The 42,375-nt window shown below is 62.8% G+C and carries 42 protein-coding genes and 1 riboswitch; of the genes, 16 read left to right on the top strand and 26 right to left on the bottom strand.

The genetic code is table 11. The features are described 5' to 3' along the window. Positions 1–368 precede the first annotated feature (368 nt). The 6 genes from ASB58_RS11780 to ASB58_RS11805 all read right to left on the bottom strand — a co-directional run bounded on the left by ASB58_RS11780 (position 369) and on the right by ASB58_RS11805 (position 7,948). Entirely contained in the window at positions 369–1,574 is a 1,206-nt protein-coding gene (locus tag ASB58_RS11780) for a pyridoxal phosphate-dependent aminotransferase (RefSeq protein WP_096003082.1), read from the bottom strand. Positions 1,575–1,578: 4 nt separating this feature from the next. Continuing rightward, positions 1,579–2,997, bottom strand: coding sequence for an amidase (locus ASB58_RS11785; RefSeq protein ID WP_118130952.1), 1,419 nt, complete (start codon positions 2,995–2,997; stop codon positions 1,579–1,581). Positions 2,998–3,047: 50 nt separating this feature from the next. Beyond that, entirely contained in the window at positions 3,048–3,995 is a 948-nt protein-coding gene (locus tag ASB58_RS11790) for a D-2-hydroxyacid dehydrogenase (protein WP_096003084.1), read from the bottom strand. Continuing rightward, on the bottom strand, positions 3,992–5,245 hold the full coding sequence (locus ASB58_RS11795) for an aspartate aminotransferase family protein (protein ID WP_118130954.1): 1,254 nt from the start codon (positions 5,243–5,245) through the stop codon (positions 3,992–3,994). The genes ASB58_RS11790 and ASB58_RS11795 overlap by 4 nt, the downstream gene beginning before the upstream one ends. A gap of 88 nt (positions 5,246–5,333) precedes the next feature. Next, a complete protein-coding gene (locus tag ASB58_RS11800) occupies positions 5,334–6,464 on the bottom strand; it encodes an isocitrate/isopropylmalate dehydrogenase family protein (RefSeq protein ID WP_118130956.1) in 1,131 nt (376 codons plus the stop codon). Between the two features lie 20 nt (positions 6,465–6,484). After that, a complete protein-coding gene (locus ASB58_RS11805; protein WP_118130958.1) occupies positions 6,485–7,948 on the bottom strand; it encodes an NAD-dependent succinate-semialdehyde dehydrogenase in 1,464 nt (487 codons plus the stop codon). Between the two features lie 293 nt (positions 7,949–8,241). Here ASB58_RS11805 and ASB58_RS11810 point away from each other — a divergent pair, with 293 nt between their 5' ends. From ASB58_RS11810 to ASB58_RS11830, 5 genes are all read left to right on the top strand, one after another. Continuing rightward, positions 8,242–8,664, top strand: coding sequence for a DUF4399 domain-containing protein (locus tag ASB58_RS11810; protein ID WP_096003088.1), 423 nt, complete (start codon positions 8,242–8,244; stop codon positions 8,662–8,664). A gap of 340 nt (positions 8,665–9,004) precedes the next feature. Next, positions 9,005–10,546: an OpgD/OpgG family glucan biosynthesis protein gene (locus tag ASB58_RS11815; protein WP_118130960.1), complete on the top strand. Its 1,542-nt coding sequence runs from the start codon at positions 9,005–9,007 to the stop codon at positions 10,544–10,546. A gap of 3 nt (positions 10,547–10,549) precedes the next feature. Beyond that, positions 10,550–10,798 (top strand): hypothetical protein, encoded by a 249-nt coding sequence (locus tag ASB58_RS11820; protein WP_118130962.1) that lies wholly within the window; start codon positions 10,550–10,552, stop codon positions 10,796–10,798. Beyond that, on the top strand, positions 10,798–12,900 hold the full coding sequence (mdoH, locus tag ASB58_RS11825) for a glucans biosynthesis glucosyltransferase MdoH (RefSeq protein WP_118130964.1): 2,103 nt from the start codon (positions 10,798–10,800) through the stop codon (positions 12,898–12,900). Before ASB58_RS11820 ends, mdoH begins: the two co-directional genes overlap by 1 nt. A gap of 260 nt (positions 12,901–13,160) precedes the next feature. Beyond that, positions 13,161–13,493 carry a hypothetical protein gene (locus ASB58_RS11830; RefSeq protein ID WP_202974627.1) on the top strand — a complete coding sequence of 111 codons (333 nt, stop codon included), beginning with the start codon at positions 13,161–13,163 and terminating at the stop codon, positions 13,491–13,493. A gap of 53 nt (positions 13,494–13,546) precedes the next feature. Here the strand turns inward: ASB58_RS11830 and ASB58_RS11835 are convergent, their stop codons facing one another. After that, the gene (locus ASB58_RS11835) at positions 13,547–14,215 is read right to left on the bottom strand and encodes a YoaK family protein (RefSeq protein ID WP_118130966.1); all 669 of its coding nucleotides are present in this window, start codon (positions 14,213–14,215) and stop codon (positions 13,547–13,549) included. A gap of 158 nt (positions 14,216–14,373) precedes the next feature. Here ASB58_RS11835 and ASB58_RS11840 point away from each other — a divergent pair, with 158 nt between their 5' ends. Further along, positions 14,374–15,090, top strand: a complete 717-nt coding sequence (locus ASB58_RS11840; RefSeq protein WP_096003093.1) for a YebC/PmpR family DNA-binding transcriptional regulator — start codon at positions 14,374–14,376, stop codon at positions 15,088–15,090. A gap of 16 nt (positions 15,091–15,106) precedes the next feature. On the opposite strand, the gene ASB58_RS11845 is transcribed toward ASB58_RS11840, so the two are convergent. Further along, positions 15,107–16,183: a mechanosensitive ion channel domain-containing protein gene (locus tag ASB58_RS11845; RefSeq protein ID WP_118130968.1), complete on the bottom strand. Its 1,077-nt coding sequence runs from the start codon at positions 16,181–16,183 to the stop codon at positions 15,107–15,109. Then, entirely contained in the window at positions 16,180–16,959 is a 780-nt protein-coding gene (locus tag ASB58_RS11850; protein ID WP_096003095.1) for a helix-turn-helix domain-containing protein, read from the bottom strand. The genes ASB58_RS11845 and ASB58_RS11850 overlap by 4 nt, the downstream gene beginning before the upstream one ends. 194 nt (positions 16,960–17,153) lie before the next feature. On the opposite strand from ASB58_RS11850, the gene ASB58_RS11855 reads away from it, so the two are divergent. The 7 genes from ASB58_RS11855 to ASB58_RS11885 all read left to right on the top strand — a co-directional run bounded on the left by ASB58_RS11855 (position 17,154) and on the right by ASB58_RS11885 (position 22,712). After that, complete coding sequence (locus ASB58_RS11855; protein WP_096003096.1) at positions 17,154–17,423, top strand: YiaA/YiaB family inner membrane protein; 270 nt, start codon at positions 17,154–17,156, stop codon at positions 17,421–17,423. A gap of 5 nt (positions 17,424–17,428) precedes the next feature. Next, positions 17,429–18,127 carry a PspA/IM30 family protein gene (locus tag ASB58_RS11860; protein WP_096003097.1) on the top strand — a complete coding sequence of 233 codons (699 nt, stop codon included), beginning with the start codon at positions 17,429–17,431 and terminating at the stop codon, positions 18,125–18,127. Positions 18,128–18,256: 129 nt separating this feature from the next. Next, positions 18,257–19,153, top strand: a complete 897-nt coding sequence (locus tag ASB58_RS11865) for an MBL fold metallo-hydrolase (protein ID WP_118130970.1) — start codon at positions 18,257–18,259, stop codon at positions 19,151–19,153. 2 nt (positions 19,154–19,155) lie between these two features. After that, the gene (locus ASB58_RS11870; RefSeq protein ID WP_096003099.1) at positions 19,156–19,971 is read left to right on the top strand and encodes a LysR family transcriptional regulator; all 816 of its coding nucleotides are present in this window, start codon (positions 19,156–19,158) and stop codon (positions 19,969–19,971) included. A gap of 45 nt (positions 19,972–20,016) precedes the next feature. Beyond that, positions 20,017–20,820 carry a CHAD domain-containing protein gene (locus ASB58_RS11875; RefSeq protein WP_118130972.1) on the top strand — a complete coding sequence of 268 codons (804 nt, stop codon included), beginning with the start codon at positions 20,017–20,019 and terminating at the stop codon, positions 20,818–20,820. A gap of 20 nt (positions 20,821–20,840) precedes the next feature. Beyond that, positions 20,841–21,740, top strand: a complete 900-nt coding sequence (ypfJ, locus tag ASB58_RS11880; RefSeq protein ID WP_118130974.1) for a KPN_02809 family neutral zinc metallopeptidase — start codon at positions 20,841–20,843, stop codon at positions 21,738–21,740. Positions 21,741–21,974: 234 nt separating this feature from the next. Continuing rightward, positions 21,975–22,072: riboswitch (glycine riboswitch) on the top strand. 22 nt (positions 22,073–22,094) lie between these two features. Then, positions 22,095–22,712, top strand: a complete 618-nt coding sequence (locus ASB58_RS11885) for a trimeric intracellular cation channel family protein (protein ID WP_118130976.1) — start codon at positions 22,095–22,097, stop codon at positions 22,710–22,712. Positions 22,713–22,777: 65 nt separating this feature from the next. On the opposite strand, the gene ASB58_RS11890 is transcribed toward ASB58_RS11885, so the two are convergent. Genes ASB58_RS11890 through ASB58_RS11900 form a run of 3 tightly spaced genes read right to left on the bottom strand, consistent with a single transcriptional unit; the run spans position 22,778 to position 27,914 of the window. Beyond that, positions 22,778–23,656, bottom strand: coding sequence for a carboxylate/amino acid/amine transporter (locus ASB58_RS11890; protein ID WP_118130978.1), 879 nt, complete (start codon positions 23,654–23,656; stop codon positions 22,778–22,780). Positions 23,657–23,698: 42 nt separating this feature from the next. Then, positions 23,699–26,845: an efflux RND transporter permease subunit gene (locus ASB58_RS11895; RefSeq protein WP_118130980.1), complete on the bottom strand. Its 3,147-nt coding sequence runs from the start codon at positions 26,843–26,845 to the stop codon at positions 23,699–23,701. Position 26,846: 1 nt separating this feature from the next. Then, positions 26,847–27,914 carry an efflux RND transporter periplasmic adaptor subunit gene (locus ASB58_RS11900; protein ID WP_118130982.1) on the bottom strand — a complete coding sequence of 356 codons (1,068 nt, stop codon included), beginning with the start codon at positions 27,912–27,914 and terminating at the stop codon, positions 26,847–26,849. Positions 27,915–28,122: 208 nt separating this feature from the next. On the opposite strand from ASB58_RS11900, the gene ASB58_RS11905 reads away from it, so the two are divergent. Next, positions 28,123–28,551: an organic hydroperoxide resistance protein gene (locus ASB58_RS11905; RefSeq protein ID WP_118130984.1), complete on the top strand. Its 429-nt coding sequence runs from the start codon at positions 28,123–28,125 to the stop codon at positions 28,549–28,551. 58 nt (positions 28,552–28,609) lie between these two features. Here ASB58_RS11905 and thrC read toward each other — a convergent pair whose 3' ends face one another. The 9 genes from thrC to ffh form a co-directional block, all read right to left on the bottom strand. Beyond that, a complete protein-coding gene (gene thrC, locus ASB58_RS11910; RefSeq protein ID WP_118130986.1) occupies positions 28,610–30,019 on the bottom strand; it encodes a threonine synthase in 1,410 nt (469 codons plus the stop codon). Positions 30,020–30,116: 97 nt separating this feature from the next. Next, complete coding sequence (locus ASB58_RS11915; RefSeq protein ID WP_118130988.1) at positions 30,117–31,421, bottom strand: homoserine dehydrogenase; 1,305 nt, start codon at positions 31,419–31,421, stop codon at positions 30,117–30,119. 66 nt (positions 31,422–31,487) lie between these two features. Continuing rightward, positions 31,488–32,210: a bifunctional protein-disulfide isomerase/oxidoreductase DsbC gene (dsbC, locus tag ASB58_RS11920; protein WP_118130990.1), complete on the bottom strand. Its 723-nt coding sequence runs from the start codon at positions 32,208–32,210 to the stop codon at positions 31,488–31,490. A gap of 62 nt (positions 32,211–32,272) precedes the next feature. Beyond that, the gene (gene xerD, locus ASB58_RS11925) at positions 32,273–33,193 is read right to left on the bottom strand and encodes a site-specific tyrosine recombinase XerD (protein ID WP_118130992.1); all 921 of its coding nucleotides are present in this window, start codon (positions 33,191–33,193) and stop codon (positions 32,273–32,275) included. 96 nt (positions 33,194–33,289) lie between these two features. Next, entirely contained in the window at positions 33,290–33,637 is a 348-nt protein-coding gene (gene rplS, locus ASB58_RS11930; RefSeq protein WP_088273285.1) for a 50S ribosomal protein L19, read from the bottom strand. Positions 33,638–33,670: 33 nt separating this feature from the next. Beyond that, positions 33,671–34,420, bottom strand: coding sequence for a tRNA (guanosine(37)-N1)-methyltransferase TrmD (gene trmD / locus ASB58_RS11935; protein WP_096003111.1), 750 nt, complete (start codon positions 34,418–34,420; stop codon positions 33,671–33,673). A gap of 3 nt (positions 34,421–34,423) precedes the next feature. After that, the gene (rimM, locus tag ASB58_RS11940; RefSeq protein ID WP_096003112.1) at positions 34,424–34,966 is read right to left on the bottom strand and encodes a ribosome maturation factor RimM; all 543 of its coding nucleotides are present in this window, start codon (positions 34,964–34,966) and stop codon (positions 34,424–34,426) included. Position 34,967: 1 nt separating this feature from the next. Next, positions 34,968–35,219: a 30S ribosomal protein S16 gene (rpsP, locus tag ASB58_RS11945; RefSeq protein ID WP_083727971.1), complete on the bottom strand. Its 252-nt coding sequence runs from the start codon at positions 35,217–35,219 to the stop codon at positions 34,968–34,970. Between the two features lie 232 nt (positions 35,220–35,451). Beyond that, on the bottom strand, positions 35,452–36,855 hold the full coding sequence (gene ffh / locus ASB58_RS11950; RefSeq protein ID WP_118130994.1) for a signal recognition particle protein: 1,404 nt from the start codon (positions 36,853–36,855) through the stop codon (positions 35,452–35,454). Between the two features lie 167 nt (positions 36,856–37,022). Here ffh and ASB58_RS11955 point away from each other — a divergent pair, with 167 nt between their 5' ends. Both ASB58_RS11955 and ASB58_RS11960 read left to right on the top strand, forming a co-directional pair. Further along, the gene (locus ASB58_RS11955; RefSeq protein WP_118130996.1) at positions 37,023–37,823 is read left to right on the top strand and encodes a cytochrome C assembly family protein; all 801 of its coding nucleotides are present in this window, start codon (positions 37,023–37,025) and stop codon (positions 37,821–37,823) included. A gap of 28 nt (positions 37,824–37,851) precedes the next feature. Next, complete coding sequence (locus ASB58_RS11960; protein ID WP_096003115.1) at positions 37,852–39,153, top strand: HlyC/CorC family transporter; 1,302 nt, start codon at positions 37,852–37,854, stop codon at positions 39,151–39,153. On the opposite strand, the gene ASB58_RS11965 is transcribed toward ASB58_RS11960, so the two are convergent. The 5 genes from ASB58_RS11965 to ASB58_RS11985 form a co-directional block, all read right to left on the bottom strand. Beyond that, positions 39,111–39,818 (bottom strand): SGNH/GDSL hydrolase family protein, encoded by a 708-nt coding sequence (locus ASB58_RS11965; protein ID WP_235827287.1) that lies wholly within the window; start codon positions 39,816–39,818, stop codon positions 39,111–39,113. The genes ASB58_RS11960 and ASB58_RS11965 overlap by 43 nt on opposite strands. Before the next feature lie 29 nt (positions 39,819–39,847). Beyond that, the gene (gene purT, locus ASB58_RS11970) at positions 39,848–41,029 is read right to left on the bottom strand and encodes a formate-dependent phosphoribosylglycinamide formyltransferase (protein ID WP_096003117.1); all 1,182 of its coding nucleotides are present in this window, start codon (positions 41,027–41,029) and stop codon (positions 39,848–39,850) included. Continuing rightward, the gene (locus tag ASB58_RS11975) at positions 41,026–41,247 is read right to left on the bottom strand and encodes a DUF1289 domain-containing protein (RefSeq protein ID WP_118131000.1); all 222 of its coding nucleotides are present in this window, start codon (positions 41,245–41,247) and stop codon (positions 41,026–41,028) included. The genes purT and ASB58_RS11975 overlap by 4 nt, the downstream gene beginning before the upstream one ends. Next, positions 41,247–41,771, bottom strand: coding sequence for a gamma carbonic anhydrase family protein (locus ASB58_RS11980; protein WP_096003119.1), 525 nt, complete (start codon positions 41,769–41,771; stop codon positions 41,247–41,249). The genes ASB58_RS11975 and ASB58_RS11980 overlap by 1 nt, the downstream gene beginning before the upstream one ends. Before the next feature lie 9 nt (positions 41,772–41,780). Next, positions 41,781–42,375, bottom strand: a 595-nt coding sequence (locus ASB58_RS11985) for an NUDIX hydrolase (protein WP_147336833.1), incomplete at its 5' end; no start/stop codon positions are given.

Genomic DNA, 42,375 nt, shown 5'->3' on the forward strand with positions numbered 1-42,375 from the left:
TGCCCCGGGGGATTCAGGGAATCGCCAATCCATTTCACATACCCTCTGGCGATCAGGCCGGTCCGCAATCAAGGCGTGGTTTCGAAGGCATGTCGGGACCTGTCGAGAAATCACAACGCAGAGTTCGGACCGGCCTGATCGCCCCGCAGCGCAACGCAGCCAGATGCATGCTTGAGCACTCGCAGAGGGCGTGTGAAATGGATTAGCGCTTCCCTTTGGGGAGCCGGGCAACCGGCCCCCTTTGGCTCGCCGTGAAGGCGAAAGGCTGATTCAGTAACAGCGCAGTAAACAATCAACTGTTACTGGCCCACGCCAAAAGAGGTCAGCACCCATGCGTCAGGAAACTGCCAGTTTTAAAGGCTCCCTCCCTAATCAAAATCCTGCTTCTCCATCCACGGAATAATCCGCTCAAACGCCTGCTCAATCCGCTCCAGCGAGGTCGAATAACTCAACCGCAAGGCATTACTGCAGCTGTTGCCGAAGGTCTCGCCAGGGATGGTACAAACCCCGGTTTCCTTCAGCAGCCGCAGCGCCACATTGGTGCCATTCACCCCTTCCGGCAGCGACGGAAACAGATAGAACGCGCCCTCGGGTTTGTACCCGGTCAGGTGCGGCGTCTGCTCCACCAGCTCCACCAGCCGATCCCGCCGTCGGGTGTACTCGCTGAGCATTTGCTCGATAAAGGCACCGCCACTGCGCAGCGCAGCCACCCCGGCCCACTGAAACGGCGTATTGGCCACCGTGGTGGTAAACATGTGATAACGCCGCAGCTTTTTGATTGCCGCCTGGCTGCCGATCAACCAGCCAATGCGCATGCCCGCCATGCTGTAGGTCTTGGAGAAACTGCTGACCACCATGACGTGATCCAGATCGCTGCAACACGACAGCACCGAGGGATACTCTCGACCGTCGTAGATCAGGTGATCGTAGACCTCATCGCTGATCACATGAATGCCACGGTAGGCCGCCTCCTCCAGAATTGCCTCCAGCGTCTCGCGCGGATACAGCGTGCCGGTCGGGTTGCTGGGCGAGTTGAGCACAATCGCATGGGTGTGCGGCTCGATCGCGTCGATGACCTCCTGTGGATCAAGCTGGTGGTTGTTCTCTGCGCGGGTAGTGATCTCCGTGACTTCACCACCATTCATCCGGATCAGCGGCGCATAGAGCATGAACGCGGGGTCAGGCACGATAAAATGGCGGCCCGGCGCGGCCACGGCAGTCAGCGCCAGATAGAGCGCTTCGGTCGCCCCGGTGGTGATCATGATGTTGTCGGGGCTGAGCGGCCGCTGATAGCGCTCGCTGTAGTATTCGGCGAGCGATTCAAGCAGCTCGGGCAACCCGGCATCCATGGTGTAGCCAGTCTGCCCGGCACGCAGGGCCTCGACCGATGCCTCCACGACGGTATCCGGCGCAGGCAGGTCCGGCTGACCGATGGACAGGTGAATGACGTCGTCCATGGTGGACGCCAGATTGACCATCTTGCGGATACCCGGAATCGGAATAGTCAGCAGCGCCGGGTTCCAGATCGGATCTTCCGATTCGTACAGGTCGATGTCGGAGCTTCCCAGTGGCATGGCGTTACTCCTGTGCTGCGTTGAACAGGGCCGGACGGCGATCGGTCAGCGGCGCTGCCTGCTGGTAGGCATGGCCGGCGCGCATCACCACCGCATCGTTGTAGCGTGCGCCCACCAGCTGCAGGCCAATCGGCAAGCCCTTGCTGTCAAAGCCGCAGGGCACGGACAGCCCGGGTTGCCCGGTCATGTTGAAGGGGTAGGTAAAGGGCGTCCAGGTCGGCCAGCGGGTGCTGGGCCAGTCCTCCGGCACTTCACGCCCGGTCTTGAAGGCGGTCAGCGGCAGGGTTGGTGTCAGCAGCAGATCGTACTTCTGGTGGAACGCCGCCATGCGCTCGCGCAGCGCCATGGACTCATTCATCGCGCCCATGTAATCGAGCATGCTCAGGCGTGCGGCCTTCTCCGACACCTTGATCAGTTCCGGGTCCATCAGCGCGCGCTTCTTGGGCCCGAGGTCGCGAATGGCATTGGCGGCACCGCCGTAAAACAGATGGCCAAAGGCGGCCAGCGGATCACTGAAACCGGGGTCCACCCGCACCACCTCGGCACCCAAGTCGGCGAATACCTTGGCCGCCTCGGCTACCGCCGCTTCCACCCCGGGGTCTACATCCACGTAACCGAGATTCGGGCTGTAGGCGATCTTCAGCCCCTTCACTCCGCCCCGCAGTTCGGCCAGATAATCGATATTGCGCCGAGGTACCGCGTTGGTGTCGCGATGATCAGCCTCGGTCAGCACATTCATCATCAGCGCGCAGTCTTCCACGGTCCAGGTCATCGGGCCGGCATGGGCCAGCGTGCCGAACGGGCTGGAGGGCCAGTGCGGCACTTCACCAAAGGAGGGCTTGAGCCCAACGATGCCGCAGAAGGCAGCGGGAATGCGGATTGACCCACCGGCATCGGTGCCCAATGCCATGGGCGCCATGCCCAAAGCTACAGCCACACCGCTGCCGCCCGAGGAGCCGCCGGAGGTTTTATCCGGATTCCAGGGGTTGTTGGTTACGCCGTCGACCGGATTGTCGGTGACGCCCTTCCAGCCCAGCTCGGGCGTAGTGGTCTTGCCGATAGGCACGTAACCATGCCGCGCCAGCGCCGCGGTGCAGGCGCCGGTCTTGCCCAGGGTGCTCGACGGATCGACCGTATGCGAGCCTTTGAGGGTTGGCCACATGGGCGTGAGAAAGACATCCTTGACCGCCACGGGCACGCCATCAAGCAGCCCCTGCGGCGTGCCAGCGCTATAGCGCTGCTCCGACTCGCGCGCCAGCGCCAGACTGGTCTCGCGATCCACCAGACAGAAGCCATTGGTATGGCTGTCCACTCGTTCGATCTGGTCCAGCATGGCGCTGGCCACATCGACTGGCGAGAGCTGACGGTCGGAAAAATGTGCCCGCAACTGCATTGCCGTCATTGCCAGAATTTCGTCGGACATAATCGTCTCCTCAGTGCCAGAGTGCCCGGGCTATTTCTCGTTTCCGGGCGCTATTTCCCCCTGTTCACGCGGTTATGCAGGGGCTCATCGGCCAGCCAGCGGTGCAGATTGGCCATGAACTGCTCACCCAGCGCGCGGCGCCAGCCGATGAAATCACCGGCCATATGCGCAGACAGCATCACGTTGGGCAGATCCCAGAGCGCATGCCCGGCGGGCAATGGCTCGGGGTCAACAACATCCAGTACCGCAGCGCCCAGCTGACGCTGCTGCAAGGCGTCGACCAGATCGTCGGTCACCACAATCGCGCCACGGCCTACATTCACCAGCAGGGCCTCGCGGCGCATCAGCGCCAGGCGATCACGATTGATCAGCCCGCGTGTGTCCTCGGTCAGGGGCGCGGTGATGATCACCACATCCGCCTCTGGTAAGACCGCATCCAGCTGGTCGCTGGCCAGCACGCGGGTAAAGTGCGGCGCCTCGCGCGCCGTGCGGGCGATACCGGTCACCTCAATATCCAGCGCCGCCAGCAGTCTTGCCACTTCGCTGCCGATGGAACCGGCGCCAATGACCAGCGCATGCTGACGCGCGGCCAGCGCAGTTTCGCGGTGCTGCCACTGATGCTGACGCTGCAGCCGCAGGTTGCCGAGGCTGTCCTTGGCATGCATCAGCACCGCACCCAGCACATACTCGGCAATACCCAGATCAAATACCCCGCGCGCGTTGGTCAGCAGCACATCGCTGTCCCACAGCGCCGGGAACATCAAGGCATCGACCCCGGCACTGGTGGCGTGCACCCAGCGAATGCTGTGCTCGGCCGGCCAGCACCCTTCGAGCAGCCCGGTACGAAAGTCGGTGACCACCAGCACGTCGGTCTGCGGCAGGTGCTGGCGCAGATCCGCCTCATCGCTGACCGTGCGCAGCTCGACCGTGGTGGGCAGGTCCTCAAGCCCCGGCAAGGGTTCCTCGCCGGGGGCGACCAGTACCAAAATCCGTGTCACGCAGCCACCTGCTGAGCGGCACGGGCAAAGCGGGCAACCGCTTCGTCAATCTCGGCGCTACTGACCGTCAACGGCGGCAACCAGCGGACAATCTGGCCGTCGGTGCCGCAACGCAGCAGCAATAAGCCCTCGGCCTCGGCGGCGCTGGTCAGGCGCGCCGCCAGGTCGCCACGCGGCGAGCGATGATCGTCGGCAATTTCCATACCCTGCATCAGCCCCTTGCCGCGCAGCGTGTCGATCATGGGAAAACGCTGACGCAGGCCCTGCAAACGCTCGGTCAGTAGCTCGCCCTGTTCTGCTGCGTTGGCGACCAGCTGCTCCTTGTCGATCACCTCCAGGGTTGCCAGGGCCGCAGCGCAGGCCACGGCGTTGGCTCCATAGGTGCCGCCCTGGGAACCTGCCAGGCCCTTGCTCATCAATGCTTCGGAGGCGGCAATGGCCGACAGCGGAAAACCGCTGGCCAGCCCCTTGGCGGTAATCACGATGTCCGGGGTAACGTCAAAATGGTTGTGGCTCCAGAAGCGCCCGGTGCGGCCGTAACCGGCCTGAATCTCGTCGCAGATCAGCAAGATGCCATGCTGCCGACAGCGCTCGGCCAGGCCCTGCATAAAGGCTGTGTTGGCCGGGTAGTAGCCGAACTCGCCCTGCACCGGCTCGATCAGCATGGCGGCGGTGTCGCTGGGCGCAGTGCGGGTTTTCAGAATGTGGTCGAGCTCACGCAGGGCAAACTCGGTGGCCTGCTCCTCGCTCCAGCCGTAGCGGTAGGCATGCGGAAACGGAGAGACCTCCACCCCGGCCATCATCGGGTGAAAGCCCGTCCGCACCTTGGTGCCGGAGGTGGTGAGGGAGGCGGCCGCCATGGTGCGACCGTGAAAGCCACCATCAAAGACGATGATATTGGCGCGACCAGTGGCCTGTCGCGCCAGGCGCAGGGCCGCTTCGACCGACTCGGAGCCGGAATTGGCAAAGGCCACCGAATCAATGCCCTCAGGCATGCGTTCGGCCAACGCATCCGTCAGTTCCAGCATGGGCCGGTGAGCGACCGTGGTGTACTGAGCATGAATGACACGGCCAACCTGCGCCTGAGCGGCGGCGACCACAGTGGGGTGGCAATGGCCGGTGCTGGTCACACCGATGCCTGAGGTGAAGTCCAGATAGCGCCGACCGTCGGTATCGACCAGCCAGCTGCCTTCGCCGTAGTCCACGCAAACCTGACTGGCCTGCTTGAGCAGCGGTGACAAATGGTGCATAGCCATCTCTCCTGTCCTTTCGGCGGGCCGAAGCCCGTGTCTGATCGGCCAGCGACACGCAGAGCGTGTCCTGACACGCGAGCGGGATTTACTGCAGCGCGGCAATCACGCCGGCAGTCACATCCCGACAGGTCCGCCGTTGGCCAGCGGCAGTCGCCAGATCCTTGGCAACCGCTTGGCGCAGGCGTTCGGCAGCCTGTGCGCAACCCACCCAGTCCAGCATCAGGGCTGTGGTGAGCAGCATGGCAGCAGGGTTTGCGAGCCCCTGGCCGGCGATATCCGGCGCGCTGCCATGTGTGGGTTCGAACAGCGCGGGCATGGCACGACTGTCCGGATTGATATTGCACGACGGCGCCAGCCCCAGTCCGCCCGAGAGCACAGCGGCCAGATCCGTCAGAATGTCGCCATGCAAGTTGCTCGCCACCACCACATCGAAGGTCCAAGGGCACTGCACAAACTTCATGCAGGCCGCATCAACCAGCTCGTGGTGGACGCCTATCTCGGGGAATTCGGCGGCAATCTCGGCAAACACCTCGGTGTACATGTCACCCCAATAGGGCTGGGCGTTGCGCTTGGTAATCAGGCAGACCTGTGCACCAGCGCGGCCCTTGTCTGCGCAGTGAAAGTGCCGCGTCTCTGCCCCCCGCGCCTCCAGCCGCTCGCGGGCGCGAACAAAGGCATGGCGAATCAGCCGCTCGGTAGCGCGCCGGGTAAACACCTCCAGCTGGGTAGCCACTTCATCGGCCGAGCCCCGGTGCAGGCGTCCACCCTGATTGACATACTCGCCCTCGCTATTTTCGCGAATCACCAGCATATCGACCTCAGCGGCGCGCGCATCGGCCAAATACTGCGGTGCACCGGGCAGCAGCCGGGCTGGTCGCTCACAGGCCCACAAGCCCAGGCCCTTGCGAAACTGCAGCAGTGGTGACAGCGAAACACTGTCGGGCAGGCAGTAGCGGTTTGCATCACTGAGTGGCCCGGGGTCACCCAGCGCGCCCATCAGCAGCGCGTCGTAGGCCTGCACCTGAGCCATGGCATCGGCCGGCATCATCTCGCCATGCCGTCGGTGCCAGTCGGTCGACGGCCACTCCAGCCAATCCCAGCTCAGGCCCAGCGGCGCCAGCTTATCCAGCGCCTGCAACACCTCGGCGGCGGCGGCCATGACCTCCTGACCAATGCCGTCGCCGGGCATCAGCGCGATGCGCCGTGGCTCAGCCATCGCTGCCTTCGGCTCCACGGTTATGCCCCGCCCATGCACAGGTATTTGATTTCGGTGTACTCATCGAGCCCGTGACGCGAACCCTCGCGGCCCAGGCCGCTGGCCTTGACCCCGCCGAAGGGCGCTGCGGCATTGGACACCGCCCCCTCGTTGATACCGATGATGCCGGCTTCCAGCGCATCGGCAACACGCCAGACGCGGTGGATATTGGTGCTGTAGAAATAGGCCGCCAGCCCATAGGGCGTATCGTTGGCCAGCTCAACGGCCTGCTCCTCCGTATCGAAACGGATCACCGCCGCCAGCGGACCAAAGGTCTCATCAGCGCACACCTGCATGTCCGGCGTCACGCCGGTCACCAGTACGGGCTCAACGTAGTTGCCTTTGGCCTCACCGGGTGAGGCGCCGGCAACATGCTTGGCGCCCTTGGCCAGTGCATCGTCGAAGTGCTCCTGCACCTTCTGCACCGCTGCCCGGTTGATCAACGCGGACTGGGTAACGCCTTCTTCAAAGCCGTCACCCAGCTTGAGCTTGCCCATGGCCTCGGCCAGTTTCTCGACAAACTGGTCATGAACGCCGCTCTGCACCAGAAAACGGTTGGCGCAAACGCAGGTCTGCCCGGTGTTGCGGAACTTGCTGACCATGGCGCCTTCCACTGCGCGGTCCAGATCAGCATCGTCAAAGACGATAAAGGGCGCGTTGCCACCCAGTTCCAGCGACACTTTCTGCACATGCTCGGCGCACTGGGCCATCAGCTGGCTGCCGACGCTGGTCGAGCCGGTGAAGCTCAGCTTGCGCACCGTGTCGCTGCTGGTCAGCACATCACTGATCATCGACGCCTTGCCGGTGACCACATTGAACACGCCCGACGGAATACCCGCCTCTTCGGCCAGCACACCCAGTGCCAGCGCGGTAAAGGGGGTGGCGCTGGCGGGTTTGACAATCATCGAGCAGCCGGCCGCCAGCGCAGCGCCAGCCTTGCGGGTAATCATCGCTGCCGGGAAATTCCAGGGGGTGATGGCGGCCGTCACACCAATCGGCTGACGGGTCACCACGATATGCTGCCCGGGCTTGGCACCGGGAATGGTCTCGCCGTAAACACGGCGTGCTTCCTCGGCAAACCAGCGGATAAAGGACGCGGCATAATCGACCTCACCGCGGGATTCCACCAACGGCTTGCCCTGCTCCAGCGTCATCAGGCTGGCAATGTCTTCGCGGTGCTTGAGCATCAGGTCGTACCAGCGCATCAGCAGGTCAGCACGTTCCAGCGCCGTGGTCTTGCGCCAACTGGCAAAGGCCTTGTCGGCCTGGGCAATGCAATCGTTGAGCTGAGCTTCGCTCAGGCTGGGCACGCTACCGATAATCTCGCCGCTGGCCGGGTTATCCACCTCGATGGTGGCGCCATTGCTGGCGTCGATCCAGTTACCTGCGACCAGACATTGCTGGCGAAACAGGCGGGGTTCGGCAAGACGGGACGGTGCAGACATAGCGGCCTCCTGGGGCAAAACGATGTAGTAGCAGGGCAGCCCTGCTCAACTGAAAAACGACACGCAGTGCACTGCGTAAAAGACGCCACGCACGCAGCGCGGCGAAGACATAACCGGCAGGGCACTGCTTCAGTCGACCGCGCTGCGGTCGCTGTGTTCCCCCGGCCAGCACCCTCTTCCACAGGGTAGGCAGGATAGACAGCAGACGCAAACAAGGGCCGTGGTTGAACCAGCGCCGGTTTGGTGGGTCGACAGAGTTCAACCTTGCCAAACGCACAAACAAGGAGCATCTCATGCAACGGATCACCCACACGCTCGCCGGCCTGCTGCTGGCCAGCAGCGCCAGCCTGGCCTTCGCCCAGACCGCCGCCCCGGATAACGCCAAGGTGTTTTTCATCTCACCCAAAGACGGTGCTACCGTCAGCTCACCGGTCACCGTGCAGTTTGGCCTGGAAGGTATGGGCGTCGCACCGGCCGGCGTCGAACGGGAAGCCACCGGCCACCACCATCTGCTGATCGACACCGACACCCTGCCGCCGGCAGGTCAGCCGATCCCGGCGGACGACCATCACGTGCACTTTGGTGGCGGCCAGACCCAGACCAGCCTCGAGTTGACGCCGGGCGAACACACCCTGCAGCTGATTGTCGGCGACCACCACCACATGCCGCTGTCGCCCTCGGTTACCTCCGAGCAAATCACCATCACCGTCGAGTAACCGCAGCACACCGTCGCTGATCAGGGCTGTCCCTGGTCAGCGACGCTGCCCAGCAGCAGACCCAGCCCCGCTACGACCGACGTTGTGCCCGCCAGAGCAATGATCGCCATCTGGCCACACCGATACAGCCGTTGGTACTTGTCCGACTCCCAATCAAAGCGCTGAATATTGTCCTCCAGCTCGCCCAGTGGATGGGCCTAGTGTCTGCATGCCGCCTCCCCGGCCTGATCCGGCCTTGTCTCGAGCACAGACACCTCCGCGGTGGGCGCCGCTGCAACGGGAACTGCGACGCGACTTTGCGGCCTAACCGCTCAGATACCCATCGCAAGGAATTCGCACCATGCTACGAGGGACTGTTCTGACCAGTGCCGCTTTATGCTTCTGTCTACCACTGGGCCTGCAGGCCGCCGACTTCAGCTTTGAGCAGGTCATCACCAAAGCGCGCGAACGTGCTGAAAGCGCCTACCAACCGCCCAAGGAAGTCCCGCGCTTTTTGCAGGAACTGAGCTTTGACGACTATCAGGGCATCCGCTTCAAGCCGGAAAACAGCCTGTGGCACGAGAGCGATTCAGCCTTTCAGGTCATGCCCGTGCCAAGCGGTTTGTTCTACCGTAACCCGGTGCAGGTGCATGTCATTGATGAGCAGGGCGTCGAGCCGCTGACCTTTGCCAAGAACCAGTTCACCTACCCCAATACCGAGGTCGAACGGCTGGTGCCTGCGGATCTCGGCTACGCCGGTTTCAAGCTGACCTTTCCTCTCAAGGACGGGGAACAGAACCAGTTTCTGGTATTTGCCGGCGCCAGCTACTATCGCGCCGTGGGCAGCGACAACAACTTCGGCATTTCCGGCCGCGGCCTGGCAATCGATACCGGCATGCCCGGCGGCGAGGAGTTTCCCGATTTCGTCGAGTTCTGGCTGGAACGTCCGGCGCCCGACGCCACCAGCATGACCTTCTACGGCCTGCTCGACAGTCCGAGCATGAGCGGCGCCTACCGGTTTGTTGCCACCCCCGGTGATCAGACGGTACTGGCGGTAGAGTCCGTACTGTTTCCGCGCCAGGATGTCGACTTGCTGGGCGTAGCGCCGCTCACGAGCATGTTCTACTACGGCGAAAACAGCATCCGTCCGCGCGGTGAGTGGCGACCGGAAGTACACGACTCCGACGGCCTGCTGGTGCACGACGGCGGCACAGGCGAATGGCTCTGGCGGCCGCTGCAGAACCCCGGCACCCTGCGCATGGACTACTTCAGCGTGCAAAATCTGCGCGGCTTCGGCCTGCTGCAGCGTGACACCGACTTTCGCAGCTATCAGGACCCCGAAGCCATCTACGACGGCCGCCCGAGCAGCTGGGTAGAAACCGACGGCAGTTGGGGGCCGGGCAAGGTGGTACTGGTACAGATCCCCACCCCGAATGAAACCAACGACAACATCGTCGCCTTCTGGCAGCCCAACGACCCGGTGCAACGTGGCAAGCCGCTGAAACAGCGCTACCGCGTCCTGTTCGGTGACCCTGGTATCGCCGCCAGCCCGCTCGGCAGCGCACGGGAGACCTTCGTCGGTGACGGCATGCGCGTCGGCGGCGGCAGCGAGGAAGGGGCGCTGCGAATGATCGTCGACTTCGCGGGCGGCCCGCTGGATGCGTTGAGTGACGATGCGGCCGTGCTGGGCGAGGTCACCATGCAGAATGACGGCGAGCTGATCGAGCAGTTCGTTCAATACCTGCCCAGCCTGAAGCGCTGGCGCCTGTCGATGCTGGTGCGCCCGGCGGACGGCGAGTCACTGGCGCTGCGCGCGCACCTGCGTGACGCTGAGCACACCCTGAGCGAAACCTGGCAATACGACATTCCCGTCGGCAGCGACCTGCTGGCCACGCCGGAGTAAGGCATGAACCCGCCCGACAGTCATGTGATCCTGCAACGCATTCTTGCCTACTGGCAGTGGGCAGGGATGCCGCTAGACCGCGACACTGAGCTCAAGGCGCTGGCCATTACCCGCCAGGCCTTGCAGCAGCACCAACAGCCCGCACTAGAGGTCGCCCTGCAGGCCGCCCGCGCCGCGCTGCCGGCCAGCCCCGAGACGCCCCAGGCTGGTCCGCCGCTACGTCGGGGCAGTCTGCGTTATGGAGATTATTGATGACCAGCCTGCCACCGACCCTGCTACCCGAGAGCACCCACGCCCAGCACCACTGGCGTGGCAGTGCGCGCCGCCGCCGCATCCTGCTGCTGGCGCTGGTGCTGGGTCAGACCCTGGCGGCTACCTGGCTGCTGCTGGCGGTACTGCCCTACCATGGACGTACCGCCGTCGAGGTCGGCATTGCGGTGCTCTTCGGCCTGCTGTTTACCTGGCTATCACTGGGTTTCTGGATTGCCCTGATCGGTTTTGTCCTGCGCCGCCGTGGCGGTGATCCGCGCAGCCTGATGCGGCGTCAGGATGCGGCCACCCTGGCCGCGACTCCGCTCGCACGCACTGCCATCGTGATGCCGATCTACCACGAACCGGTCGCGCGCAGCCTGCTGGGCCTGAAGGCCATCTACCAAAGCCTGGAAGCCAGCGGCGAACTGCAGCACTTTGACTTCTACATCCTCTCCGATAGTCGCGATGCGGACGTCTGGCTACAGGAACAGGCAGCCTGGCAGGCCCTGCGCCAGGAGCTGGGAGCTCAGTCGCGTCTGTTCTATCGCCGCCGTCGACTCAACCTGAACCACAAGAGCGGCAACATCGCCGACTTTCTGCGCCGCTGGGGTCGCGACTACCAGTACATGGTGGTGCTGGACGCCGACAGTCTGATGGGCGGCGATACCATCGTGCAGATGGTGCAACTGATGCAGCGCCACCCGCAGGTGGGCATCCTGCAAACCAGTCCACGCCTGCTCAACGCGCACTCCTTGTTCGCCCGTATCCAGCAATTCGCCAATCAACTGTATGGCCCGCTGTTCACCACCGGGTTGGCGGCAGTACAGTTGGGCGAAGCTGCTTTCTGGGGGCACAACGCCATTCTGCGTATTCGCCCCTTCATGCAGCACTGCGGCCTGCGCCGGCTGCCCGGCTGGGGGTTGTTCAAGGGCTCGGTGCTCAGTCACGACTTCGTCGAAGCTGCCTATATGGGGCGTGCGGGGCAGGAAGTCTGGCTGGAACCGGAGCTGCAGGCCAGCTACGAAGAATCACCACCGACCCTGAGCGACGAGCTGACCCGCGACCGTCGCTGGGCCAAGGGTAACCTGCAGCATCTGTGGCTCATGCTGTTCAGCCGCCGCCTGCGTGTGGCGCACCGCCTGGCCTTTCTCAACGGCATCATGGGGTATCTTGCCTCACCGCTGTGGTTCGGCTTTCTGGTGCTGACCACCGTCGAAGTGGCGCGGCTGGTACTGTGGCCGATCAACTATTTCCCGCAGCCCAACCAGCTGTTCCCGCTCTGGCCCGAGTGGCACCCCACCCGGGCACTGGCACTGGTGGGCATCACTCTGACATTGCTGTTCGTCCCCAAACTGCTGGCGTTGGCCGATGTGCTGATCAGCGGGCAACGCCGGCGCTACGGCGGTGCCCGACGTCTTTGCCTGAGCGTGCTCATCGAGTCGCTGGCATCGGCCCTGCTGGCGCCGATTCGCATGCTCGCGCACAGCCGCTATGTGGTAGAGGCGCTATTCAACGTCAACCTGCGCTGGGCCGGGCAAAACCGCAGTGGCGAGACCAGTTGGCTGGCAGCCGTACTCGACCAGGGTGTCGGCAGCCTGCTGGCACTGAGCTGGTCGGCCTTTGCCTACTGGCTGCAACCCATGTTCTTCCTCTGGTCACTGCCAGTGGCGGTGCCTTTGGTACTGGCTGCACCGCTGTTTGTGCTATTCAGCCGCATTGGTATCGGCACCTGGCTGCGTGATCGCGGCCTGCTGTTGAGCCCGGACGAGCAGCGCGGCAATACGCTGCTGGACGCACTGGAACAACCATCCAGCCTGCCTGCTCTGTGCGAGCGCGATGCGTTTGTCGAGGCCGTCATCCATCCCGCCACCGCGCAGCTGCAGGCAGGCCTGGCCCGTGCACCGCGCGCCCGGCGTCAGCAGCAGGAGTTGCAACTGCTGCGACAGCGCTGTCTGGAGCAGGGACCGGAGCAGTTGGAACCGGCGCACAAGCAGCTGCTGGCGGCCGACGCGGAGTCGCTGCGCTGGCTGCACCAGCAGGTGTGGTTGAGCGCTCCGCACAGCCCCTGGGGCAAGCGCCTGGCCAACCGCATCGCAAACTGACGCAGGTGCGCTGGCCGCTCCCGCAGGCGGGTTCCCACCCCCGCCTGCGCAATACCCTGTTTTAGGTACTTGCCATCCTCGCATATGGCTATATGCTTCTAATCGGCCAGCCTCCAGCTGGCTGCCCATACGATCACCTTGCCCTGATCTGCCGCTTCTGCGGTGGAGCCAGCCGCGGCGTGGCCGTTAGCCATATGCGTTGTTCGGTCTGTCCGATCAGCTTTCGCGCCTACCAGACGGGCGCACCCAGGGAGAGAAAAATGATCAAGAAAGCCTTAGCGCTGTTTGCCGTCCTGTTTCTGTTCAGTGGCCCCGCCGCCGCCGGCTTCGACGGCTATGTCGAGGTGACCAACAACACCGGCTACGACATCTACTACCTGTACGTCAGCCACGCCAAGTCCAAGAGCTGGGAAGAAGACGTCCTGGATGACGATATTCTGCCCGACGGCCACACCGTGCGGGTCAACCTGAGTGGTGCCAAATCGTCTATCTTCGACATCCGCGCCAAGGATGAAGACGGCGACACCTATACCGTCTGGGAAATCGACGTCGCCCGTGACGACGTTGTTTTCACCCTGGATGACATGGACTGAGAGGCCACGAGGGGCGGCCAGCCGCCCCTCAGCTTTACCACTCCCGCATCCCATCAAGACGCAGCACCACGCCGCAGCACCCAAACCTGATAGATCCCCGCCAGCAGCACCGCCATTGAGGCAGGCGCCAGCAGCGAATAGAACTGCCAGCGAGCAAAGCCCAGCGCCCCCAGCGTGCCCCCCAGAATAAAGCCGCCAATCAGCAGCAGAAACAGCACCGCCTTGCGCCGGTCCAGCGGCACACCGCGCAGGCGCGCGCCCAGCATGACGCCCAGATCGGTGAAGATACCCGAGACGTGGGTGGTGCGAATAATCGCACCGCTGTAGGTGGTTACCATCGCGTTCTGCAGCCCGCAGGCGGCCGAGGCCAGATAGTGACCGCTCAGGCTGCTGGCCTGCAGCGCCAGCATGGCGAGCACCAGCAACGCCGCCTCAACCACTAGCGCTGCGCCATAACGCCGCCCCGGTTGCAGCGCACTACTGCCAATAAACAGTCCGCTGAAAGCCGCCCCCGCGACAAAGCTCAGCAACACCAGCAGCAGGTGCATCAACTCAGCCAGTGGCAGGCGGGTCAGCCCAGCCCCCAGCAACGTAGACGTGCCCGTCAGATGCGACACCGCCTGATGGCTGAACCCCAGCAATCCGACGGCATTGACCATGCCGGCCATCAGCGCGAGGGTAAAGGCGCCAACCTCAACCCATGGTGGCAGTCTGGAAATCACCTGCTCGCCCCCCGATAAAAGGCCCCATCATACGCCGCCGACATGCTCTCTGTCCGGCGGCCCCACGTTCGTCAGCCTTCCCGGCCTCAGGCGTGGATATCCGCCGCCAACTGCGAGTAGAATCGCTGTTTTTCGACATTTCGACAGGACACTCGCAGATGGGTCGCGCTTATCAGAACCGCAAGGAATCCATGGCCAAGACGGCCGACGCCAAAACCAAGCTTTACAGCAAGTACGCGCGGGAGATCTACGTCACCGCCAAGTCAGGCGGCGTGGACCCCGATGGTAACCTGGCCCTGCGCGGCCTGATTGACCGAGCCAAGAAAGATCAGGTCCCCGGCCACGTCATCGACAAGGCCATCGACAAGGCCAAGGGCGGCGGCGGTGAGGATTTTTCCAAAGCGCGTTATGAAGGCTTCGGCCCCGGCAACTGCATGGTCATCGTCGACTGCCTGACCGACAACCCGAACCGCACCTTTGCCGACGTACGCAACTGCTTCACCAAGACCAAGAGCAAGATCGGCACCGAGGGCAGCGTCAGCCACATGTTCGATCACTGCGCCATTCTGGCCTTCAAGGGTGAAGACGAGGAAGCCACGCTGGAAGCGCTGATGATGGCCGACGTCGACGTCACCGACATCGAGAACGAAGATGGCGTAATCACCGTATTCGCCCCGCACACTGAATACTTCAAGGCCAAGCAAGCGTTGATTGATACCTTTGGCGAGCTGGATTTTGAAGCCGACCTGATCCAGTTTGTGCCGCAAACCACCACCGAGATCAGCGGTGATGATGTGGTCATGTTCGAGAAGTTTACCGACATGCTGAACGATCTCGACGACGTGCAGAACATCTTCCACAACGCCGAGTTCTGATCTGCGCGGGCGCTCCTCAGGAGCGCCCTGCCTGCCCTGCTCCAGCCGCTTCGCCACCCGACCCCGTCATCGCATCAAGCTCCCGCCGCTGTTCACGCATGTGTTCCAGCTGCGCCTTGATCGCCGCCTTGCGTTCGCCATCAGCACCTTTGGCCTCTTCTTCCAGCGCACGCGCCTGCTCGGACAGCTGCGCCTTGCGCTCAGCCAGCTGCTGCGCCAGTTCGGCCTTGTCGAACAACACCGCTTCAGCTTCAGCGGCCTGCGCTCGGCGCTGGCGATGCCCGCCACCCGCCGGGACAAACACCTGTTCAGCAGCAACCGGGCGTTGATTCATGATGGTAGGCGACATGATCTCGATGCCTGCGCCGTGCAGGCCGTCGAGAATCGCCTTGTAGAGGGTAGAACGCGCCGTAATCAGGCCACGCGCCTCGGGCAGCACGCCGGATACCCGGTAGTTGATGGCAAAGTTGCCCAGCGCGAGCAACTGCACAAAGGCATCCTGCAGGCCGCTGGTCTGGGCGGCAGCCAGCAGCAGGGGCTCTACGTCGGCGTGATGGGTGTCATACCCAAGCGACAGCTCGGCCGAGACCAGCGCGCCGTCACTGCGCAACGTGGCAATCGGGTGGCTGGTCAGGTAGCTGTTGGGCAGCGCGATCAGCTCGCCACTTTCAGACTGGATCTCGGTATCAAACAGCCCCCGCTCCGCCACTCGCCCAAAGTGCTCGCCCACCGAAATGAAGTCGCCCAGCACAAAGGGCCGGGTCATACGCAACAGTACGCCCGCAGCCAGGTTGGCAAAGATATTGGAAGACGAGAAGGCAAAGACACCGGAGATCAACAACCCCAACAGCGCGATGATCTGATTGCGCGCGCCCTCGCTGACCGGCAAGGCCAGAATGACCGCAACCATGCCAATCAACGTCAGCGCCAACATGACCAGCTGGCGTGAAAACAGCCGCTCGTTGCCCAGGTCGCGGTTGCGCCGAATCAACAAAAAGTGCGCCAGCGCCAGCACCAGCGCTACCAGCCCAAGTGTCAGCAGCAGCGGTATGGACGCCAGGGCGACCGCCAGAATATCCGTCAGCAGGTTCATCCCGTCTCTCCCGTTCGTTTGTGTCCAGGGTAGTACTTGGCCGCTTCAGGCCGGCGCAACTGCTGAAACGCTGCCACCTCCCAGGGCCGAATGGCCAGAATCATGCTGACGCCAAAGCGCTGCTCCAGGGGCAGTACCAGGTCCTCCTGATGACTGTGGCGAAACGCCTGGGCCAGGCGCTGCAGCTTCTGATGCATCTGCTCCGTCGACTGCGGCGAGAGCATGCCACTAAGGAACATCCGCAGCTCACCCGGCAAATTGAAATGACACTGGAAAAAGTCGGCCTGCACCTGCTGCTCGAAAAAGCGCTGAATCGGCCCATGCTGCTGCCAGCGAAAATCGTGACTGATCAGCGGCTTGATGCGGTTGCCCGGCAACAACTCGATCAACCCCATCCGATCCAGCCGCGCCAGCCGTCCCACCGCTTCTGGCTCACTGAGCTGATAGGTTTCCAGTATCTGCGCCAGACTCCAGCGATTCAGCGCGCAGATCGCCACCAGCAGCAGGCGATCATCGCCGACCAGCTCCTGTTCCTGCTCGGTCGTCAAAGCGTCGATGCGCTGAGCCTGATCCAGCCGCCGCACCAGGTCGCTGATTTCCAGCCCCAGCAGAGAACAGATCTGATCCAGCCGCTGCAGCGAAAACTGCCGCTCGGAGAACAGCCGCTTGACGCTCGCCTCCGACAAGTCCAGCGCCTCGGCTACCTGCTGATAGGTAATTCCCTGCTCTTTCAGCGCGTTTTTGAGTGCCGAGACAATCGCTGCGGTCTGTGCCATATGACAATACCTTTACAGAGCATAAATGCCGTCAAGGCGGGGCAAGCCGCCATAAAGTATCGCCATGTAATACCTTAAGCCACCTCCCGCGCAACCTTTTCGGTAACGCTGGCACCGCCGAACAGGCCGGTGCACAGTCCGCTCCAGACGCAGCCACACCCTGTGCGACTGCCACTCACGCTGGAGGCAACACCATGGATAGCGAAATCAACAGCAACTCCTCAGGCTGGATTTTCTTCGTCAAGGCATCCTTCGCGATCGCCCTGCTGGCGACCGGCGCGGGGGTGATTTTTTCGCCCACCGACCTGCTGGTCAAAGGTTACATGTCGGTCTGTGCGCTGTTTCTGGTCAGCACCACCATCACCCTGTCAAAAACCATGCGGGACGAACACGAAGGCAAGCGCATCCACAACCGCCTGTCCGAAGCCCGCGCCCAGCAACTGCTGAAAGAATATACGGAGTAACCGCCATGACACTCTGGAGAAAGGTAGGCACCCTGTTCCGCGCCAGCGCGCACGAGCCGCTTGAGCAACTGGTCGACGCCAACGCCCTGCGCATCATGGAGCAGGAACTGCGCGACACCGAGAACGCCATGCTGCTGGCCAAGCGCGAGCTGGCCGGCCTGATGGCGACCATCAAGCAGCTGCAGCGCAGCAACCTGCAACTCAGCGAAGAATTGGCCCAGCGTGAAGAGCAGGCCCGTCAGGCGCTGGAGCGGGATGAGTCCGGACTGGCCTACGAACTGGCCGAATGGATCGCCGCACAGGAGAACCAGTTGCAGCAGCAACGCCAGCACGCCGAGCAGCTGCAACGCCAGGAGGCGACGCTGCGTGAACAGCTGCGCCGCGCCGCGCAGTTGCATCAACAATATCGCCGCGAGCTGCAACTGGCCCGCGCCAACCGCAGCACCGAACGCCTGCTGGGCAATCTGGGTCACCAGACCCGCGGCCTGCAGGCGCACATGGGCGACCTGGCCAGCTCGCTGGAGCGCATTCGCCAGCGCCAGGACAACGCCAGCGACGTTGGCGCGGCCCTACAGCAGTTGCAGGATGAAGACGACGGCAGCGCCTTGGATCAGCGCCTGCAACGCGCCGGTATCGCCACCGGCAAGACCGACGCCAACAGCGTGCTGGCGCGCCTGCGTGGCAACAGCGGCGCTGAGGCATAAGGCAGCGTACCCAGGGCGGCCACGGCCGCCCTTTCTATAATTTTTTTATTCCATAACCAACAATAAAGAATATTTAACCTATTCTTCAGCAGATGCCACAGTGGGTTCTCAGCCACCCGGAGCCATCCCATGAAGCCTCTTGCCCTGTTTGCCACCCCCTGGCTGCTCGCCTGCAGCAGCCTGTTGAGCGCCGCCCCGGCCGTCGACCACCTGCGCCTGTCGGTGATCCCTACCGCCAGCTCCAGCGGCGCCGCCGAAGCCATGGTGGTCAGCGGCGGCCGCTGGGGTACCCAACGTCATCTGCTGCACGCCGCCATACTGATAGAGCACCCGCAAGGGCGCTTTCTGTTCGACACCGGCCTGGGTCATGAGACCGCCGACGCCTTCGCCCGCAACAATTGGCTCAACCGCACACTGCTCGCCTACGAAAACCTGAACCCGGCGCGTGATCAGCTGGAGGCGGCAGGCTACCAGGCCAGCGATATCGACTTTATTCTGCCCAGCCACCTGCACTGGGATCACCTGGGCGGTCTGCCGGACTTTCCGGACTTGCCCGTGCTGATCCTGCCCGGCGCGCTGGAGGAGGCAAAGACCCATGGCGAGCCACCCGCTTTTCTCGCAGAGCAGTTCGAAGGCGAGCGCGAGTGGCGGCAAATTGCACTCGACAACGTACCCTATCTGGGCTTTGACCGCAGTCTCGACCTGTTCGGCGATGGTCAGTTGGTGCTGGTTGATCTGAGCGGCCATACCGCAGGTCAGGTCGGTCTGTTCGTCAACCTGCCCTCCGGCAAGCGCCTGTTCCTGATTGGCGATACCAGCTGGACCGAGCGCGGCGTAGAGCAGAACAAGCCGCGCCCGGTGTTCGTGCAGTGGATATCCCATGTCGATAGCGATCGCGAGCGCAACAGCGAACAGCTCAAACGCATTCACGAGCTGCACCAGCAGGACCCGGAACTGCTGATCGTGCCCGCGCATGACGAGGTGGTGGCCGCAGGTCTGGCGCATTTCCCCGACTTTGAGGAGTAACCATGGACCTGCGCAGCCTGCGCTATTTCTGCGCCGCCGCTGAAGCCGGCAGCCTCACCGCTGCCGCCGAACGCTGCCACGTCGCCCAGCCGTCCATCTCCAACGCCGTTGCCCAACTGGAGCAGGAGTTTGCCCTGCGCCTGTTCAGTCGCAGCAAAAAAGGCGTCACCCTGACGCCCGAAGGCGACGCCTTCTATCAAGAGGCCACGCGCCTGCTCGGCAGCGCGGGGGAGATGGAACAACGCTTCAAGCGCGTGGAGCGGCCCCGGCTGTCGGTCGCTATCGACTCCAGCCTGGCCAGTCGCGACAGCGGTTACCTGCTGCAGCTGACCGCAGGCAGGCTACAGAACTATCGCCTGCAGGTACGCACCCAGCCCACACAACCGGCAGACCTGTGGCTGCTGAGTGAACGGCAGGTACCGGACGGCTATCACTTTATCGCGCTGCTGGAGCAGGAGTACCGTCTGCTGCTGCCGCGCGGCTGGTCCCTCAATCAGCCACTCGAGCTGGAGCAGGCTACCCGGTACCCTTGGATCGACCGGCTCGACTGCGAACTGCGCAGTGCCTTCCTTGAGCGCCTGCCCGACCTGGCCGACCACGCCAGCCTGCAGGTGGATACCGAAGACCTGGCCCTCAGCCTGGTGCAGCACCGCCAGGGAGCAACCGTGATGGCCGTCAGCGACGACCTCGACCTGCTGAGCCCGGCGGTTGATAGCCACTCCCTGCGCGGGCTGGTGCCGGAGCCGCTGCGTCATCGTCAGCTGGGCCTCGCCTGCCGGGCCGAACTCAAGGACAGCGTCATGGCGGCATTTGGCTGAGCACGGGCTCTTCCCGCGCTGCGGCAGCTGTCCTACACTCGGCTGATGACGCTCAAACCCGACGCTGATCCGCTGTATCAGGCCGCCCGCCAACGCGTGCGACGGGCGCTGCTGCCTGTCGTCACCGGTACCCCGCCGGATGCCGACACCATTCACCAGCTGCGCGTGTGCTGCAAGCGTCTGCGTGCCCTGCTGCAGGTCTATCGGCCGTACAGTGGCCGCCAACGTCTGCGCCTGCTGGATCAGCAGGTTCGTCTGATCGCCAAGTCACTGGCCGGACGCCGCGACCTGCATGTGCAACAGCAACTGATCAGCCAACTGGCCGGAGAGCTGGAACGCCCGCTTAGCCCGGCGCTGAATAGTCAGTTGCTGCTCTCCTCTAGCAGTCACAGCGTCAACGCCACCGACAACGAGCGCATCATCGCCGCCTTTGCAGCGGTCCTGAGCGACTGGCCGCACTGCGATAGCGGCACGCGCGACAACTGGGCGGCAGGGTTGGCGCGCACCCGCAAGCAGGCACGCTCGCTAGCGCGCCGCGCGTGCAATAGCGATCAGGACGCGCTCTTTCACCGCTGCCGCAAGTGGACCAAGTATTACCTCTACCAGCTGGAGCAGTTGCATGACAGCCGGTTGCCGGCGAGCAGCGAGATGCAGGCACTGGCTCGGCTGGGCGAACAGCTCGGCCAATTGCAAGACCTCTGCAACCTGGAGGCGCAACTGCGAACACTGGCGCCAGACCAGGAGACCGAGGCACTTGCCGAACGACTGGAGAAGCGCAAACGCCGCTGCAAACGGCGTATCATTCGCCTGTTCATCAAAGTCTACGGCAGGCGTCACCTGGACGTCTGACCGCGCTACAAGGAGGTGGAATGGACTGGCGAGGCAGGCGACGCAGCAGCAATATCGAGGATCGTCGAGGGAACAATGTCGCCAGTGCCGGCGCCGGTGGCGCCCTGTTGCTGCGCCTGATCCCCATGCTGCTGGGTACGCGCACCGGGCGCTGGATCCTGGGTATCGGCGTGCTCGTAGTGCTGGGCGGCAAGATGCTCGGGATAGATCTGTTGCCCTTGCTGCTGGGCGGCGGACAAACCGTGAGCCAGCAAAGTCAGCGCCCACTGTCACCCGCCGAGCAGGAGCTGAGCGAGTTTGTCAGTGTGGTGCTGGCCGACACCGAAACCACCTGGCAGCAACTATTCCAGAGCATCGGCCGGCAGTATCAGGAACCCACGCTGGTGCTGTTCTCCAACCGCGTACAATCTGCCTGCGGCACCGCCAGCTCGGCCGTCGGCCCGTTCTATTGCCCGGGCGACCGGCAGGTCTATCTGGACCTGTCCTTTTTCAACGACATGAAACAGCAGCTCGGCGCCCCCGGCGACTTCGCCCAGGCCTACGTCATCGCCCATGAGGTCGGCCACCACGTACAGACCCTGCTGGGCATCAGCCAGAAGGTACGTCAGGCCGGCGCCGGCCGCAGCCAGGCCGAGGTGAATGCACTGTCGGTACGCCAGGAGCTGCAGGCAGACTGCTTTGCCGGCCTCTGGGGCCATGCCGCCAATACCCAGCGGCAGATGCTCGACCCGGACGATCTGGACGAAGCCCTTACCGCCGCCAGCGCCATCGGTGATGACCGCCTGCAACGCCGGGCCGGGCAGGACGTCGTGCCGGACAGCTTTACGCACGGCACCTCGGCGCAGCGGGTGAAGTGGTTCAAGCGCGGCTTTGAGTCCGGCGATATCAGCGCCTGCGATACCTTCTCCGGGCCAATCTGAGCCCGGTTACCACGGCACCGGGTCACGCCCAGCCGGCACGCCGAAGCCCGAGCGGTGCAAACGACAGCGCCGCCCGCGCGTAGCCGGACAGGCAGCAATCGATCGAAATCACACAAAGACACAAGACCCGGCAGCATGACAACGGTACAATCGGCACCCCGCAGGAGAGAGGGCTCTGCCCCGCCGAAGGCGCAAACTCCCATAAACGCTCAGGCACAAGCACTGTGGACACGATTAACGCCGTCTGGAGAGAGGCTGCACCGCAGCCCACCGAAGGGGCAAGCAGGGTATGGCCCTGTAAACTCTCAGGTAGCAAGGACAGGGGGAGAGGCTACGCAAACGCAGGAGAACTGTGTGCTGACCTCTGTCTATATCATCGCCATCACCGCCGAAGCCATGTCCGGGGCACTTGCCGCGGGCAGACGCAACATGGACTTTTTCGGTGTCGCCGTTATCGCCTTTTTAACCGCCCTGGGTGGCGGTACCGTGCGGGACATTCTGCTCGGTAACTTCCCGATCACCTGGACCCAGCATCCCCTCTACATCTACATCACCATCACCGGTGGTCTGGCAACCATCGTGCTGGCGCGCTTCATGCGTCACCTCCACCAGCTTTTTCTGGTGCTCGACGCCATCGGCCTTGTCGCCTTCACCGTCATTGGCTGCAATGTCGCGCTGAGACTGGGCTACGACACAGTAGTGGTGGTTATGGCCGGCATCATCACCGGTATCTTCGGCGGCATTATCCGCGACATCATGTGCAATCGAATGCCCCAGGTGTTGCGCCATGAACTCTACGCCAGCGTCTCGCTGGTCGTCGCTCTGCTCTATCTCGCCCTGCGACATCAGGGTGTCAGCGAAAGCGTCAACTTGCTGGCTGCCTTCAGCGTCGGCCTGTTGCTGAGAATGGCAGCGATTCGCTGGAAACTGTCGCTGCCGGTGTTCAGCTACGCCAAATCCCAGTGGGACTGATGAGCGGAATCGCCAGCAAGAGCCTCACTGGCCGCGATGCCTGGCTCGGGCCGACCTGATCGTCGTCAGGGCCGTGCTGGTCGCGCACCGAACCAGCGCGACCAGCGGGCGTTAACCCAGAGTGACAGGCCAAGCACCGCGGAGCCGGCAGCCAGTCGCAGCAGGTCGGCATCATGATTCCAGATCAGCAGATTGACCAGCAGCCCCGCCGGCACCAGCGCGTTGTTCATGATGCCCAGGGTACCGGCGTCCACCTGCGCCGCCCCACGATTCCAGAACAAAAAGCCCAGCCCGGAAGCGACCAGTCCCAGCCAGGCCAGCACCGACCACTGCAGCGTGGTGTGCGGCAGGCGCTCCGGGTTGCCCAGTAGCAGCCAGGCCGGCAGCATGACCATCAGCGCACCAATAAAGAACAGGCCAAAGCCACGCCACTGCTGGGTTGGGGTCAGCTCATAACGGCGCACCAGATGGGCATAACCCACCTGCCCGGCGGCGAAGGTAAAGTTGGCCAGCTGCAGAATCAGAAAGCCGCGAATAAAGCTGTCGCTCAGACCGTCGTACCGGATGATGCCCGCGCCCACCACTGCGATAGCGGCAGCCACCAGCGGGCCGCTGCTGAAGCGGCGGTTCAGCAGGTCGTCAATGAGCGCGACATGCAGAGGCGTGAAGATGGTGAACAGCAGCACCTCGGGCACCGAGATGTACTCGAACGACTGGTACAGGCAGATGTAGGTGACACCAAACTGCAGCGCGCCGACCACCAGCAACCCCGGCACCACCGGACGTGGTAACAAGCGGATGCGCAACAGTGGCAGAAACAGCAGACCCGCCAGCAGGGCACGGGTCAGCACGGCAAAGTAGCTGTCCACCTGCCCGGCCAGATACTCGCCGATCAGACTAAATGACACCGCCCACAACAGGGTTACCGCAACCAGATAAGGCATCTCGACTCCAGGCACGTCAGATGGCCGGGGAGTATACCCGCTTCAGCCTGCCGTGCCCTCCGTCTGATGCCGGCTGCGCCGGCTCAGCACCCCATGCAGCATCACCGGCAGCAGCGTCAGGGTCACCAGGGTCGCGCCCAGAATACCCGCCATCACGATCACCCCGACACCGCGATACAGCTCGGTACCGGCCCCGGGCAAAAACACCAGCGGAGCAATCCCGCATAGCGTGGTCAGGGTGGAAATGGCGATCGGCCGCAGGCGCGCCTCCACCGCCTCCCGAACCGCTTCTATCGGCGTCATGCCCTGATGATCCAGATTATCGATGGCGCGATCCACGATCAGGATCGGGTTATTCACCACCGTGCCCATCAGAATCAGAAAGCCCAGCATGGTGATCATGTCCAGCGGCTGACTGAAGCCACCCAGCCCTTCTGCTGCCAGCGCGGAACCGGCCAGATTCAGCAGCGCCAGACCGGCCAACCCCCCGGCCATACCCAGCGGGATGCTGATCATGATCAGCAGCGGATAACCCCAATGGCGGAAGATTGCCACCAGCAGCAGGAAAACAATCAACAGCGCCGCCAGGTAGTTGCTGCTGAGCGACTCGCGGGTGGCATCCAGCTGATCGGCCGCGCCCGAGATCGACAGACTGACGCCCAGCGGCACCTGCCCTTCGGCACGCAGATACTCCACCAGTTCGGTACGCACCTGCTCGACACCGGCCTCCAGCGGCACCGAGCGCGGCGGAATGATGTTCAGCGTCAGCGTACGACGGCCGTCCACCCGGCGTACCATGCTGGTATCCACTGCTTCCTCGATGCGCGCCAGCGACGACAACGGCAGCACCTGACCACTGGGTGTGTACAGAGTCAGGCCGCGCAGGGTCTGCAGGTCCGGTTGCAGGGCCATGGCGTTATAAAAGTAGATATCGACCTTGTCGTCGTCCTGGAAAAACTCACCCACGTAGCTACCGTCGGTCAGGGCCGATACGGCAAAACCGATGCGGTCGGCGTCCAGGCCCAGCTCGGCGGCACGCTCCCAGTCCGGGTACACCTGCAATAGCGGCTGCGCCAGGCTGAGGCTGGAGGGCTGGGTCTGGATTGAGGGATTGTCGAAAATCTCGCCGGCCCGGTCGTATGCCAGGCGTGCGACATCAAACAGGCTGGCCAGATCGGGGCCTGAGATGTCCAGGTTGATGCTGCGCGTGCCGCCATCGTTGCTGCTGATGATCGAGCCACGGGTAGCGAACGCCCGCATCCCCGGATAGGTTCGAAAATGCTCGACCAGCGCGGCCATCAGCGCCTCGATATCGGCGGGGTCCCGCGGGACGACAACGGTCCACAACCCTTCGGTGGACACGTTCATCATCAGCGTTGCAATTGGCGGCACCGCGCCGTCAGCCTCCTCTGGCGCGGTGCCAGCCGGCGTGTACGGAAGAAAGTGCGCCTGCACCTGCTCGGCAATCTTCTGCATGCTGGCCAGGTTGTAGCCGGGCGGCGCATTCATCATGGCAAAGGTCTTGGCCTCCTCGCCCTCGGGCAGGTACTCCGCCGGCGGTGTGAGGGTCAGCACGATCAACAGGCTACCGCCTATCACCGTAGCAGCGCACAGCGCACGGCGCCGGGCGCTCGCCAGCAACCAACCGACCAGATCGGCGCAGCGCCCGGCCAAGCGGCCATTGCCGCTGGCCTGCGCCAGCTCATCGCCACGCAGCCGGGCACAGGCTGCTGGCACCGCTGTTATCGCCACCAGCATGGAAACCAGAATGGCCGAGGTGATGGCGATGGCGATGTCGGAATACAGCTGACCGGCCTCTTCCTGAATAAACATCACCGGCAAGAACACCATCACGGTGGTCAGCGTCGAGGCCAGAATGGCTGGCCAGACCTTGCTCACCCCGGCAACGGCTGCACGCAGCCGGTCCATGCCCCGTCGCCGCTCCAGCTCGATGCTCTCGAGCACCACGATGCTGTTGTCCAGGGTCATGCCGATGGCAAAGGCCACGCCGGCCAGCGAGATCACGTTGATGGTGCGGCCGGTCAGCATCAGGCCAAGAAAGGCGGCAATGGTACAAACCGGGATACCCAATACGCCGATCAGGGTGACCCGCCAGGAGCGCAGGAACAGATACATGATCAGCGAGGCGAGCAGAGCACCAAGAATCAGGTTCTTCCAGACGTTGAATACCGAATCGCGGACGTATACCACATCATCGGAGTTCAACTTGATCTGCATGCCCTGCGGGTTAAGCAGCTCCTGATTGAGCAGCGCCATTTCCGCCAGCATGGCATCCTTGATCGCGATCACGTTGGAGCCGCTTTCCCGGCGCACGGCCAGGCTGATGACCGGCGCACCGTTGACATAGCTGCGCTGGCTGATACGGGCATGATCCAGGGTGACGTCGGCCAGGTCCTGCAGGCGAATCAGGCTATCGCCCCGCCGCTCGACCACCAGCTGACGCACCTCGTCCAGGCTCTCAAAGCGGCCCACGGTGCGCAGCAGGAAGCGCCGCTTGCCGCTATCAATCTCACCGCCCGACACATCGCTGTTACGCGCCCGCAGCGCGTCGCGCACGGTGGCCGGAGTCAGGCCGTTCAGCGCCAGGCGTTCCGGGTACAGGCGCACCTGCACCTGCCGCGCAGCACCGCCGCGCACATCCACCTGAGCGACGCCATTGACCGCTGACAGACGCGGTCGCACGGTGTCTTCGATGTAGTCGCGCAACATGTCCATATCCAGGTTGCGCGGATTGCCATCCAAGGGTGACACCGCCAGATGCATGAAGGCATTGGCCGAAAACGAGGTCGCGTTGACCGACGGCTGATCCACGTTCTCCGGATAACCCGAGACCTGGGTCAGTGCGTTGTTGACGCGAATCAGCGTTTCGTTGAGGTCGACCCCAAAGGGAAAGTCCAGCTCGATCTCGGCCCAACCGGTACCGGCCACCGAAGTAATGCGCTCCAGGTTGGGCAGGTTACGCAGAAACTCTTCCTGCTCGACCAGAATCTCTTTCTCGATATCCTGCGGCGTAGCGCCGGGCCACTGGGTTTCCACGGTGATGGTGCGGGTTTCCAGATCGGGAATCATCTGCACCGGAATACGCAGCGCAGCCATGGTGCCCAGCACACACAGAATCAGCAGCGCCACGGTGACCAGAATGCCGTGGCGGGTGATGGCGTGGAACATGTCAGTCGTCCTCGCGGTTCAGCACGTTGAGCAACTGGCCTTCGCGCAGGCTCTCGTTACCCTCTACCACGACCTGCTCCCCCGCTTGCAGCCCCTCACGCAACTCAATCAAGCCATCAAAGGCCAGCCCAGGCTCCACCTGCTGCTCTCGAGCGCGCCACTGGCCTTCCTCGTTCACCACCCGCCACACGGCAACGCGCCCATCAGCGTGACGCAACAGCGCGTCGCGCGAAACCACCACGCCTTGGCGCTGCTGATCCAGCAACAGGTCGCCCCGTACCGACATGCCCGGAATCAGGCCGGGGATATCTTCCGGCAGTTCGATACGCAACAGAAAGGTCCGCGCCTGCTGACTGCTGAGCGGGATGCGTGCGGTCACCGGCAGCGTAAAGCGCTCCCCCGGATGCCCCTCGAACTGCAGCTCGACCTGGCTGCCCGGCTCTGCCCGGGCGTAATAGCGCTGCGGCACCTGCAAGTCTGCGCGCAGTTGCTGCAGCGTGATCAATTCCAGCACCCCGGTGCCCGGCTGCACCCACTCGCCCAGCTCGGTCAGCCGACGGCTAATCACGCCGCTGAAGGGCGCTACCAAGCGATGCCGACGTACTTCTGCTTCGCGGCGCTGCAGACTGGCACGGGCGCCGGCCAACGCGGCGTCTGCCTGCGCCACCTCAGCCTCCAGACTGCGCACCTCGCTGGCAGCAATGCTGCGGCGCTCGATCAAGGTACGCGCCTCGCCCAGGCGGCGTCGCGTGTCATCCAGCGTACTGCTCAGGCGCGCGACCTCGGCGCGCTCGCCATCCAGGTCACGCTGCGCCAATTCGTCATCCAGGGTCAGCAGCAGCGCGCCCTGCTCGACCTGCTGCCCTTCCTCGACCGGCAGGCTGGCAACCCGCCCCTGCACCTCTGCTGACAAGGTCGCCACCCGAGCCGTGGTCACACTGCCACTGACCGGCACCGCCTCTGTCAACGGCTGCAGACTGGAGGACGTCACCCGCACCGGCACCGCCGTTTCCGCCGATGCAAGGGGGGCCAGGGACAATAGCGACACGATAAGGACAGCACGCAACATGGAAGGAGCCTCCTGCAACTTCAAAGTCGGTCAGCATGCCAGAAAACGACGGCGTTCAGGCAGAACAACGAAATGAGAATGTTTCACGATATAGCAGGCCGGAATAAAGGAATCGCAAAATAATATTGTGCACAATTTAAATTGTGCTAACCTTCAGCAACTGGATTGCACACAATCTATGTTACTTCCCCATGACAGGAGACATCGCATGTCTATTGAACAGGTTGTATACCGCGCCTCAGCTGAAGCCACCGGCGGCCGTGACGGTCGCGCCATTTCCTCCGATGGTGTGCTGGATATCGAACTGACAACCCCCAAGGAGCTGGGCGGTGCCAGCGGCCAGGGCACCAACCCGGAACAGCTGTTTGCTGCGGGTTATTCCGCCTGCTTTATCGGCGCGATGAAGTTTGTCGCTGGTCGCGACAAGCTGCCCATGCCGGCTGACGCGTCCGTTGAGGGCGTGGTCGGTATCGGTCAGATTCCGCAGGGGTTCGGCATTGAAGTCGAACTGCGCGTCAGCCTGCCCGGCATGGACGACGAGCAAGCCGAGCAACTGATCGAACGCGCTCACCAGGTCTGCCCCTACTCCAACGCCACCCGCGGCAACATTGATGTCACCCTGACCCGGGTCGAGTAATACGCACAAACAACAACGGCGCCCCAGGGCGCCGTTGTTGCGTCAGCAGCTCAGCTTATTACAGCGGCTTGCCGCGGTTGCCATGGGCGGCAACGAAGGCTTGAACATCAGCCAGACTGTTCGGCAACACGGTCATGCGCTCTTCGCGCTCGAACAGATCGCTCAGGTGCGCCGGCAGATGCAATGCTTCGCCGACACCAGCCTGACGCACCGCATCCGGGAACTTGACCGGGTGAGCGGTACCCAGGGTGATCATCGGCACCGACAGCGAACGACGGCATTCCCGCGCGGCGCGCACGCCAATCGCGGTATGCGGGTCCAGCACTTCGCCACACTGCTCGAACACCGCGGCGATGGTCGCGCAGGTGCCTTCGTCGTCAACCGCCAGCGAATCAAACAGCTTGCGCGCTTCAGTCCAGCGATCGTCCTCGACCGACAGCTTGCCGCTGATCTTGAACGCGTCCAGCAGCTCGGCTACCAGCGCACCATTACGACCGTGCAGATCAAACAGCAGACGCTCGAAGTTGGACGACACCATAATGTCCATCGACGGCGACAGCGACGGATGCAGGGTGTCCTTGTCGTAATGGTTGCCGCTCATGAAGCGGTGCAGGATGTCATTGCGGTTGGTAGCAACGATCAGCTGACTGATCGGCAGGCCCATGTTGCGCGCCAGGTAACCGGCGAAGATGTCACCAAAGTTGCCGGTCGGGACCGAGAACGCCATCGAGCGCGCCGGACCACCCAGCTGCAGGGCAGCATGAAAGTAGTAGACGATCTGCGCCATGATGCGCGCCCAGTTGATCGAATTGACGGCGACCAGACGGGTGCCCTTGAGGAAGCCCTGGTCGGCGAAGCTGGCCTTGACCATCTCCTGACAGTCGTCGAAGTTGCCTTCGATAGCGATGTTGTGGATGTTGTCGCCGAGAATGCTGGTCATCTGGCGACGCTGCACCTCGGACACCCGGTTGTGCGGGTGCATGATGAAGATGTCGACGTTTTCGCAGGCCTTGCAGCCCTCGATCGCTGCCGATCCGGTGTCACCGGAGGTGGCGCCCATGATCACCACGCGCTCGCCACGCTTGACCAGGAAGTAGTCGAGCAGACGGCCCAGCAGCTGCAGGGCAAAGTCCTTGAACGCCAGGGTCGGACCGTGGAACAGCTCCATCACCCACTCATTGCTGTCCAGCTGACGCAGCGGTGCAACCGCCTTGTGCTCAAAGACGCCGTAGGTGTCCTGCAGAATCTGTTTGAAATCGGCATCCGGAATGCTGCCGCTAACGAACGGACGCATGACGTTGAACGCCAGCTGGTGGTACGGCAGACCGGCCCAGGAGGCAATCTGCTCCTGGGTGAAGCGCGGCAGGTTCTCGGGTACGTACAGACCGCCATCAGAAGCCAGACCAGCCAGCAGAACGTCTTCAAAATTCAGGGCCGGCGCCTGGCCACGGGTACTGATATAACGCATATCGGCAAACCTTCGGTTTGAGCTGCAAGCCGCAAGCCCCAAGCCGCAAGCTCCACTGGGGTTGCTTGCCGCTTGTCGCTTGTCGCTTGCCGCTGGATTAGTCCAGTTGTTCCACGCGGATCCGCATCAGCGGGCCGGCGATGTCGTCCAGTGCTTCCAGAGCCGCAATGGCGTCGTTCATGTCCTGTTCTCGCACGCGGTGGGTCAGCAGAATCATCGGCACCAGACCGTCCTGCTCTTCCACATCCTTCTGCATGATCGATTCGATATTGATCCCGCGCTCGGACAAGATGCTCGCAACCTTGGCCAACACGCCCGGGCGATCCTGTGCGTGCAGACGCAGATAGTAGGCGGTGTTCACCTCGTCGACCGGCAGCACCGGCAGGTCGGACAGCGCATCGGCCTGGAAGGCCAGGTGCGGTACGCGGTTGGTCGGGTCGGTGGTCAGGGTGCGCACCACATCGATAACATCAGCCACCACCGCCGAGGCAGTCGGCTCGGAGCCGGCACCAGCGCCGTAATACAGGGTCGGACCAACAGCGTCGCCCTGCACCATCACCGCGTTCATCACGCCGTTAACGTTGGCAATCAGGCGGTCAGAGGGGATCAGCGTCGGGTGCACGCGCAGCTCTACGCCATTCTCGGTGCGGCGCGCCACGCCCAGATGCTTGATGCGGTAACCGAGCGTTTCAGCGTAGTTCACGTCGGCGGTGGTCAGCTTGGTAATGCCTTCGGTGTAGGCCTTGTCGAACTGCAGCGGGATACCAAAGGCAATGGAGGCCAGAATGGTCAGCTTGTGCGCCGCGTCGATACCTTCAACGTCAAAGGTCGGATCCGCTTCGGCGTAACCCAGCGCCTGGGCTTCAGCCAGCACATCCTCAAAGGTACGGCCCTTGTCGCGCATCTCGGTCAGAATGAAGTTGCCGGTGCCATTGATGATGCCGGCAACCCAGTCAATGCGGTTGGCGGCCAGACCTTCACGCAGCGCCTTGATGATCGGGATACCACCGGCGACCGAGGCCTCGAACGCGACCATCACGCCCTTGGCGCTGGCAGCGGAGAAAATCTCGTTACCGTGCACCGCGATCAGCGCCTTGTTGGCGGTGACCACGTGCTTGCCGTTCTCGATCGCCTTGAGGACCACATCCTTGGCCAGCGTGTAGCCACCGATCAGCTCGACGATGATGTCGATTTCCGGGTTGTTGACCAGTTCGAATACATCGTCGGTCACCGGGGTCATGCCCAGGTTGCAGGCCGGGTTGGGATGCCGGGTTGCAATCTGGGCTACCTCAATGCCACGCCCAGCACGCCGGGCAATCTCCGTCGCGTTGCGCTGCAGAACATTGAAGGTGCCACCACCGACGGTGCCCAAACCACAAATACCTACTTTGACCGGTTTCAAACTTTGGTCCCTACCTGGTTGTTAATCGATTACATGAAAACGATGGCGAGCGCGTCGCCACCGGGTTTACTGCTGATTGTCCAGCGCCATGGCCGCCAGCTGGGCCGCGGGCTGATAACCCGGGATCATCACGCCGTTGGCCAGAAAAATAGCCGGCGTACCTTGCACGCCAACCTGCTGGCCCAGCGCGAACTGACGGGCGACCGGATTGGAGCAACTGGCCTCTGCCACGTCGTCACCCTGCTTGGCCGCAGTGAGCGCGGCCTTCGGGTCTTCTGCGCACCAGACCGACTGCATCACACTGGCAGCGCGCGACTGCATACCACCACGCGGGAAGGCCGCATAACGCACCTCGATGCCCAGCTCGTTCAGCTCATCAATCTCGGCGTGCAGTTTGCGGCAATAGCCACAATCCACATCGGTGAAGACAGTGATGTGCGTCTTCGGCTGCTCGGGCGCAAACACGATCAGCTCCTGCTGCGGCAGCTCGTTGATCACGGCGCCAATGTTGCGTGCTTCAGCGATGGAGGTCAGGTTGCGCGGCTGGCCGCCATTCACCTCGATCAGTGCGCCCTGGACAAAGTACTTGCCGTCAGCGGTGGCATACAGAACCCGACCGCTCTCCAGCTCGACCATGTGCAGCCCCGCTATCGGCGAGTCGCTGACCGCCTTGACCGGCACATCGAAATTCAGTTGCGTGAGGGCATCCCGAATCGCCTGATCAGGGGTTGCCAAGACCGGTGTCGCTGCCAGCGCCAGCATGGCGGCAAGGCCGAGTTTCAGTCGCATAGTCCGCTCCTTTTGAAGACCGCCAAGCTTACCACGAATAAAGCAAGCACTGATCAATAGCGTCACCCACGGGGATGGTGCTGGGCGTGCAGGTCGTGCAGCCGCTGTCGAGCAATGTGGGTATAGATCTGCGTAGTCGACAGATCACTGTGCCCCAACAGCATCTGCACTACCCGCAGATCGGCGCCGTGGTTGAGCAAATGCGTCGCGAAGGCATGACGCAGGGTGTGCGGCGACAGAGGGCTGCGAATCCCCGCCGTCAAGGCATGCTGCTTGATGCGGTGCCAAAAGGTCTGACGCGTCATCATCTGACCCAGGCGGCTGGGAAACAGCACATCGGCGGGCTTGCCGGCCAGCAACTGAATGCGGGCCGAATGCAGGTACTGCTCCAGCCAGGTCATCGCCTCTTCGCCCAGCGGCACCAGGCGCTCCTTGCTGCCCTTACCGGTCACACGCACCACGCCCTGGCGCAGGTTGAGCTGATCCAGCCGCAAGCCGACCAGCTCGCTGACTCGCAGCCCGGTGGCATAGAGCACTTCCAGCATGCAACGGTCGCGCAAGCCCAGGCTGTCCTCGGTATCCGGCGCAGTCAGCAGGCGCTCGACGTCCGCCTCGCTGAGAGACTTGGGCAAGGGTCGTCCGAGCTTGGGCATGGCGACGTCGCGCGTCGGGTCTTCACTGATCAACTGTTGACGTAGCAGGTAGCGGTAGAAACTGCGCACACAGGACAGCATACGGGCACTGGAACGGGCCTGATAGCCAGCGGCCAGACGCCAGCCCATATAGGCCATCAAGTCTGCCCGCGAGGCGCGTTGCAAGGCTCCGCCACGCCCCTCCAGCCAGCCGGCAAGGCTGCGCAGGTCGGTACGGTATGCGCTGCGAGTATGCTTTGACAGCCCCTTCTCCAGCCACAGGCTGTCGAGAAACTGATCAATCAGCTGCTGTTGCGCTGCGCTGGGCGCCGCCGGTGCAACATCAGACATGGGGGTAGCTCATCTGGCCGGAACATCCGCCCATTAAAAACAGTCGGGCACAAAAAAGCAGCCCTGAGGCTGCTTTTTTGCTGGTCAGCGGTCCGATCAGGACAGCTTTTCCTTGATGCGGGCTGCCTTGCCGGACAGCGCACGCAGGTAGTACAGCTTGGCTTTGCGAACGTCACCGCGGCGCTTGACAGAGATGCTGTCGATCAGCGGAGAGTAGGTCTGGAAAGTACGCTCAACGCCAACACCGCTGGAGATTTTACGAACGGTGAAAGCCGAGTTCAGACCACGGTTACGCTTACCGATAACCACGCCTTCGAAGGCCTGCAGACGGGAGCGATCGCCTTCCTTAACCTTGACCTGGACGATTACGGTATCACCCGGTGCGAACGCGGGGATTTCCTTGGACATCTGTTCAGCTTCAAGCTGGGCAATAATATTGGACATCTTGCTTCTCCTGCACAGGCCGTCGGACCTGTATCAATGGTTATCGGTTGCCTGCTCGCGGATAAATTCCGCCAGCAGCTGTTGCTGTTCTTTGCTCAATTCCAGGTCTTCGAGCAACTCTGGCCGACGTTGCCAGGTTCGACCCAAAGACTGCTTGAGACGCCAGCGCCGGATACGTTCATGGTTACCACTGAGCAGCACCTCCGGAACGCGCTGCCCATCAAATTCTTCCGGTCGGGTGTAATGTGGGCAATCGAGCCATCCCGCCGAAAAGGAATCTTCTACCGCAGAATCCGCATGCCCCAGTACACCGGGAATCAAACGGGTTACTGCGTCCAGGAGCACCATGGCTCCCAGCTCGCCACCGGACAATACATAGTCCCCGATGGAGATTTCCTCATCTACGCAGCGATCGATGATGCGCTCGTCGATGCCCTCGTAGCGCCCGCATAACAGTACAAGACTGTCGAGCTGCGCCAGCTGTTCGACGCGTTGCTGCGTCAGTGGCTGCCCCTGCGGAGACAGGTAAATCACCCGCGGGGTGGAGGGAGCCTGCTGGCGGATGGCGTCAATCGCCTCCAGCAGCGGCTCGACCTTCATCAGCATGCCGGGGCCACCGCCAAAGGGGCGGTCATCCACGGTGCGATGCCGGTCATGTGCATGTTCGCGCGGGTTACTGAAAGCGACTTCCAGCTGCCCTCGCTTGACCGCCCTGCCGGTAACACCGGACTCGGTCAGCGCCGCGAACATCTCGGGAAACAGGGTAACCACACCGGCCCACACCGGTCAGAACTCCGCATCCCAGTCTACCTGGATGACCTTGGTCTCCAGATCGACCTGTATTACAAACTGCCCCGGCAAATAGGGCAACAGACGCTCACGCTGGTCGACACTACCCGTGCAGGGCTTGACCACCATGACATCGTTGGAGCCAGTCTCGAGCAGGTGTGCCACCGTGCCGAGCAGCTGACCCTCCAGATTGACGACCTTGAGGCCTTCAAGCTGATGCCAGTAGAAATCACCTTCGTCCAGCTCAGGCAGCGCATCGGCTGCAACGCTGATCTCGAAGTTGATCAGTTCCTCGGCCTTGTTGCGGTCATCAATCCCTTTCAGGTTGACCACCAGCACGCGCCCTTGGACGCGACCACCGAGGACAGACAGCGTACGTTGCTCGGAACCCCGGTTCAGGGTCCACTCGGCGTAATCCAGCACGTTGTCCAGCGGGTCGGTATGGGAGTACACCTTAACCGCCCCACGTACTCCATGAACCGATACGATCTTGCCGAGGACGACCCGAGGGGCCTCGGCCGGCCCTGGAGCATTAGCCATATCAGGCAGCAGCCTGAGCAGCTTCCTTCAGCAGAGCAGCAACGCGCTCAGAGGGCTGGGCACCCTGGCTCAGCCAGTACTGCACGCGCTCTTCGTTGACCGACAGGCGTACTTCGGCGCCAGCGGCAATCGGGTTGAAGAAGCCAACGCGCTCTACAAAACGGCCATCACGAGCATTGCGGCTGTTGGCAACAGTCAGGTGATAGAAGGGGCGCTTCTTGGAGCCACCACGAGCAAGACGAATGGTTACCATGTCGACATCGTTTCCTGTGTTTGAGTATCGCTACTTGATCAGTTACGGGCATGCAGCGTACTGCACATATACCTAGGGCCCGAAAGGTCGCGTATTCTACGGAATATAACGACCGATGAAAACTCTTTTTTCAGTGGCGACCCGTGCCATTGGTCCGCCAGGTTGCGCGCCGCCGGATTCTGCCGCCTGGCGACGCGCCTGCAAGGCAAAAAACGCTTAGCCTTGCGCCGACTCAGAAGCGCGGCATGCCGCCGCCCGGCGGCAACATACCGCCACCTCCGCCGCCGCCCATACCCCCCATACCGCGCATCAGCTTGGCCATGCCGCCCTTGCCGCTGACCTTCTTCATCATCTTCTGCATCTGCTTGTGCTGCTTGAGCAGACGACCGATATCCTGAATCTGGGTGCCGGAACCGGCGGCAATACGGCGCTTGCGTGAGCCGCTGATCACATCGGGGTTGCGGCGCTCGGCCGGTGTCATCGAGTTGATGATCGCCTCCATGCGCTTGAACTGCTTGGCCGCCTCGGTCTGCGCGCTTTCCATCTGGGCCGCGTTGATCTTGCCGCCCATCATTGGCAGCTTTTCCATCATCGAGCCGAGACCGCCCATGGCGTTCATCTGCTGCAGCTGGTCACGGAAGTCTTCCAGGTCGAAGCCCTTGCCCTTCTTCAGCTTCTTGGCCAGCTTCTCGGCCTTGTCCTTGTCGATCTTCTGCTCGGCCTGCTCGATCAGGCTGAGCACATCGCCCATGCCCAGAATGCGCGAGGCAACCCGGTCAGGGTGGAAGACTTCCAGGGCGTCGATCTTCTCGCCCATGCCGAGGAACTTGATCGGCTTGCCGGTGATATGACGTACCGACAGCGCCGCACCGCCACGGGCATCACCGTCGACCTTGGTGAGGATCACCCCGGTCAGCGGCAGCGCTTCGTTGAAGGCCTGGGCGGTGTTGGCGGCGTCCTGACCGGTCATGGCATCGACCACGAACAGGGTTTCTGCCGGCTTGACCGCCGCGTGCACCTGCTTGATTTCGGCCATCATCTCGTCGTCGACGTGCAGTCGACCGGCGGTATCGACGATCAGCACGTCCATGAAGCGGTTCTTCGCCTCACGCATCGCCGCCTCGACAATAGCCACCGGCTTCTGCTCAACCGAAGACGGGAAGAACTCGACCTGCACATCCGCCGCCAGGGTTTCGAGCTGCTTGATCGCGGCCGGACGGTAAACGTCGGCACTGACCACCATGACCTTTTTCTTCTCGCGCTCACGCAGGGTCTTGGCCAGCTTGCCGACGCTGGTGGTCTTACCCGCGCCCTGCAGACCTGCCATAAGGATCACGGCCGGCGGACTGACCGCCAGGTTCAGCCCTTCGGACTGCCCCATGACCGCTTCCAGCTCGGATTTGACGATCTTGACGAAGACCTGGCCCGGCGACAGGCTGCGCGACACCTCGGTGCCCACAGCGCGCTCGCGCACTTGATCAACAAAGGTCTTGACTACCGGCAGCGCAACGTCCGCCTCCAGCAGCGCCATGCGCACTTCGCGCAGGGTGTCCTTGATGTTCTCTTCGGTCAGCTTGGCCTGTCCGGTCACGCCACGCAGGCTGTGTGACAGGCGTTCGGTAAGATTCTCGAACATGATGCTTTCTCCCAGGGCGGGCCTTTTTTTGGGCAGCCCGGCCGCATTTTCAGCCGCGCAGTATACCCCGCCCTCCCGACACAGGATAGGGAACGCAGGCAGACGCTTTCACCCGGGCGCGGCTTATGCCACACTGCGGCTTTGTTGAAAATCGCTCGCAAGGACGTATGACAGCCCTCGCCCCCAGTCTGCTGGCCGCCGGTTTCTATATCAGCGGCATCCTCTATCAGCTGCATTGCCTCGGCAAACGCTTGGCGGTCAATGCCAGCCTGCTGCGTGCCATCGGCCTGGTCGCACTGATCGCCCATGCCGTCAGCCTGTACATTCAGCTGACCACCCCGCACGGCTTTGCGCTGGGCCTGTTCAATATCGCTTCACTGATTTCCTGGCTGGTGGTTGCCATGACGCTGGCCTCCAGCTTTCGTGCACCGGTCACCAGCCTGCTGCTGGGACTTTACCCGCTGGCGCTGATCACCGGCCTGCTGGCCGGCTTCTTCCCAGAGAACGCCACCACCCTGCCGGCTGGGCAGGAAGGGCTGCTCGGGCACATTCTGCTGTCGGTACTGGCTTACGGCATCCTGACCATCGCCGCCTTCCAGGCAACCCTGCTAGCCATTCAGGACTACCAGCTCAAACACAAGCACCCGACCCGTTTTATCCGCACCTTCCCGCCGCTGCAGACCATGGAACAGCTGCTATTCCAATTCCTGCTCTGCGGTGAAGTGCTGCTGACCCTGGCCCTGCTGTCGGGCTTCGTGTTCCTGGACAACATGTTTGCCCAGCATCTGGCGCATAAAACCCTGCTGTCCTGTCTGGCCTGGGTGGTGTTCGGCATTCTGCTGTGGGGCCGCCACTTCCGTGGCTGGCGCGGCAGCAACGCCATCCGCTGGACGCTGGCGGGCTTCCTGCTGCTGATGCTGGCCTACTTCGGCAGCAAGCTGGTGCGCGAATTCCTGCTCGCCGCCTGACCCTTCCACGACCCCCTGAGGCTCACCCTTGAACGAATCCCACACCAGCCTGCTGCTGATACTGCTGCTGGTCCTGATCGTGCTGTCGGCGTTTTTCTCCAGCTCCGAGACCAGCATGATGAGCCTCAACCGCTACCGGTTGAAGCATCTCAGCAAGGAAGGTCACCGCGCCGCCCGCCGCGCCTCGCGCCTGCTTGAGCGCCCGGACCGACTGCTCGGCACCATTCTGGTCGGCAACAACATCGTCAACATTCTCGCCGCGTCCATTGCTACCGTGATTGCGGTGGACGTCTGGGGCGAAGCCGGGATTGCGATCGCGACGATGATCCTCACCGTCGTCGTACTGATCTTCGGCGAAATCACGCCCAAGACCCTCGCTGCCCTGCGCCCGGAGCTGATCGCCTTCCCCGCCAGCGTCATTCTGGCGGCGTTGCAGCGCCTGCTCTACCCGGTCGTATGGGTGTGCAGCGCCATCAGCAACCAGCTACTGCGCCTGCTGGGCGTCAACCCGAATGACACCAACGGCGATCAGCTGACCACCGAGGAGCTGCGCACGGTTGTTCGCGAGGCCGGCCTGGGTATCACCCGCAGCCGCCAGAACATGCTGCTGGGGATCCTTGATCTGGAAAAGATGACGGTCAACGACATCATGATTCCGCGCAATGAAGCTGTCGGCATCGACCTGGATGACGACATGACCGCCATCAATCACCAACTGCGCAGCTGTCACTACACGCGTCTGCCACTCTACCAGGGCGATATCAACAACGTGACGGGCATCGTGCACATGCGCTCCATCGCCCGCCTGCTGAGCCGCGGGGACTTGACCAAGGAGGCGCTGATCGGTGCCTGCAAGGAGCCCTATTTCATTCCCGAAAGCACGCCTCTGCACACCCAGCTGTTCAACTTCCAGAAGCAAAAACGGCGTATCGCCATTGTGGTCGATGAATACGGAGACGTGATTGGTCTGGTGACGCTGGAAGACATCCTTGAGGAAATTGTCGGCGACTTCACCACCGAAATGCTCAGCCTGAGCCAGGACATCCACCCGCAGAGCGACGGCACCTACGTGATTGACGGCAGCGCAGCCATCCGCGACATCAACCGCCACCTGAACTGGAAACTGCCCGCCGACGGCCCCAAAACGCTCAACGGGCTGATCACCGAGCAACTGGAGAGTATTCCCGAGACCGCCGTCTGCCTGACCACCGGTGGCTATCGAATGGAAATTTTGCAGACCAAGGACAATATGGTGAAAAGTGTGCGGGTCTGGGACCGCCACCTGAGTCAGCCGGCACCCAGCGCCGCCGGCTCAGATAACGCCAGCTGACGCACTATCCCCGCCGCCCACAGGCGATACCCTTCGGCAGAGGGGTGATAGCCATCGCGCGCCAGATAGGCGACCTCGAAGGGCATATCCAACGACAGATAGCCTGCACCCTGACCCGCAGCCACCCGCTGCACGTCGCGATTCATCAGCCCGGCCCGCAGCCCAAACCAGCCACGCAGCGGCTGCGGCAACGCGCGGAAGTGCCCTAACGGCGGGACCTCGGTCAACATGACCTGAGCCGAGCACGCCTGTAACCCGGTGACAAGCTGCTGCAGATGACGGCGCCAGCGCGGGCGAGAGGTGAGATGAGTCGTGTCGTTGACGCCCAGCACAATCAGCGCCAGGTCCCATTGTCGATCAACCACCTGCGGCAACAAATCCTTAATACAGTCGGCGGCTAGCGCGCCATTGCGCCCAGCCGCCTGCCACTGCACTGCGCGCCCTAATTGCTGCGCCAGCTGGCACGCCAACTGGCCGCTGAGTGCCTCGCCCTGCTGCTCGACGCCGACGCCCGCTACCGTGGACTCCCCCACCAGCAGCAGGCGCAGCGGTGCAGCAACTGCACCATCAGGTGCCGGCACCAGGCCATGCCAAGGCGCTGCCGCCTCCGGCAAGCGCAGCGCCGTGCGCTTGACCCAGAGCGCCTGCGGCAACAACAGAGGCAAGGCCGGGGCTGCCAGATACCACCAGTGGCTCAGAGCTTGACCTCTACCGCGCTGGCGGCGCGTACGGCCTTGGCCACCGCCGTATCAATCGACTCGTCGCGCGCCAGTGCCACGCCCATCCGGCGCTGACCATCCACCTCCGGCTTGCCGAACAGACGCAGCTGGGTATCCGGCTCGGCCAGCGCCGCCCCCAGATTGCCGAAGCTGACGTTAGCCGACTGCCCCTGCACCAGAATCACCGCCGAGGCGGAGGGCCCCTGCTGGCGAATCAGCGGAATGGGCAGGCCCAGAATGGCTCGAGCGTGCAGCGCAAACTCGGACAGGTCCTGCGAAATCAGTGTCACCAGGCCGGTATCGTGCGGGCGCGGTGATACTTCGCTGAACCACACCTGGTCCCCCTTGACGAACAGTTCAACGCCAAACACCCCGCGGCCACCCAGCGCTTCGGTGATGGTGGAGGCAACGCGCTTGGCCTCGGCCAGTGCCCCCTCACTCATCGCCTGCGGCTGCCAGGACTCGCGGTAGTCGCCGGCTTCCTGACGGTGGCCGATGGGCTCGCAGAAGGCGGTACCGTCAATGTGGCGCACGGTCAGCAGGGTAATTTCGTAATCAAAGTCGACAAAACCTTCAACGATGACGCGTCCCTGACCCGCACGGCCACCGGACTGGGCGTATTCCCAGGCAGCGTCAATGTCCGCGCTCTCGCGCACCAGGCTCTGCCCCTTGCCGGAGGAACTCATCACCGGCTTGACCACGCAGGGCATTCCGATCGCCGCAACCGCTGCCCGGTAGTCTTCCAGCGTGTCGGCAAAACGGTAGGGCGAGGTCGGCAACTGCAGGGTTTCGGCGGCCAGGCGACGAATACCCTCACGGTCCATGGTCAGACGGGCCGCCTCGGCGGTGGGCACCACCTTGTAGCCCTCGGACTCCAGCTCGACCAGCGTCGGCGTGGCAATCGCTTCGATCTCCGGCACGATATAGTCGGGCTGCTCGGCCTCGATGACCTCGCGCAGGGCCTGGCCATCAAGCATGCTGATTACATGGCTGCGGTGCGCGACCTGCATGGCCGGGGCATTGTCATAGCGATCTACCGCAATCACCTCGCAGCCGAGCCGCTGCAACTCAATGGCGACCTCCTTGCCCAGCTCACCCGAGCCCAGCAGCAGTACCCGGGTTGCGTCGTCTGCGTAGGGAGTGCCAATTACCGTCATGCCTGTTTACCTTGCAAAGTTGAATGGGAGGCCGTGTCAATCCACAGCCCTTGTCCGCGTGCGCGGGTCTGGCAGCGCGCCAGCACCTCACGCCGCTGGTCATCGCTCATGCGGCCCCAGGTAGCGATCTCCATGCCGCTGCGCTGACAACCGGTGCAGATATCGTTTTCATCCAGCGCGCAGATACTGACACACGGGGAGCGGACCGGCATATTCATCAGTCTTCCTGCACCTTCAGCTGGTCGCGGAAACGCTTGGCGTTCTGCACGTAGTGCGCCGCGCTCAGCTCCAGCATTTTCTTCTGCTGGTCGTTCAGGGTTTTCACCACCTTGCCCGGTGACCCCATGACCAGCGAGCCATCCGGGATTTCCTTGCCTTCCGGGATCAGACTGTTGGCGCCGATGATGCAATGCTTGCCGATCTTGGCACCGTTTAGCACCACCGCATTGATGCCGATCAGACTGTAATCGCCCACCGTGCAGCCGTGCAGCATCGCGTTGTGACCTACGGTAATGCCCTTGCCGAGCGTCAGCGGCACACCGATATCGGCGTGCATCACGGCACCATCCTGCACGTTGCTGTGCTCACCCACGGTGATGCGCTCGACGTCACCACGGATCACCGCGCCAAACCAGACATTGGCACCGGCCTCCAGCGTCACCTTGCCGATCACCGCTGCGGTATCCGCGATCCAGGCGTCATCCGCCATTTGCACGCGATCCTCACCCAGGCTGTACTTCATGTGCTGCTCCTAGTTTTTGTCATGCCCGTCAAAGGGGGTATGCAACTGAATACCGGCCGAAAAACCGGTATTCATGAATTCAACCAGCATCAGGGCGGTCAGGCCCCAGATCTTGAAACCCTCAAAGCGATAGCTTGGCACATACCAGCTGCGCCCTTCGTAGTCGATACGATGGGTCATCTCACGGCGGTCTTCCATAAAAAAGTCCACCGGCACCCGGAAAACCTCGGCGATCTCGCTGTCGTTGGGAATGATCTCGAAATGCTCGGGCACCAGCCCGACGTAGGGGGTTACCTTGATGCCAAAACGCGAGACCAGCGAATCCATCGGCCCCACCACATCGACCATCTGCGGCTGCAGGCCAATTTCCTCATGCGCTTCACGCAGGGCGGTAAAGCACAGATCCACATCGCCCGGATCGCGGCGTCCGCCCGGGAAGGCCACTTCGCCGGAGTGGGTCGACAACCGCTGCGAGCGCAGGGTCAGGATGATTTCCGGCCGGTCGTTGACGCGCGTCACCGGGATCAACACGCCCGCTTCCGGCAAGCCCGGGGCTTCTACCTGTCGAGGGGTGTGTTGCTGCACCCGCATGCGCATTTCTTCT

The sequence above is a fragment of the Pseudomonas abyssi genome (genome assembly GCF_003444685.1).
Taxonomy (GTDB): Bacteria; Pseudomonadota; Gammaproteobacteria; order Pseudomonadales; family Pseudomonadaceae; genus Halopseudomonas; species Halopseudomonas abyssi.

Excerpts from the sequence above, each read along its gene's own strand:
- ASB58_RS11780 (WP_096003082.1), bottom strand. The coding sequence starts at position 1,574 with ATGCCACTGGGAAGCTCCGACATCGACCTGTACGAATCGGAAGATCCG.
- ASB58_RS11785 (WP_118130952.1), bottom strand. The coding sequence starts at position 2,997 with ATGTCCGACGAAATTCTGGCAATGACGGCAATGCAGTTGCGGGCACAT.
- ASB58_RS11795 (WP_118130954.1), bottom strand. The coding sequence starts at position 5,245 with ATGCACCATTTGTCACCGCTGCTCAAGCAGGCCAGTCAGGTTTGCGTG.
- ASB58_RS11800 (WP_118130956.1), bottom strand. The coding sequence starts at position 6,464 with ATGGCTGAGCCACGGCGCATCGCGCTGATGCCCGGCGACGGCATTGGT.
- ASB58_RS11805 (WP_118130958.1), bottom strand. The coding sequence starts at position 7,948 with ATGTCTGCACCGTCCCGTCTTGCCGAACCCCGCCTGTTTCGCCAGCAA.
- ASB58_RS11810 (WP_096003088.1), top strand. The coding sequence starts at position 8,242 with ATGCAACGGATCACCCACACGCTCGCCGGCCTGCTGCTGGCCAGCAGC.
- ASB58_RS11815 (WP_118130960.1), top strand. The coding sequence starts at position 9,005 with ATGCTACGAGGGACTGTTCTGACCAGTGCCGCTTTATGCTTCTGTCTA.
- ASB58_RS11820 (WP_118130962.1), top strand. The coding sequence starts at position 10,550 with ATGAACCCGCCCGACAGTCATGTGATCCTGCAACGCATTCTTGCCTAC.
- mdoH (WP_118130964.1), top strand. The coding sequence starts at position 10,798 with ATGACCAGCCTGCCACCGACCCTGCTACCCGAGAGCACCCACGCCCAG.
- ASB58_RS11830 (WP_202974627.1), top strand. The coding sequence starts at position 13,161 with ATGATCAAGAAAGCCTTAGCGCTGTTTGCCGTCCTGTTTCTGTTCAGT.
- ASB58_RS11840 (WP_096003093.1), top strand. The coding sequence starts at position 14,374 with ATGGGTCGCGCTTATCAGAACCGCAAGGAATCCATGGCCAAGACGGCC.
- ASB58_RS11845 (WP_118130968.1), bottom strand. The coding sequence starts at position 16,183 with ATGAACCTGCTGACGGATATTCTGGCGGTCGCCCTGGCGTCCATACCG.
- ASB58_RS11850 (WP_096003095.1), bottom strand. The coding sequence starts at position 16,959 with ATGGCACAGACCGCAGCGATTGTCTCGGCACTCAAAAACGCGCTGAAA.
- ASB58_RS11855 (WP_096003096.1), top strand. The coding sequence starts at position 17,154 with ATGGATAGCGAAATCAACAGCAACTCCTCAGGCTGGATTTTCTTCGTC.
- ASB58_RS11860 (WP_096003097.1), top strand. The coding sequence starts at position 17,429 with ATGACACTCTGGAGAAAGGTAGGCACCCTGTTCCGCGCCAGCGCGCAC.
- ASB58_RS11865 (WP_118130970.1), top strand. The coding sequence starts at position 18,257 with ATGAAGCCTCTTGCCCTGTTTGCCACCCCCTGGCTGCTCGCCTGCAGC.
- ASB58_RS11870 (WP_096003099.1), top strand. The coding sequence starts at position 19,156 with ATGGACCTGCGCAGCCTGCGCTATTTCTGCGCCGCCGCTGAAGCCGGC.
- ASB58_RS11875 (WP_118130972.1), top strand. The coding sequence starts at position 20,017 with ATGACGCTCAAACCCGACGCTGATCCGCTGTATCAGGCCGCCCGCCAA.
- ypfJ (WP_118130974.1), top strand. The coding sequence starts at position 20,841 with ATGGACTGGCGAGGCAGGCGACGCAGCAGCAATATCGAGGATCGTCGA.
- ASB58_RS11890 (WP_118130978.1), bottom strand. The coding sequence starts at position 23,656 with ATGCCTTATCTGGTTGCGGTAACCCTGTTGTGGGCGGTGTCATTTAGT.
- ASB58_RS11895 (WP_118130980.1), bottom strand. The coding sequence starts at position 26,845 with ATGTTCCACGCCATCACCCGCCACGGCATTCTGGTCACCGTGGCGCTG.
- ASB58_RS11900 (WP_118130982.1), bottom strand. The coding sequence starts at position 27,914 with ATGTTGCGTGCTGTCCTTATCGTGTCGCTATTGTCCCTGGCCCCCCTT.
- ASB58_RS11905 (WP_118130984.1), top strand. The coding sequence starts at position 28,123 with ATGTCTATTGAACAGGTTGTATACCGCGCCTCAGCTGAAGCCACCGGC.
- thrC (WP_118130986.1), bottom strand. The coding sequence starts at position 30,019 with ATGCGTTATATCAGTACCCGTGGCCAGGCGCCGGCCCTGAATTTTGAA.
- dsbC (WP_118130990.1), bottom strand. The coding sequence starts at position 32,210 with ATGCGACTGAAACTCGGCCTTGCCGCCATGCTGGCGCTGGCAGCGACA.
- xerD (WP_118130992.1), bottom strand. The coding sequence starts at position 33,193 with ATGTCTGATGTTGCACCGGCGGCGCCCAGCGCAGCGCAACAGCAGCTG.
- rplS (WP_088273285.1), bottom strand. The coding sequence starts at position 33,637 with ATGTCCAATATTATTGCCCAGCTTGAAGCTGAACAGATGTCCAAGGAA.
- rimM (WP_096003112.1), bottom strand. The coding sequence starts at position 34,966 with ATGGCTAATGCTCCAGGGCCGGCCGAGGCCCCTCGGGTCGTCCTCGGC.
- rpsP (WP_083727971.1), bottom strand. The coding sequence starts at position 35,219 with ATGGTAACCATTCGTCTTGCTCGTGGTGGCTCCAAGAAGCGCCCCTTC.
- ffh (WP_118130994.1), bottom strand. The coding sequence starts at position 36,855 with ATGTTCGAGAATCTTACCGAACGCCTGTCACACAGCCTGCGTGGCGTG.
- ASB58_RS11955 (WP_118130996.1), top strand. The coding sequence starts at position 37,023 with ATGACAGCCCTCGCCCCCAGTCTGCTGGCCGCCGGTTTCTATATCAGC.
- purT (WP_096003117.1), bottom strand. The coding sequence starts at position 41,029 with ATGACGGTAATTGGCACTCCCTACGCAGACGACGCAACCCGGGTACTG.
- ASB58_RS11975 (WP_118131000.1), bottom strand. The coding sequence starts at position 41,247 with ATGAATATGCCGGTCCGCTCCCCGTGTGTCAGTATCTGCGCGCTGGAT.
- ASB58_RS11980 (WP_096003119.1), bottom strand. The coding sequence starts at position 41,771 with ATGAAGTACAGCCTGGGTGAGGATCGCGTGCAAATGGCGGATGACGCC.